Here is a 55,889-nt window from a genome sequence, read left to right on the forward strand (position 1 = left end):
CGCCCTCGCCACACAGGCGCAGAACGCGCTCACGAACGTACCCGACGCCGCCACGATCACCCCTCTGAAGGCCACCTCCGACGGCGACGTCCTGATCTCCACCGCGTACTCCGTCGCCTCCCCGCAGGACGAGCGGACCACGCAGCTGGTCAACCACCTGGTCGACGACGTGCTGCCGCAGGCGGTGAAGGGCACCGACGCCCGGACCTATGTCACCGGTACGACGGCGGCCCAGGTCGACTTCCTCGACATCGTCTCCAGCCGGCTGCCGCTGATCATCGCGGTGGTCGTCGGGCTGGCGTTCATCGTGATCCTCGTCGTGTTCCGGGGGGTCCTGGTGGCGGTGAAGGCTGCCGTGCTCAACGTGCTGTCCATCGCCGCCTCGTACGGCGTACTGGTGGCGGTCTTCCAGTGGGGATGGGGCGGACCGGCGCTCGGGGTCTCGGGCGAGGTGCCGATCGAAAGCTATGTGCCGATGATGATGTTCGCCATCGTCTTCGGCCTCAGCATGGACTACGAGATCTTTCTGCTCTCCCGTGTCCACGAGGCGTGGCTGCGCACCGGCGACCCGCACGCGAGCGTCGCGCACGCGCTGGAGATCACCGCCCGGGTCATCACCTGCGCCGCTCTGATCATGGTCAGTGTGTTCGCGGCGTTCATCATCAGCGACAACATCGTGGTGAAGATGCTGGGGCTCGGTCTGGCCGCCAGTGTGCTCATCGACGCGACGGTCGTCCGGCTGCTGCTCGTGCCCGCCGCGATGACCCTGCTGGGCAGAGCGGCGTGGTGGACCCCCCGGTGGCTGGACCGGCTGCTGCCGCACGTGGACACCGAGGGCGAGGGGCCGACGACCGCCGGCACCGGTGCTACACCGCGCTCGTGAGGGACCGGCCCATCAGCACGTCGTCCACGTACCGCCCGTCGAGGTGGAACTCGCCCGGCAGGACCCCCTCGACGGCGAATCCCTCCGCCTCGTAGAGCGCCCGTGCCGGGGCGTTGTGGGCGAGCACGCGCAGGGTGATGCGCAGGGCGCCCTGGCGCCGCGCCTCGTCGCACGCCGCCCGCAGCAGGGCCCGGCCGACGCCGCGGCCGCGGGCCCGGTCGGCCACGGCCAGGCCCTGGATCTGGCGCACGTGCCGGTTGCAGGCCAGCGGGGTCGGCGGGACCAGCCGGATGTAGCCCACGACCGCCCCGGCGGCGTCCTCGGCGACGAGGAACTGCTCGGGGTGGTGGTTCCGGTCGAAGAACGGGTCGTACGGCGGCTGGGGCCGGGGCGTCACGGCGTGCAGCGGCGACCAGGTGGCGCGGTCGAGTTCGCCGAGCTCCGCCTCGTCGGACCGGCGCGCGGGACGTATGTGCGATTCGGGCATGGCGTCACTGTGCCACGACGGAGGCCGCGGGCAGGATGGGGTCATGCAACGATCTCGAATCGCCGTCACGGGCGCCTCCGGGCTCATCGGCGGGACTCTGGTGCGCTCCCTGCGCGCGGACGGTCACGAGGTGGTGCGCCTGGTGCGGCGTGCCCCCAGGGCCGCGGACGAGGTCCGGTGGGATCCCGCGCGGCAGTACGTCGACGTGGCGGGTCTGGCCGGCTGTGACGCGGTGGTGCACCTGGCGGGCGCGGGGGTGGGCGACCACCGCTGGACGGAGGCGTACCGCAAGGAGATCCGCGACAGCCGTGTCCTCGGCACGGCCGCGATCGCGGAAGCCGTCGCCTCCCTGGACGTGCCGCCGCGGGTGCTGGTGAGCGGAAGCGGCGTCAGTTACTACGGCGACACCGGCGGCCGGGCCGTCGACGAGAGCGCGCCGCCCGGGGACGGCTTCCTGTCCGACGTGTGCGTGGAGTGGGAGGAGGCCACGGCCGCCGCGCAGGAGGCGGGGGTGCGAACGGCCGTGGTGCGCACGGGACTCGTGGTGGCGCGGCAAGGGGGCGCGTGGGGGCGGATGTTCCCCCTGTTCAAGGCGGGGCTCGGGGGCCGGCTGGGCAGCGGCCGGCAGTACTGGAGCTTCATCTCCCTGCACGACACCGTGGCGGCGCTGCGGCACATCCTGGACACGGAGTCGCTGTCCGGGCCCGTCAACCTCACGGCGCCCGAGCCGGTGACCAACCGGGAGGCGACCGCGGCGATGGGCCGGGTGCTGCGCCGCCCTGCGCCGTTCGCGGTGCCGGCCCCGGCGCTGCGGGTGGTGCTCGGCGGGCTGGCTGACGACGTACTGAGCAGCGGGCGGGTGCTGCCGGCGGCGCTGCTGGGGTCGGGCTTCTCGTTCGCCTTCCCCCGGATCGACGACGCGGTCCGCGCGGCACTCGACTAGCCGGGGGCGGGGGCGTTCGAAGGCGCTGGTCCGGCGGGGACGGGCGGGGGTTCAGGGGCACCGGTCCGGCGGGAGCGGGGGGTTCAGGGGCACCGGTCCGGCGGGAGCTGCGGTTCCGGGGCGGCCGGACCGCTGCGTTGGGGCGTGCGACGGACGGCGTGCGCCCCCGCGCTCCGGTGCTCCGCGATGTGCGCTACCTCCCCGGGCCGCACCCCTCTTTAGTCTCGAACGGAACTCGGGTATTCCTCGGGCCTGTTGGGGGCATGAGCTTCCCACCAGCCGCGCCGACCTCGGGGAGGGGCACGTGCTCAGCACCGCTCATGATGCGGACGTCGTCATCGTCGGGGGCGGGATCGCCGGACTCTCGGCGGCCCACCGGCTGACCGGTGCGGGGGTCACCGTCAGCGTTCTGGAGGCCGCCCCCGTCGTCGGCAGAACGGCCACCGTGCAGCTCGACGGGTTCCGGCTCGACAGGACGGGCCGGCTGCTCTGCACCTCGTACCCGGAGCTGCGCCGTACGGCGGCGCTGCGGGACGCCGATCTGCGGATGTTCTCCCCCGGGGTACTGGTCCACAGCGGGGGCCGGCTGCAGCGGACCGGTGAGGTCGGCGGCGCGCGGTGGGGCTCGGTCCACGGCCGCCGCAGCGCGGGACGGGGAGCGCCGCCCGGCGGCCAGGGGTCGGGGTCGGGGGTCGCCTTCAGCGTGGCGCGTGCTCTCGCGAGTGCTCCTCGTCCTCGGCAGCTGGACCAGGCCCGCCTCGGAGCCTCGCTGGCCCGTCTCGCCGCGACGCCGGTGGACCGCGTCCTGGCCCGGCCGGAACGTTCCGCCGCAGAGGCGCTGTACGGGCGCGGGCTGCCCCCGCGTACGGTGCACGGCTTTCTGCGCCCGCTGCTGTCCGCGCTGCTGGGCGACCCGGAGCTGACCAGCACCTCGAGCCGGTGCGCCGACCTGGCCCTGCGCGGCTACGCGCGCGGCCGCCTGTGCGTGCCGGCCGGTGGTGCGGCCACCCTGCCCGAACTGCTGGCGGCCGGGCTCCCGGCGGGGTCCGTACGGACGGGGGTCAAGGTCACCGACGTCTCCACGACGTCCGTGACCACGGAGGAGTACGGGCAGGTCCACTGCCGTTCGGTGCTGCTGGCCACCGGGGCGCGGGCGGCGGCGGAGCTGCTGCCGGGGCTGCGTGTGCCGTCGTACCACCCGGTGACGGTGCTGCACCACACGGCGCCCGAATCGCCGCTCAGGGATCCGTCGCTGGTGCTGGACGCCGACCGGAGCGGGCCGGTGTCGCACACGGCGGTGATGAGCGAGGTCGATCCGTCCCGGGCGTCGGACGGCCGGGTCCTGATCTCGTCGACGGTCCTCGGCGAGCCGCCGGAGGATCTCGACCGCCGGGTGCGGCGGCAGCTGGCGACGCTGTACGGCAGGCCGACGGACGACTGGGAGCTGCTCGCCGTCCACTACGACCCGGAGGCGGTGCCCGCGATGCCCGCGCCGCACGACCTGCGCCGGCCGGTGCGGGTGCTGTCCGGCCTGTACGTCTGCGGCGACCACCGCGACACGGGAACGGTGCAGGGCGCGCTCTTCTCCGGCCGCAGGGCCGCGCACGCGATCCTGAACGACTTCGGCATCCGCCCGGGCACCGCGGCGGCGTCCCTGACGGCAGCCGCCTGAGCCCTGCCGGGCGAACCGGTGGCCCCGGACCCCCACCGGGATCGGGGGCCTGCCGGGGCGGCGCGCAGGGTCAGCTCAGGGCCGACACACGGTCGCGGTACGTGTGGACCGGCGCCGCGTCCCGGTACGGCTCCAGACGGCGTTCGAACTCGCGCACGTACTCCGTCGCCCGCACCGACCGCATCTCCGACGCCTGGAGTGCCGCCTCCGCGCCCAGCGCGCACGCCTGCTCCAGCTCCCCCAGGCCGAGCCGGGCCGAGGCCAGCACGATCCGGCAGAAGAGCCGACTGCGGGCGAAGGCGGGGGCGCGCAGCTGCAGGGAGCGTTCCGCGTGCTGGGCGGCGCTCCGGTACTGCCGCAGGTCCCGGTGGCAGTGGCCGAACTCGTCCGCCATCTGTGCCTCGTCGAAGAAGCGCGCCCAGTGCGGCACGTCGTCCCCGGGCCGGGCCGCCTCGAGAGCGCGCTCGGCCCGTACGAGCGCGGCCGTGCAGGACCGTGCGTCGCCCAGCACCCCGTGCCCGCGGGCCTCGGCGCAGTGCAGCAGCGCCTGCACCAGCGGTGGCGCCGAGGGGCCCACACCCTGCTGGGCGACCCGTGTGAGCTGCACGGCTTCCCGGCCGTGGCCGAGGTAGACGGCCTGCCGGCTCATGGTGACCAGCACGTAGGAGCCGTAGGCCCGGTCCCCCGCCGCCTGGGAGAGCCGCAGCGCCTGGACGAAGTACCGCTGCGCGAGCCCGTGCGCCGCGATGTCGTAAGAGGTCCAGCCGGCGAGCCTGGTCAGGTCGGCCGCCGCGGCGAACAGCCGCCTCCCGGTCGTCTCGCCGTACATGCCGCGCAGCATCGGCTCCGCCTCGTGCTCGAGGTAGCGCACGAGCGCCTGCCGGGCGTGTCCTCCGCCGTACGCGTGGTCGAGGGCGCGGAACAGTTCGCCCACCGACCGCAGGGCGGCGATGTCGCCGCCGGAGACCTTCTGGCCGGCGCCACGGTCGGTGACGCCGCGCTGCCGCGGCACGGCCGACCTGGTGCCCTGCTGCAGGACCCGGCCCGAACCGGTGGGCGCCCCCGTGTCGACGCGGCCCACCCGCTCGTCCGCACGGCCGATCAGCCAGTCCCGGCTCGGCACGACCAGTCCGGCCGGGGTGAACGCGATCTTGCGGAGCTCGGCATGGCTGCCGGAGTCCTTGCGCCACAGCCCGCTGACGATGTCCACTGCCTCCTCCGGGGTGGCGGCGAACTCGAGTCCCGCGTACACGGGGGCGCAGGCGTCGAGCCCCAAGTCCTGGGCCGAGAGCCGGCGGCCGAGTCTGCGGGTGAACACCTCGGCGATCAGCGCGGGCGTCGTGCCGCGCGGCTGCTGGCCGCGGAGCCAGCGGGTCACGGAGGTCTTGTCGTACCGGAGGTCCAGGCCGTGTTCGAGACCCAGCTGATCCACTCTGCGGGCGAGACCGGCATGGGAGAAACCGGCCTCGGCGATGAGCGCGGCGAGCTGCCGGTTGGGGGTGCGCTGGGTGGTCCGTTCCGTCATCGGTTGTGGCGTCTCCTGCCTTCCGGGCCGGGAGCAGCCCATGGGAGTACCTCCTGGGGGTCCCCCAGGCGTAGCTCTGGGGGAGAAGTCCTGGGGAGGAACGGCGCGAATTTAGCGGCCATCCCCGACTGTTCCGCCACCTTCGCCCCACATTCATCCGATCGTGTGAGGATTGAGGGCGCTACTGGCCGCGGCACTGACGGGAACGCCCTGCCCGGCCGTCACGTTCTGACCCGCCGTACAGTGGCTGGGGTCCGGTCACCACCGGTCAGAGGTTCGAGGGAGGCACAGCCGTGAGTGAGCTGCGGTTCGTCCGACTGGGGTTCGGCGAGAACGCCGTCGAGTACCAGGAGGCATGGCAGAAGCAGCGCGAGGTCCACGCCGCCCGCTTCGCGGACGAGATCCCTGACACCTGTCTGCTGCTGGAACACCCGCCGGTCTACACGGCGGGGCGGCGCACCGAGGACAGTGAGCGCCCCCTGGACGGGACGCCGGTCATCGACGTGGACCGCGGCGGGAAGATCACCTGGCACGGCCCCGGCCAGCTGGTGGGCTACCCGATCCTGAAGCTGCCGCGTCCGGTGGACGTCATCGCGCACGTACGCCGTCTCGAGGACGCCCTGATCGCCACCTGCGCCGAGTTCGGCGTGGAGACGAGCCGCGTCGAGGGGCGCAGCGGTGTGTGGGTCCTCGGCGACCCGGTGCACGAGCGGCCGTCGCTCGGCGGACTGTCGCTGGACTTCGACCCCCGGCTGCAGGACGACGAGTTCGACCCGCGGCTGAACGGCCCGGAGTACGCCCCGTCCAACGCCGGCCAGCGCCGCGAGGACCGCAAGCTCGCGGCGATCGGCATCCGGATCGCCAAGGGCGTCTCGATGCACGGCTTCTCGCTGAACGTGAACCCGGACAACACCTGGTTCGACAGGATCGTGCCGTGCGGCATCCGCGACGCGGGCGTGGCCTCGCTCGCGGGCGAGCTGGGCCGGGACATCACGATCGAGGAGGTGCTCCCGGTGGTGGAGAAGCATCTGCGCCTGGTGATGGAGAACGCGGTGCTGCTGCCCCGCGAGATCGACAAGACAGAGCCCGAGGCGGCGGACACCGCAATGACCGAGGCCGAGAAGGCGCCCGTCTGACGCCGTCGGGCCCGGGAGGAATGCCGACCCCGGGCCACAGGTTGGCCGTACGTAAGGCCGCACTTTTAACGGGCGTACCCTGGTGTCCGCCGAAGAATCGAAGCTGTAGGGAGCCGGTCGTGTCCGCAGTCGCACCCGACGGACGCAAGATGCTGCGCCTGGAGGTCCGTAACAGCCAGACCCCCATCGAGCGCAAGCCCGAGTGGATCAAGACCCGGGCGAAGATGGGTCCCGAGTACAACCAGCTGCAGAAACTGGTCAAGAGCGAGGGTCTGCACACGGTCTGCCAGGAGGCCGGCTGTCCGAACATCTTCGAGTGCTGGGAGGACCGCGAGGCGACCTTCCTCATCGGCGGCGACCAGTGCACCCGTCGCTGTGACTTCTGTCAGATCGACACCGGCAAGCCGCAGGCCCTCGACCGCGACGAGCCGCGCCGCGTCGGTGAGTCGGTCGTCACGATGGACCTGAACTACGCCACGATCACCGGCGTCGCCCGCGACGACCTGGAGGACGGCGGTGCCTGGCTGTACGCGGAGACCGTGCGCCAGATCCACGGGCAGACGGCGGACCGCGAGGCGGGCCGTACCAAGGTCGAGCTGCTGATCCCGGACTTCAACGCGGTGCCCGAGCAGCTGGCCGAGGTCTTCTCCTCCCGTCCGGAGGTGCTCGCGCACAACGTCGAGACGGTGCCGCGGATCTTCAAGAGGATCCGCCCCGGTTTCCGTTACGAGCGTTCTCTGGAGGTCATCACGCGCGCCCGCGAGGCCGGTCTGGTGACGAAGTCGAACCTGATCCTCGGCATGGGCGAGACCCGCGAGGAGGTCAGCGAGGCCCTGCAGCACCTGTACGACGCCGGCTGCGAGCTGATCACCATCACGCAGTATCTGCGTCCGTCCGTGCGCCACCACCCGGTGGAGCGCTGGGTGAAGCCGCAGGAGTTCGTGGAGCTGAAGGAGGAGGCCGACGAGATCGGCTACTCCGGAGTCATGTCGGGCCCGCTGGTGCGTTCTTCGTACCGGGCCGGCCGGCTCTTCCAGCAGGCGATGGAGGCCCGTGCCGCGCAGGCGGGGGCCACCCAGGCTCTGTGAATTCAGGCACAAGCAACTACTGGTCGGTAATGGCCGGTTGTCCGCGGTCCGTGCCCTCCCCGCAGGTCGGGGGCGGGGTACGGGCCGCGTCCTCGTTCCGGTGGGCCCGCGACCCGTGAGATCGTCCTTCATCAGCGTTTGACCGGCCGGTCACCCCCTGGTAACACCAATCAGTGACGCTGAACTCACGCACAGCTCCCGCTCATCACCGCTCACCCCGAGGGGGAACCGCCACCATGCAGGCCGCGCCGGTACGCCACGTCAGGGCCAACCCGATCCCGTCCGTCACCGGCGCGTTGCGCGCCATGGAGTCCCTCCTGCTGAGCGGCGGCCAGCGCACCGCCCGCCGCAACGCATGGGCGGCGGTCCTCGAGGACCGCCGCCGGGCCAAGGACCGGGTGGAGGCTCAGCACGTACTGGAGGCCGCGGCGACCCGCACTTCGCAGGCCACGTAAACTTCCGGTATGGCGAGGAAGGCAAATTCAGACAGCGCTGACGCTGCTGCGGAACCGGGGCGACTGAAGCAGATCGCCCTGACGTACAAGATGACCCGGAAGGCCGACCCGAAGGTCGGGCTTGTCGTCGCGGGTGTGGGAATCGTCACCTTCGGTGTCTTCCTCGGGATCGGCTTCCTGATCGATCACCCCATCTACCTGGGCATCCTCGGCTTCGTGCTGGCTTTCCTGGCGATGGCGATCATCTTCGGGCGGCGGGCGGAGCGGGCGGCCTTCGGGCAGATGGAGGGCCAGCCCGGCGCGGCGGCCGCCGTGCTGCAGAACGTCGGGCGCGGCTGGACCACAACCCCGGCGGTGGCGATGAACCGCAACCAGGACGTCGTGCACCGGGCGGTCGGCAAGGCCGGCATCGTGCTGGTGGCCGAGGGCAACCCGAACCGGCTGAGGTCTCTGCTCGCGGCCGAGAAGAAGAAGATGAACCGCATCGTCGTGGACGTCCCCGTGCACGACATCATCGTCGGCGACGACGAGGGGCAGGTGCCGCTGAAGAGGGTGCGCACCACGATGCTCAAGCTCCCGCGGGTGCTCAGCGGCCCCCAGGTGACGGCGGCCAACGACCGGCTGCGCGCCATGGGCGACCTGATGAGCAACATGCCGCTGCCGAAGGGCCCGATGCCCAAGGGCATGCGGATGCCACGCGGCGGCAAGATGCGCTGACGCGCCCGACGACGACACATGGGGCGGGGGCCGGGCCCGGGGCCGGGCCCCCGCCCCATGTGTCTCGCGGCCCCGTGCGCCTCGCGGCCTCATGTGCCTCGCGCTGTGCGCCGAGTGCCCGCTGCCCGCAGGGCTGCGACGGCGATCAGACGCGTCAGATGCGTACCTGGACCGCGCGGGCGAGGCGGTCGTGCAGCCCGCGCCCGTCCCGGTCCCAGACCAGCGCGGGGATGGCGAGGCAGAGCAGCAGACCGCGGACCACGGCCCGGCCGAAGCCGAGACGGTCGCCGCTCTCCGAGACGACGCGCAGCCCGAAGATCCGCTTGCCCGGGGTGGAACCGACGGTGCCCACGGTGAGCACGCTCAGCACGAAGAAGATCACGAGAGCCCGGTTGGACGTCGCCTGCTGACTACTCGCGGCGAACAGTCCGTATGCAATCAGGAAACATGTCCCCCAGTCGACGAAGAGCGCTCCGAAGCGGCGCCCGAGGGGGGCGACGGAGCCCGGTCCCCGCTCCGGCAGACCCAGCCGCTGACCGCGGTACCCGAAGTCGACACCCATGTCCTCCGCGGCCGCGCGGGGCCCGGAGAGCCACGATCCGATTGCTTGCCTGTTGTCCACCCGTCCACGGTACTGCGCCCCCTTTCACCCGCCTGCGCCCGGGGCCGCTCCCGCGCTGTGACCCTCGCCCGGTTAACTTCGTCGAAACAAATGGGTCATGCTGGAGAAATGCCGTCCGCCTAGGGTCGATACCAGCGTGTGCCACCGCACTGGCCGCACGGACGAGCTGCAACCCCGCCCCTCCCGGGTGGGAGTAGGAGGAGTTGGATGTTCCAGAACGCCGATGACGCCAAGAAGTTCATCGCGGACGAGGACGTCAAGTTCATCGATGTCCGGTTCTGCGACCTGCCTGGCGTGATGCAGCACTTCACGATCCCGGCAGCGGCGTTCGACCCGACCGAGGAGCTGGCCTTCGACGGCTCGTCGATCCGCGGCTTCCAGGCCATCCACGAGTCCGACATGGCGCTCCGTGCCGACCTGTCGACGGCCCGTGTCGACCCGTTCCGCCGTGACAAGACGGTCAACATCAACTTCTTCATCCACGACCCGATCACCGGCGAGCAGTACAGCCGTGACCCGCGGAACGTGGCCAAGAAGGCCGAGGCGTACCTGGCCTCCACCGGCATCGCCGACACCGCGTACTTCGGCCCCGAGGCCGAGTTCTACGTGTTCGACAACGTGCGCTTCCAGACCTCGGCGAACGAGTCCTTCTACCACATCGACTCCGAGGCCGGCGCCTGGAACACCGGCGCCATCGAGAACAACCGCGGCTACAAGGTCCGCTACAAGGGCGGCTACTTCCCGGCCCCGCCGGTCGACCACTTCGCCGACCTGCGCGCGGAGATCTCCCTGGAGCTGGACAAGAACGGCCTCCAGGTCGAGCGCCAGCACCACGAGGTCGGCACCGCCGGCCAGGCCGAGATCAACTACAAGTTCAACACGCTGCTCGCCGCGGCCGACGACCTGATGCTCTTCAAGTACATCGTGAAGAACGTCGCCTGGCGCAACGGCAAGACCGCGACGTTCATGCCGAAGCCGATCTTCGGCGACAACGGCTCGGGCATGCACGTCCACCAGTCCCTGTGGCAGGGCGGCGACCCGCTGTTCTACGACGAGCAGGGCTACGCGGGCCTCTCCGACACCGCCCGGTACTACATCGGCGGCATCCTCAAGCACGCCCCGTCGCTGCTGGCCTTCACCAACCCGACGGTGAACTCGTACCACCGCCTGGTCCCCGGCTTCGAGGCCCCGGTCAACCTGGTCTACTCGCAGCGCAACCGCTCCGCCGCGATGCGTATCCCGATCACCGGCTCGAACCCGAAGGCCAAGCGCGTCGAGTTCCGCGCCCCGGACCCGTCGTCCAACCCGTACCTGGCCTTCTCGGCGCTGCTCCTCGCGGGTCTCGACGGCGTCAAGAACAAGATCGAGCCGGCCGAGCCGATCGACAAGGACCTCTACGAGCTCGCCCCCGAGGAGCACGCGGGCGTCCCGCAGGTCCCGACCTCCCTGCCGGCGGTCCTCGACGCCCTCGAGGCGGACAACGAGTACCTGCAGGCGGGCGGCGTCTTCACGTCCGACCTGATCGAGACGTGGATCGACTACAAGCGCACCAACGAGATCGCCCCGATCCAGCTGCGCCCGCACCCGCACGAGTTCGAGCTGTACTTCGACATCTAAAACCGCCGCAGGTCAGAGGGCTTCCCGCTCGCCTGCGCCGTCTGTGGGCCGTCGGCCGTGTTCTTCCCCCACCGGAAGGCACGGCCGACGGCCTTTTCTGTCGGGCGCCCGAACCTCTGCCGGGGCTACGGGTCGTCCGCGAGACGGACCTCTGTGGTCGGGCCGGCCGGATCTTCTCCAGGAGGAGCCCCGGCCGTCCGCCACAGGGGAGCGGACGAACCAGGCGGCCCTCAGAGTCGGCGCCTGCCAGATCGCGGCGCTCGGGGCTTGCGGTGCTTGCCGGCTCCTGGGCCGAGAGGGTTGGGCACCGGCCCAGGAGCGGGGGAGGTTGCCGCAGTCTTCGGCCGAGACGCCGAAGACCCGGAGCGCGGGCTGCGACCGGCAGCGAGGGCGGGACAGGACCACATGGTTGACAGAGGGTCAGCGAATCCGGTGAACGCCGGATGTCGGCCGGCCGCCACCGCCGGGAAGCTGCTAGCTGTGATCGCGGTAGCTGAATACGTACAGCTACGCAAAGTTCTCCGGAAACACGGCGTTGCTCTCCGGTCTCAAATGCCTCAAGAAAGGTCTGGGATGCCCAAAATCTTCCCTGTGGCCCTCCTCGCGCTCGTTCTTGCCGCCGCACCATTGACCCCGGCGGTGGCCAAGGCGCCTCCGCAGTCCGACCAGGTCCCCGGCCGTTACATCGTGACCCTCAAGGACACAGCCGCTGCCGACGCTGCCGGCGTGGAGGCGGCTGTGAACGCGGCCGTCGAGGAGGCCGCCACCCTGGGTGCCGATGTGCAGCACGTGTACCGCTACGCCCTCCAGGGCTACGCCGCGTCCATGAGCCCGAGCGTCGCAGCCACGCTCGCCGACGACCCCCAGGTGAGTTCGGTGGAGCCCGACCGGCGGGTACAGGCCACCGCCCAGTCGGTCCCGACCGGTGTGGACCGGGTAGAGGCCGACAAGAGCCCCACAGCGGCCATCGACGGTGTCGACACCCGGGTGAACGCCGATGTCGCCGTCATCGACACCGGGATCAACCCGAACCACCCCGACCTCAACGTGTACCAGGCCGGCGGCAAGAACTGCTGGTTGCCCATCCTGCCCCCCACCGACTGGCACGGTCACGGTACGCATGTCGCCGGAACCATCGGCGCCCTTGACAACGACACCGGGGTGGTCGGTACGGCGCCGGGCGCCCGGCTCTGGCCGGTGCAGGTGCTCGACCCCTTGGGCAGTGGCACCACCTCGGCGGTCATCTGCGGCATCGACTACGTCACCCAGCACGCCGATGAGATCGAGGTCGCCAACATGAGCCTGGGCGGCGCGGGCACCGACGACGGCAACTGCGGCAGGACCAACAACGACGCGATGCACCGGGCGATCTGCAATTCCGTCGCCCAGGGCGTCACCTACACCGTGGCGGCCGGCAACAACCACGCCGACGCCAAGAACATGATCCCCGCCGCGTACGACGAAGTGATCACGGTCAGCGCCCTGGCCGACTTCGACGGCAAGCCGGGGGGTCTCGGCCGGCCGACGTGCCTCAACGACCAGGACGACACCTTCGCCGACTTCTCCAACTACGGCTCCGACGTCGACCTGATCGCGCCTGGCGTGTGCATCCGCTCCACCTCGAACACCGGCGGTTACACCACGCTGTCCGGCACCTCGATGGCCGCGCCCCACGTCGCAGGCGGCGCAGCGTTGTACCGGGCCACCCACCCCGGTGCACTGCCGCAGAGCGTCAAGACCGCTTTGCAGGACGCCGGCAGCCTCGACTGGACCTGGCCCTCCCAGGACGGCGACGGCACCAAGGAGCGTCTGCTCAGGCTCTCCTCCTTCTGACGGCGGTCATCTGCCCCGTGGCGTGGGTGCGTACCGGTGCCGGTGCGTGCCCACGCCACAGTTGTTTCCGCGAGGTGCCGGGAGCAGTGCTCCCCTGAACAGACCACGCAGGGCAGTGGCGTCCACCGCGCCCAGGCGGGACGAGGTGGCGGGATACGGGCAGGCAGTACGATCGGGCCGCATGGGGATCACTGTGCAGGCGCTGACGTACTACCCGGTCAAGGGCTGCGCCGGGACCGGCGTCGAGTCGGTCCGGGTCGGTGACACGGGGCTGGAGCACGACCGGACGTTCATGGTCGTCGACGCCGTCGACGGGGCGTTCCGGAGTCAGCGGGGGCTGCCGGCCATGGCCGCGGTCCGGCCCGAGGTCGTCGACGGCGGGCGGGCGCTGCGACTGAGCGCGGACGGCACCGAGAGCCTCGTCGTGGCCGTCGACCCGGAGGGCGAGCCGCGGCCGGTGAGCCTGTTCGACAAGCCGGTCGGGCACGTCGCGGACCAGGGGGACGCAGCCGCCGAGTGGTTCTCCGAGGTGCTCGGGGAGAAGTTGCGGCTGGTGCGGGTGCCGGAGGGCTTCGACCGGGACGGCTGGGGCGATACGCCGGGGAAGGTCGCCTTCGCGGACGCGCACGCCGTGCTCGTGGTGTCCCGGGCCTCGCTGGACGGGCTGAACGCACGGATCGTGGCCGCGGGCGGGGAGCCGGTGCCGATGGACCGCTTCCGGGCCAACATCGTGCTCGACGGCTGCGCCGAGCCCCACGACGAGGACCGGATGCGGCGACTGGAGTTCCGGGGCGCGGGCGAGGTCCGGGCGGTCGAACTCGCCCACTCCGTACGGGCGATGCGCTGCGCCGTGCCGATGGTGGACCAGCGCACGGGGCTGCGGGCCGGCCCCGAACCGGTGCGCACCCTGGCCACGTACCGCCGGGAGCCCCTGTACGACAACAAGGTCAGCTTCGGTGCGAAGGCGGCCGTGGTGCGCGGGGGCACGCTGGCCGTCGGCGACGAGGTGCTGGCCGAGTGGTACGAGAACGGGGCGCCGGATCCCCGGCGCCCCGCCTCGTGAGCCGGCCGGTTCAGCGGCCGTGACGGATCGGTGTCCGGCGGTTCGGACGGCCGTGACGGATCAGCGGCCGTACCGGATCAGGGCCCTGACCATCCGGCATGTCGTGTCGGACGGGGCGTGGACCCCGATGTGCTCCGCCGTGGCCCGTATACGGCGGTTGTCGGCGGTCGCCGGGTGGTAGACGCCGGAGTCGAGCAGGGCGATCGCGAGGCGCATCGCCTTGAGGCGGCGGTTGTGGGACACGTACCACTCGCGCGGCTGTCCGGCCGGGAGCGGCTTCTTCTGGGGCGGGGTCAGGGGCTTCGTCGTGAGTGTGGCAACGGCCATCGGCAACCTCCTGGCGCGGTGGCGGGACCATCCCGAACTACTGTTCATTCTACCGGCGGGCACTGACAATTTCCCCTGGCCAGACGGCGTTTGAGCAGCCCTGGACCGGTACCGTGGAGCCCATGGAGATCTGGATCAACCCCGCCTGTTCCAAGTGCCGCAGCGCCATCGATCTGCTCGACGCCGAGGGCGCCGAATACACCGTGCGCCGCTATCTGGATGACGTACCGACCGAGGACGAGATCCGCGCCGTCCTCGAGCGCCTCGGTCTCGAGCCGTGGGACATCACCCGCACGGGAGAAGCGGTCGCGAAGGAGGTGGGCGTCAAGGACTGGGCCAGGGACGCCGGTTCCCGCGACCGGTGGATCGCGGCGCTCTCCCGGCACCCGAAGCTCATCCAGCGCCCCATCATCACGGCGGACGACGGCTCCGCGGTGGTGGGACGTACGGAGGAGGCGGTACGGGACGCGATGGGGCGCGGCTGAAACCGGCAGGGACCGGAACCGCGCCCGCCGCGCGGCAGCCTTAAGGAACGTTAAGGAAGAGGGCCGTGGGGCCGGTGAGCAGCCGGCGGCGGCTACTCGTACGTAAGGGCACAAGGAACCATCCGGCCGCCCCCGCGGCCGGGGACAGGAGCTCTTACGTGTCACGCAAGAAGACCCTCAGCGGCAAGAAGAAGCTCGCCCTCCTCGTCGGCGCCGCGGCCATGGCCGGCGGCACTGCGATTGTCATGACCGGGACAAGCAATGCCTCCGTGGCGTGCGACGGGCTCGCCCAGGCCATCCGCAACAACGAGAACTTCATCGCCGGGCAACGCGCCACCCCGGACGCCCAGTCGGCCGCGCGCATCGCCAACCGGGAGGCGGTGATCGCGCAGATCGGGGTCCAGCAGGAAGCGGCCGGCTGCGCCACCGGCGACGGCGGTGGCGGGGGCGGTGACGAGGCGGCCGCGCCACCGGCCGCCGAGCAGCCGCCGACGGCGGAAGAACCGCCCGGCGACGAGCAGGGCGGCGGCAACGGCGGCGAAGAGGCCGGTGGCAACGCGGGCGGCGCCGCGGGCGAGGTCGTCTGCGCCGGCTCCACCGTGACGCTCTCCGGCGAGGGCGGCGCACCGGCCGCCTCCAGCAGCGAGTTCCCCGTCGGCACCCGGCTCAGGGTGACCAACCTGGACAACGACAGGTCCACGACCGTCGAGGTCACCTCGGTCTCCGGCAGTTGCGCCCTGCTGAACAACGCGGCCTTCGAACAGGTCCGCGAGGCGGGCAAGTTCCTGATCCGCAACGCGCGCATCGAGCGCGTCGGCTGACCGGACCGGCCGCCGGCACCGGGACGTACGCCGTGCCCGCTCCCCTTCCGCTGTCCCAGGAGGAGCAGCCGCCGGGCCGCACACCCGGCTGCGCCACGGCACCGTCCTGACCCGGCGGCCGCCGTGCCGCCGTAGCCGCAGGCCCCCGGTAACGCCCCCACCGGTCCTGCGGCTGCGGCCTATCCGCCCGCCGCTTACGGCGTCGCCTGGACCAGCAGTTCCTCCGCCTCCGCCAGGATCTCCGTGAGCCGCACCCCGAAGCGGATGTCGCACGGGTGCGCCTGCCCGGCGCGTACGGACTCGAGAAGCGCGTCCACCGCCGTGCGGAACGAGGCGACCGGGTCGCCCCAGCCCTCGGGCAGCTCGGCCCTCCCCTGCTCGCCCAGCAGCACCAGGCTCGTACCCGCCGCCTTCCCCGGTGCGCTCAGGCCCAGCGTCACGGTGCTGGACGCGCCGGAGGTGTGCCGCAGCACCAGGTGCACGGTGTCGGCGGGGCCCCGGCCCGCCGACAGCGTTGTCACGTCGCCGAGGACCGGGATCAGCGCGGAGAGGGCATGGGGGCCGACGTCCCACAGCCCGCCCTTCTCGCGGCGCCACGGCGACGCCGCGAACGGACTGTCCGAACCGTCCGAGTACAGCGACCCGAGCCACTGGGCGTGCGCCGTGAACCACCCGTCGGCGGCCGCCTGTTCGGCCAGCCAGGGAGCCGTGTCGGCGGCGAACCGCAGCGTGCAGAACACCACCGACGCCACCTGTGCCTCCTCGGCCGCGCGGGCAGCGGCCCGCGCCGCGGCGACGTTCGTCGCGACCGGCTTGTCCAGCAGCAGATGGCATCCCGCCGCCGCGGCCCTGGCGGCGAGCGGGGCCTGCACGTCCGGCGGCACGGCGAAGGCGATGGCGTCGCTGACCGCGAAGAGGGCGTCGATGCCCTCGTCGCCCGTGAACGCCGCCGTGCCGTGCGCGTCGGCGAGCTCCGCCGCGGCGTCGGGCCGCCTCCCCCACACCCCGCTGAACAGGGCGCCCGGGTGCCCGGCCAGCGCCGGTGCCTGCGTCATCCGTGCCCACGGCCCGGCGCCGAGGAGACCGATACGCGGTTGCTGCGTCTGCTTCGTCATGCGCACCAGTGTGCACGGCGGCGGGGAACGCCGAAGCGGGCGGTGGCGCACGGTGACGGGTTTGCGCCGCCTGCGCCGCGGGCCGGTGCGCGTTCCGGCCCCCGAAGGCCGATCCCGCCCGAAGCCGGAGGTCGGGCGCATCCGTGACGTGCGTCTCCCCGCACGTGTGACGTGCGCCTCCTCGTGCCCGGGACAGCTGTCTCCTCGTGCCCGTGACGCGGCCCCGGCGCCGTCGGCGATCCCGTTTCCGGCGCGCTGCCGAGCACCTGCGGGAAGGTCCGCACAACCCCCCCAACAGCCCGCAGAGCCCGCCGCGCCCGCCGGTCGTGAACGGGGAATGTCGCACGTAACGCGGGGTTCACAAACGGGCAACGGCCGGGAAATCGCGCATTGCCAAGCTGCGCGGCATACCGCTGCACCCGCAAAGGATGAGACCCCGTGACCTTCAAGGCTGAGTACATCTGGATCGACGGCACCGAGCCGACCGCCAAGCTTCGCTCGAAGACGAAGATCATGACGGGTTCCCCGGCGGGCCTCGCCGAGCTTCCCGTCTGGGGCTTCGACGGGTCCAGCACCAACCAGGCGAAGGGCCACGCGTCGGACCGTGTGCTCAAGCCGGTCTTCACCTGCCCGGACCCGATCCGCGGCGGCGACGACATCCTGGTGCTGTGCGAGGTCCTCAACACGGACATGACCCCGCACGAGTCCAACACGCGTGCCGCGCTGGCCGAGGTGTACGAGCGGTTCGCCGCGCAGGAGCCGATCTTCGGCATCGAACAGGAGTACACCTTCTTCAAGGGTTCCCGTCCGCTCGGCTTCCCCGAGGGCGGCTTCCCGGCCGCGCAGGGCGGCTACTACTGCGGAGTCGGCGCCGACGAGATCTTCGGCCGTGACGTCGTCGAGGCGCACCTCGAGAACTGCCTCGCCGCGGGCCTCGGGATCTCCGGCATCAACGCCGAGGTCATGCCCGGCCAGTGGGAGTTCCAGGTCGGCCCGCTCGCGCCGCTCGAGGTCGCGGACCAGCTGTGGGTGGCCCGCTGGCTGCTCTACCGCACCGCGGAGGACTTCGAGGTCTCCGCGACGCTGGACCCGAAGCCGGTGAAGGGCGACTGGAACGGCGCGGGTGCGCACACCAACTTCTCGACGAAGGCGATGCGCGAGGGCTATGCCGCGATCATCACCGCGTGCGAGTCGCTCGGCGAGGGTTCGAAGCCGCTCGACCACGTCAAGAACTACGGCGCGGGCATCGACGACCGTCTGACCGGCCTGCACGAGACGGCCCCGTGGAACGAGTACAGCTACGGCGTCTCCGACCGCGGCGCCTCTGTCCGTATCCCGTGGCAGGTCGAGCAGGACGGCAAGGGCTACATCGAAGACCGTCGTCCGAACGCCAACGTCGACCCGTACACGGTGACCCGCCTGCTGGTGGACACCTGCTGCTCCGCGCTGGAGAAGGCCGGCCAGGTCTGAGCAGCCGCGACCCGATGAGGGCCCGACGAGAGCCCGATGAGGAGGGCGTCCGCCGGTCACGGCGGGCGCCCTCCTCTGGCTGCACGACGTCCCTTACGTCATCGAGCGCGTCCTGGCCTTCGACAGGGCGCCGAGTGCGATGTCGCAGGCCAGGAACACCAGCAGGCTGATACCGAGCAGCGGCAGGAACCAGCCCACCAGCGCCGTCGCCGCGGCGAGCGGCAGCAGTACGGTCACGGGCGCCTTCCGCCATGCGCCGCGCGGCATCGGGCGGCCGGCGCTCAGCCTGCGTTCCTTCGTCGGCCTGCGCAGCCACCACATGCGGTAGCCCCACACGACGAGCAGGATCAGAGCGACCATGAGTGCGGCCAGTGCGAGCTGGTTCGGCAGACCGAAGAGCACGCCCATGTGAGCGTCGATGCCGAAGCGGGTCAGCTTCGCGAGCAACGGGTAGTCGTCGAAGCGCAGTTCGTCGACGACGCGGCCGTCGGCGGGGTCGACGGCGACCGAGTCGAGGTGGACCGGGTACTGGGTGTCGGTCTCCTTGACCACATAGCCCTTGCCGTCTGCGGGCAGGGTCACGGCGATCCTGCCGTCGACGCCGGAGGCCCGGGCGGCGGCCACCGCCCTGTCGATGCCGACGTCCGCACCCTGGTGCGCCGTTCCGTGGCCGCTGCCGTGGCCCTCGTGCCCGCCGTCGCCGCCGGCGCCCGGCTCCAGCGCGGCGGAGACGGCGGGGGTGGCCCCGCCGAGCTGGTCCTTGACCGCGCCGATGTTCTCACCCGCGTAACGGGACCAGGTGAGGCCGGTGGCGGAGAGCAGGACCAGCCCGGTGACCGCCCACAGGCCGACTGAGCCGTGCCAGGACAGGATCCTGCGGCGGCCCTCGGCGCCGCGCTCGGGCAGGAGCAGGGCCCGCTTGCTGCGGCGGCGCCGTCCGGTCCAGAGCAGCAGCCCGCCGAGTGCGACGACCCACAGCCAGCCGGCGGCGAGTTCGCTGTAGTGGCGGCCGACGTCACCGAGATGCAGATCGCGGTGGAGTTCGTCGAGCCACGTGCGCAGCGGGAGCGCGCCGGAGCTGCCGTACGAGACGAGTTCACCCCGTATCCCGGCGGTGTACGGATCGACGAAGACGGCGAGCGACCTGTCCTCGGCCACGCCGGGGGCGCTCATCAGGACACGGGTGGTCGCGCCCTCTTCGTACGACGGCCAGACGGCGGTGACGGTGGCGTCGGGCACGGCCTCGCGTGCGGCGTCGACCTGGGTCTCCAGCGGGAGCGACGGGCCGGTGACGGGTGCCGTGAGCTCATGGCGGTAGAGGAACTTCTCCGCCTGGAACGACAGCGAGTACAGCAGACCGCTGACGGCGGCGACGAGGATCAGCGGGGCGATCAGCAGCCCCGCGTAGAAGTGGAGCCGGAGCACGAGCGGGCGCAGCGCGCTCCATGTGGTGGCCGGTCCGGTGGGGGTGGGTGCGGCCGGGGCGGTGCCGGCGGCATTCTGCGTGGTGCCCTGGTCGGGGGCATCAATGGACATGGTGGTCCTAGGAGTCGGTGTCGACATGGGGAAGGCGGCCCCCGGGTCAGACAGCAGCGGCTCCGGGGGCCGTGGCACGGGGAACGGCCGGTGCGGGCGGGCCGCGGCGCACGAGGGTGTGGTCGAGGAGAAAGCCGTGGGGACGGCGGCGCGGTCGCGGGGCCGGGCGGGGTGCGGAGCCTGCTTCCGGCAGGCGTACGACGGTGAGCAGCAGCCGCAGCGGCGTGAAGGCGAACGCGAAGGCGGTGCGCGTGAGGCGGAAGAACGCAGCCTCGCCATGGGCCAGCCACAGTGCGCAGCCCGCGGCGGCGGCGAGGTGCACGGCGAGCATGCCGGTGTCGCCGACGACGTCCGTGGCCGGCTGGTGTCCGTGCCGGTGCGGGGCGGCGGGTGCGCCGCCCGCGAAGATCAGATGCAGCGCCCCCTGCACGGTGAGCAGCCCGGCTCCGATGGACCGGGCGCCGCGACGGCGGCCGGCCGCGAGCCATCCGGCGGCGGCGGTCGCACCGAGCGCGGCGATCAGCGCGGCCGGCGGTATGTGGTGCGGTGACAGGGACGAATGCCCCGTCGCGGCAAGGGTGACCGCCACCGCCGCGAAGAGCGCGGCCCGCAGGACGCGCATCGGCGACCGGGCATCCGTCATCGTCGCCACATGCTGCCAGCCGGGAGGCGCGTCCGGGAGAGTGACCGTGGGTACGGGCCTTATTCCGCCGGCAGAACCGCTGTCCTTCGCGCCGTCCGGCGAGGCAGAGTCGGAATCATGAGGCTTCTGATTCTGGGCGGAACACAGTTCGCGGGACGCGCGGTGGCCGCTGCGGCGCTCGCCCGAGGGTGGGACGTCACGGTCTTCCACCGCGGCCGGCACGCGGCGCCGGAAGGCGCCGCCGTACGGATCGGCGACCGGACCGCGGAAGGCGGCCTGGCGGCGCTCGCCGAGGGCACCTGGGACGTCGTCGTCGACACCTGGTCGGGCGCACCGTCGGCGGTACGGGACACGGCACGGCTCCTCGCGGGACGGGCCGGCCGGTACGTCTACATCTCCAGCTGCTCGGTGTACGTCTGGCCTCCGGCGGCCGGGTACGACGAGAGCACGGCCACGGTGCCCAGCTCGCCCGACGCCGGGGACGTGCCGTACGCCGAGGCCAAACGGGGCGGCGAGCTGGCGGTGTCGGCCGCCTTCGGGGACACGCGCTCACTGCTGGTGCGCTCGGGGCTGATCCTCGGCCCGTGGGAGAACATCGGCCGGCTGCCGTGGTGGCTGGGGCGGATCGCGCGCGGCGGTGACGTGCTGGCCCCGGGGCCGCGGGAGACGCCGCTGCAGTACGTCGACGTCCGCGATCTGGCCGAGTGGACGCTCGACGCGGCCGAGGCCGGACGCAGCGGGCCGTACAACCTGGTGAGCGCGCCCGGTCACACGACGATGGGCGAACTCCTCGACACCTGTGCCGAGGTGACGGGCTCGTCGGCGCGGCTGCGGTGGACGCCGGCGGAGACGGTGCTGGCGGCGGGTGTGGAGCCGTGGACCGATCTGCCGATCTGGATCCCGCCGACGCAGGAGGGGTACGGCGCCCTGCACGGTGTGGGCGTGGAGCGGGCACTGGCGGCGGGCCTGCGGTGCCGCCCGGTCGCCGACACCGTCCGCGACACCTGGGAATGGTTTGTGTCGCTGGGCGGCGCGGCGCCGCAACGGCCCGACCGCGCGCGGGTGGGGCTGGCGCCGGAGGTGGAGGAGCGGCTGCTGAAGGGGATGTGAGGGGCGGCGCTGACGGGGGTGCGAGGGGCGGCCGTCAGGGTGCGAGGGCGGCGCGACGCCGCGTGCGACCCGTCGACGGTGTACCTGGATACACCCCGCGTCCGGTGGCCGGCACCCGTGCGAACGCCGGACGGGGCCCGCCAGACTGGAGCCCGGGACCGGACGGCCAGGGGGAACCGAAATGATGGCGAAGATACGCGGCGCGGTGGTGGCCGGTGCGCGAGGGCTGGCACTCGCACTGACGGCGCTGATCGGCTCGGTTCTGCTCTTCACCCTGACGACGGTGTCGATCGCGCTGATCCCGATCGGGGTGGGGCTGTTCACCACCCCTGGGCTGCTGAGCCTGGTGCGGACCCATGTGGCCCGCAGGCGGCTGCTGGCGGCGCAGTGGTCCAAGGTCCGCATCCCGGTCCACTACCGGCCCTTCCCGAGACGCCCCCACAAGGGCCTCGTCGGCCGGGTCGAGCGCTGTGCGCAGATGCTGAAGGACCCGGCGACGTGGCGGGACATGCGGTGGCTGCTGGCCGACATGACGGGCGGCGCGATCCTCGCGCCGGCACTGATCCTGGAGGGCGTCTTCGGGCTGCTGCTCGCGGCGGGGCTGTGGGAGCCGATCGTCACGGCACAGGGCACCTACTGGTACACGTTCCTGCCGGTCAGGGACGGTACGGCGCACCTCGCCGCCCCGTTGGGCCTCGCCTGGATAATTCTCGCGCTGCACATCAATCCCCTTCTCGTACGCGCCCACTTCCGGCTCGCCGGCGCGGTGCTCACCCCCAGCCGTGCAAAGGAGCTCGAGCAGCGCATCGACCGGCTGACCGAGACCCGTCACGACGCCGTGGACTCCTCGGCCGCCGAACTGCGCCGTATCGAACGGGATCTGCACGACGGGGCGCAGGCCCGGCTGGTCGCCATGGGGATGAACCTGGGCACGATCGAGGCGCTGATCGAGAAGGATCCGGCCCAGGCGAAGGCGCTGATCTCCAAGGCACGTGAATCGTCGGCCGAGGCGCTGACGGAGCTGCGGGACCTGGTACGCGGCATCCATCCGCCGGTGCTCGCCGAACGCGGCCTCGGTGACGCGGTGAAGGCGCTGGCGCTGCGGCTGCCGGTGCCGGCCGAGGTGGACGTGGACCTGCCGGTTCGTGCGGACGCGCCGGTCGAGTCGGCCGCGTACTTCGCGGTGAGCGAGGCACTCACCAACGCCGTGAAGCACTCGGGCGCCGACCGCATCTGGGTGGACATCAGCCGCAGCGACGGCGCGCTGCGCATCTCGGTGACCGACAACGGCAAGGGCGGGGCGGTGACCGGGGCGGGCTCCGGGCTGAGCGGTGTCGAACGGCGGCTCGGTACATTCGACGGAGTCCTGGCCGTCAGCAGTCCCGCGGGCGGTCCCACCATGGTCACCATGGAGATACCTTGCGAGTTGTTCTAGCCGAGGACCTGTTCCTGCTGCGGGACGGCCTGGTCCGCATGCTCGAGGCGTTCGGCTTCGAGATCCTGGCCGCCGTGGAGAGCGGACCGGAACTGAGCAGGGCACTCGCCGAGTCGGAGCCGGACGTCGCCGTCGTCGACGTCCGGCTCCCGCCGTCCCACACGGACGAGGGCCTGCAGTGCGCGCTGGCGGCACGGCGGGCGAGACCGGGGCTGCCGGTGCTGGTGCTGTCGCAGCATGTGGAGCAGCTGTACGCGCGGGAGCTGCTGGCGGACGGGACCGGCGGCGTCGGCTATCTGCTGAAGGACCGCGTCTTCGACGCGGAGCAGTTCGTCGACGCGGTGCGCAGGGTCGCGGCCGGCGGGACGGCGATGGATCCGCAGGTGATCTCGCAGTTGCTGTCGCGGCGCTCGCACGACAAGCCCATGGGCGGCCTGACACCACGTGAGCTGGAGGTCATGGATCTGTTGGCGCAGGGCCGTTCGAACGCGGCGATCGCGGAACGGCTGGTGGTGACCGAACGGGCGGTGGCCAAGCACACGTCGAACATCTTCGCCAAGCTGAACCTGCCGGTGTCCGACGACGACAACCGCCGGGTACTCGCCGTGCTCGCCTATCTCGACCACGGGCGGACGGTGCAGGGCTGAGCGGCGAGGTGCCCGTTTTCGGCAGAGTCCAAACGGTTTTGACACCGGCGACTTCTACAATTTCCGCACACCGCTGAACGCCCCGCCGACGGTGCCCGTATGGAACGACGCGCTACTTCCCTCCCCCGGGATTGGAGTTCCATGGGACGCACATCGAGAAAACGCTCAACGCTGGCGAACCGGGCGATCGCTGCTTCGGCTGCCCTCCTTCTGGGCGGGGGTGGGCTGGTCGCGGCCAATTTCTACGCTTCCGCCCATGAAAGCTGGGGCGGCGACCGGAACGGGCCGAGAACCCAGAGTGCGGGTGGGTCGGTCTCCACCATCGACTGCCCGGAAGTCGTCAATTCCATCGAGGAGATACCCGACGACCAGCGGTTCGCCGTCGACCGCGAACTGGCCACCCTGGACAACCAGATCACCACGTACTACCAGCGGTTCGCCGACAACAAGGAGCGGGTGCAGAGCGACCGCACCTTCGCGGAGAACCAGATTCTGGCGCCACTGAGGAACGAACGGCTGGTGATCATCCAGCGGATCGTCGCACTGATCGACCGCTCGGCCGAACGCCCTCAGGGCCTGGAGGCGACGGCACCGTGCACACTGCGCGGCGACGAGGACCAGAACAACGACCAGAACGACGGTCAGGACAACGACGGCGACCAGGAGCAGGGAGGCCAGGACCAGGGCCAGGACGGCGGCGACCAGGACAACGGCAACGACAACGGGGACGGCGGGAACGAGGACAACGGGGACGGCGACAACGGCGGGAACGAGGACAACGGCGGCCAGGCAGGCAACGGCCCCGTGGCCGACGACTTCGTCGAGATCGAGTCCGTCGAGCCGAACGTCGAGAACCCGCGCAAGTTCCGGGGCGCCTCCCGGGGCACCTTCACCACCGAATGCGGCGTGAACGAGAACGGCAAGTTCAATTCCGACAACGTCATCGCCGCCCCGGGTGTCAGCAACGGCGCGCACCATATGCACGACTACGTCGGCAACCAGGCCAATGACGCCTTCGCCAGCGACGACGATTTCGCGAACGGGGACACCACCTGCAACAACCAGGGCGACAAGTCGACGTACTACTGGCCCGTGCTGCGGCTGCAGAACGGCCAGAACGAGTTCGACGCCGGTGAGGACGGTGGCGGCAACGACCAGAACGTCGGTGAGATCCAGACACCGTCGGACGTCACGCTGACTTTCGAGGGCAATCCGCGCAGCAAGGTCACCGCGATGCCGAAATTCCTGCGCATCATCACCGGTGACGCCAAGTCCTTCACCAACGGCGACGCGAATGCCAATGCCTCCTGGAGCTGCACCGGATTCGAGGACCGTCAGCTGAAGGACAAGTATCCGATCTGTCCCGAAGGCAGCCAGGTCGTGCGGAGCTTCAAGTTCCAGAGCTGCTGGGACGGCCAGAACACCGACAGCGCGAACCACCGCACCCATGTGGCCTTCGCAGAGGAGGACGGCAGCTGCCCCGACGGCTTCCGGGCCATCCCGCAGCTGGTGCAGCGGATCGTCTACGACGTGCCGCCGCCGGTCTTCGACGGCCAGAACGCCTCGGTCTTCGCGGTCGACTCGTTCCCCGAGCAGCTGCACAAGCCGATCACCGACCACGGTGACTTCATCAACGTCTTCAACGAGGACCTGATGGACGAGATGGTGGACTGCATCAACGACGGCCGTCGTTGCCAGTGATCCGCTGAGCGCGAGAGGCCGGGCCGGCCGGGGGTTCTCCCGGGCCGGCCCGGCCTCTTCCCGTCTGCGGACGGACGACGGACGGCGCCGCCTTTCCCGGGCCGGTGCGGGAGCACCCGGACCGGCCCGGTGGTGGCGTGCGTGTGTGTCAGTGCGGTAGGTCAGTTCCTGCCGTGCGCTCCGTGCGTTCCGTGCCCTTCATGGCCGCCGTCCTCGCCGCCGTTCTCGCCGCCGCTCGAGCCGTGCTGCGCACCGGTCTCTACCTCGCCGCCGAGCCGCCCGCGGAGGGCCGCGACGACCTGCTCGTCGCCGACCGCGACCCATCGGCGCCCGACCAGGTACGTGCCGCCGTAGTCGTTCGCCTCGTTGATCCACTCGCGCTGGCCGCGGTCGGTGCTGAAGGTCGCGAGGACGTACTTGCCGTCGGCCGTCCTGCAGTTGGCCTGACGCAGTTCCTCCGCGTCCGTCTGGATGTTCGGCTCGCAGTCGGCCCGGCGTGCGAGTTCCTCCAGGCTTCCGGTCGCCGTGCTCGGCGCCTGCGCCCCGCGCTGTTCCGCTCCGCCACGCCCGTCGCCCTCGTCACCGTCGTCGCCGGCTCCGCAGGCGGCCGTCAGAACCAGGACCACCACTGCCAGTGCCGTCCGGGCCGCCCGCCGTCCGCCGGTGCTCGTCGTCGTGCTCGTAACCGTCGTCGTACTCGTGCTCGTACTCGTCCGCATCCCGCCATGGTGCCCCTCCGGCCCCTCCCCGCGCGGCCGAACCATAGGTAATGTGCGCGCCTCAGCCCCCTGTTGTCGGCGCGCGGCTCAAAGCCCCGGCGACGTGGCCGGGTAGTGCCCGGGTGGTGTCGCGGCCGCCCGGCGGCCCCCGGCGGGGCCTAGGGTCCGCTCATGAACGCGATCCCTTCCACCACCGTCGCGAACCTTCGCGACCTCGGCGGTACGCCCCTGCCCGGCGGCCGGTCGGTGCGCAGCGGTCTGCTGTTCCGTTCCGGACAGCTCGACCGGATGGACGCCGCGTCCGACCCGGCCGTCGCCGCCCTCGGTCTCCGCACCGTCGTCGACTTCCGCACCCGGGCGGAACGCGACGCCCGCCCCGACCGGCTCCCGGAAGGCGGACGGCTGCTGCTCGCGGACGTGCTGGCCGACCAGGTCGCCTCCGGCCGGATGCCGGCGGCCGCCCGGCTGCGGCGGCTGCTGGCCGATCCGGCCGTCGCGGAGCAGGAGCTCGGCGGCGACCGGGGGCTGGAGATGTTCGCCGGCATCTACCGGGCGTTCGTGACGACCGAGTCGGCGCGCTCGTCGTACCGGGCGTTCCTGAACGAGGTCGCGGATCCCGACGCGGGCCCGCTGCTGTTCCACTGCACGGCCGGGAAGGACCGCACGGGATGGGCGGCGACCATCGTGCTCACTCTGCTCGGTGCGACGCCGGCGACCGTCGAGGCCGAGTACATGTCGGTCAATGCGGCGGTGCGCGAGGCGTTCGCTCCGCTGGTCGAGGGGTTCACGCTGCAGGGCGGGCAGCCGGAGACGGCCCTGTCGATCATCGGTGTGGTGCCCGATTATCTGGCGGCAGCCCTGGACGAGGTCGACGCCCGGTACGGCTCCATGGAGAAGTACGTCCGTGAGGGCCTCGGCATCACGTCCGCCGCCCTGAGGCGCATCCGCGAGCGGCTCGTCGTGGAGGACTGACTCGTCCCGTACCCCCTGCCGCGCCGGGTGACCATAGGACGATTCGCTCGTTCTGCTGAACGTGCGCCCACACGATTCCCCGGACCCGTTCGCCGGCCCCTCCACGACCGGCGCCTCCACGACGGACGCCTTCGGCCCGGTGTCCGGCACCGAGGCAGGGGCCGGTGCGGAGGCCGGGGTGGGACAGGCGGAGGCGGTGCTCGTCGAGCACTACCCGCGTCTTGTGCGGATCGCCTACCTGGTGCTGCCCTCGTCCCTCGGCCAGGGCCGGCGCGTACTGACCGCCCATGCCCTCGTGCAGCGGTCGCTGCCCCGTGGCGACACCGCGGCCGGCGCGGGCGCACCGGCCGTTCCTCGCGCCCGCCGCCCCGAGGGGGCCCGCGACCCCGGCTACGCGTATCTGCGGGACCGGGTGGTGCGCCAGGCGCTGGACGCGTCGCTGCCGCTGCGGCGCTTGGCACGGCCCCGGCGGGCGCAGTTCCCGCCGCTGCTGCCGCACATGTGGGGCGTGCGGGTCTTCCCACGGTCCGGCGGTGCGGGCGAACTCGCCCTGGACCAGCGCCTGTCGGCCCTGTCCGGGCCGGCCAGGGCCGCGTACGTGCTGCGCGCCCTGGAGAAGCTGTCCGACCGTGAGGTGCGTGAGGTATTGGAGCGGGCGGGGGCGGCGGACCCCGAGGGGGCGCTGGCGGAGGCCGACGGGGTACGGGACGAACGGGGCGGCGCGGACCTGCTCGGCTCCTCCGAGTTCGACGCCTGTTCACTCCAGGTGCGGCCCACCGATCTGCTGCGCCGCCGTCGGCACGCCAGGGCGGCCGTGGTCGCCGCCGCGGCGCTCGCGGTGTGCGGGACGCTGCTCCTGCTGCCGGGCGGCGGGGAGGGCGACGTGCGGAGCGGGCCGTACACCGGTGACGCCGCTGTGCAGGCGGCGCTCGACCCGGACAGGCTGGTGCGGATCCCGGCCACGGCGTGGCAGGAGTCCGTCCGCAGGGACTTCTCGGTGTGGCCGGCCCGGGGGCCGCTCACCCGGGACCGGCCCCTGCTGCGGCGGGCGCTCGCCGCCTGGGCGGATCCGGATGACGCGGTCCGGGTCAGCGCGACGCCCGGGACACCGTCGGGACCCCCGCCGGGCCCGCCGCACCTGCTGTACGCGGGCGACGTGGGCCGCGCCCGTGTGGTCGTGCTGTACGACGGGCTGCGCGTCGTCCGTTACGCGGAGCCGGCCAGGCCGGGGGCCGCGCCGAACGGCGTGGCCCTCGACTTCGCCCGCACGGACGGTGCGGACGCCGCCGGGTCCGGCGCGCTCGTGGCCGGGCGTTCGCAGGCGTACGTCCGCTATCTGACGGCACCCTGGGTGCGCGGCGTCTCGGTGCGGGACCTCCTCGATCCGGACGGCGGGCCGCGGCCGCTCCGGCGGGACGCGAGCGGACTCACCGAACGGCTGCCGAGCCCCGCCCAGAGGCGGGAGTGCCGGTCGTGGCAAGCGCTGGAACTGACGGACGGCAGGACGACGGCGCTGGTGACGGACCTCGGCGAGCTGACACCCGCGCACCTGACCTACGGCCCGCCCGGCGCCCCCGCCGAGGTCGCGGGCGCCGCGGCGCGCGCGGCCTGGGCGCGTACGGCCTGTCTGCTGCCGGGGGTGCGGGCGCACGGCGTGCGCAGCGTCAACTCGTGGCGGTACGCCCGGCAGCGGCTGCCGGAGGCCAACGGCACGGCCGCCTGGGTCTGCACGCGCGCGGAGACCTGGCGGGGTACGGACAGCAGGGTCCTGGCCCACTTCCAGGCGCCCGCCCGTCCTGGTGCTCCGGGCACGGTGGTGGCGCGGGCGGAGGCCTCCCCGGCGTGCGGGGTGCGCGAGCCCCTGGTGCTCGCGGGGGTGCTGTGGCAGTCGCGAGCGGGCCAGTGGTACGTGCTGGCGGCCGGCAGCCGGCGGCTCGCCTCGGTCAGCGTCCTCGGCGACGGGGTGGAGGGCGGGGCGGCGGGCAACACCATCGCGGTCCGCGCCCACGCGGGTGCCCGGCCCGAGCTGAACGGCCGTCTCGCCGACGGCACTCCGGTGGGCTCTCTGCGCTGACCGGCGGCCTCGCGGCCGGCCTTCGAGGGGGGCCAACGGCAGCGGCGCCGCCCCGTGCGCTGGCACAGGACGGCGCCGCCGGACCGCTGGGCGGTCAGTTCTGGTTGTACCGCTCGATGAAGTGGGCCCGGTCGAAGGTCCAGTTGCCCGTCGGGGCACTCCAGCTGCCGACGTGCCCGTTCAGCTTGCCCGCGCCTGCGGCGGTCCAGGTGAACATCTTCACGCGGCCGTCGTCGTAGCCGTACATCCCGCCGAAGTCGTCGCGCCCGTCACCGTTGTAGTCACCGGTGACGAGTTCGACGTTGTCGCGCCAGATGTTGCCGTCCGGGGTGGACCATGCCTCGATGCGTGTCGGGAAGGTGCCCTTGGCGTCGGCGGCCCACACGTGGATCGCGTCGTGACCGTCGGCGTAGTCGTACCAGGCGGCCACGTCGTCACGGCCGTCGCCGTCGAAGTCACCGGCGTGAATGGTGGTGCGGTCGCGGCTGCCCCACGTGGCGCTGGTGTAGGAGCTGACCGGCGAGTTGAAGCCGCCGTTGGCGTCGGTGGTGAACGTCCACAGCTTCATCTCGCCGCTGTCGTAGCCGTAGAAGGCGGCGAGGTCGTCGCGGCCGTCACCGTTGAAGTCACCGACGGCGGGCTTGACGTGCGCGTACCACCAGTTGCCGGCCGGGGTCTCCCAGGAGGCGACGGGCGCGTTGAAGCCGCCGTCCGCCCTGGACTTGAAGGTGAAGAGCCGGTCGTTGCCCGCGTCGTAGTCGTACCAGGCGGCCACGTCGTCACGGCCGTCGCCGTCGAAGTCACCGCTGTAGATGTCGAAGTTCTCGAAGTTCCAGTTGCCCGCGGCGACCTTCCACGACGCGAACGGCTCGGCGAAGTTGCCGTCACCCTTGCCGAGCCAGGTGAACAGGGTCACCCGGCCGTCGTCGTAGCCATAGGCGGCGGCCACGTCCGAGATGCCGTCGCCGTTGTAGTCGCCGGTGGTGCGCTTCATGTTCTCCGCCCACCAGCCGCCGGCCGCACGGCTCCAGGCGTGGATGGGCGCCTTGAACCCGCCGTCGGTCTCGGTGGCGAAGGTGTGCAGCTTGTCGCTGCCGTCGCCGTAGTCGTACCAGTCGGCCATGTCGCTGCGGCCGTCGGCGTCGTAGTCGTGCCGGATGGCGGTGCCGCTGCTCCACCGGGACACGCCCTGGGCGTCGTACACGACGAAGTTGCCGCGGTCCTGGAGGACCACCGAGCCGCCCGCGGCGGTGGTCTTCGACTCCCACAGCTTCGTCGTGCCGTCCGCGGCGAGCACCACGAGGTTGCCGGTGGCGTCGAGGCGGGCGGTGGCGCCGGCGTTCCCCGCGGTGCCGGTGGACCACAGGGTCTTGCCGGCGTTGGAGGTGACGACCAGGTTGCCGTCGGCCAGCATGGAGACCTTGGCCGAGTTGGAGGTGAGCGTGTCGCCCGCGGTCATCACCTTGCCTGCCGGCAGGCGCGAGCCGATGGCGATGTTGTCCACGCGGGCGGAGAGGGCGCCGGTGCGGGTCTCGTCCGTGCCGAGGCATCCGCCCTGCCAGGAGCGGCTGCTGACGGCGACGAGCTCGACCTTGCCGTCCTTCTCGCGGAAGGCGGGACCGCCGGTGTCGCCCATGCAGATGGCGTCGGACGCGGTCGCACCGCTGATGCCGACCGTCTCGCCGGCCACGGAGTCGACGGTGAACCGGGCGGTGTGCAGCTTGTCCGGCACCCACTCGGTGGCGGTACGGCCGTAACCGGCGACCTTCAAGGTCTCGCCGACGGCGACCGGGGTCTGCGCGAACGCGACAGGCGCGATACCGGACGCGGGCTTCGCCAGGCGCGCCATGACGACATCGCGCCCGGCCCGCGGCACGAGCTCCACGACGTCACTGACATGCCCGCCCGTGGCGGTCAGATCCGTACGCCCGATCGTGGCGACCGTCCGCTCGGACGGCTTCCCCGCCGCGACGGTACCGGGCTGCTGCGGATCGGCGGCGAAACAGCTCGCGGCGGTCACGATCCACTGCGGCGCGACCAGCGCACCCGAACAAGATCTCTTACCGGCACCTATGTCCACCTTCGCGGTGAACGCGTACTGCCCGTCCGGCGCCGCGTCACCCACGACCGCCTGAGCGGGCGTGGCAAGCAGCGTGCTCGCGGTGAGCGCAGCGGCGACCATGGCGATCGTTGCTGCGCGTGGTGATGTCCTCGACAAGGTCATGTTCCTTCGATGTGTGCCGGGGCGCGGCCCTGATCGGATGCGTCCCGTCTCGGCGGACTGCGGTCCTGTGCGCCGGCCCGCGCCGGTGTGTGGCACCGGGGCGGGCCGGTCGCGCGGGGACAGGGGCCGGGGGCTCTCGTGGTGGAACCGCCCCCGGCCCGTGTCCGCACGGGTGCTACTGAATCGCCCTGCCGAAGTCGGCGCCCTCGGAGGGCAGACCGTCCTTGCCGGGCTGGTACGTGGTCACCGGCTCGGCTCCGCCGTCGAGCACGTTCGCCCACGGCAGGGCGTGGACGGCGCCGGTGGCGACGGGCCCGTAGGGCATGCCCACGTAGAGGTGGGTGCCGATGGCCGTCATGCTGCTGCCAAGGCGGTGCGAGGTGCCCGCAGGACCCGGAATGCCGGCCCGTCCGGCCTCCAGCCAGCGGTCGGTGGTACCGGGAGAACCGAGCAGGGAGAACGCCTGGATGGCTCCGGCGTCCTTGACGCTGCCGATGTCCTCGCCGGGGACGCCGACGGCCAGCACCAGGTCGGAAACGGTGCTGACGGCACCCGGCCTGCGATTCACCGCGGTGAGGCGCGAACCGAACTGGTCTCCGGCCTCTTCACCGCCCGACACGTCCTCGCGGGCCTGCTGGATGTCCGCGAGCTGGCTGATCGCTCCTGCTGCGGTGACGCGGATGGTGACGGCACGCCCGGCGTCCTGCACGGCCTCAAGGTCCTCGCCGGGTGATCCGACGCCGACGATCGACTCGGTGGCTGCCGGTGCACCGGCGGAACGGTGGTCGACCACCGCAAGCGCGGCGCCGAACTGGTCACCGGCCTCCGCTGCTCCGTTGACGGCGGTGCTGTCCTGGCTGAAGGTCACCTGAGGAGTGGGAATGCCGTCGGAGTTCGGCACGTGGCTCATCACATGGACGAGTCCGGAGTCGGCCGCGCTGCCGATGGCCTCGCCCGGAGCACCGATGACGAGACGCTGCGGCGAGCCCGCGAGCGAGGAGCCGAACCGGTCGCCCGCCTCGACGGCCGCGCCGACACCCGGCTTGTCCTGGTGCAGCGTGACACTCGAGGTGCCCCGCACGTAGAAGGTGCTGCCCGCGTCCTTCAGAGTGCCCAGGTCCTCGCCGGGAAGTCCGATCGCGAGGTAGGGCTCACCGGTGGCGGTGTGGCCGGCGGCCAGGGCGTGGCCCATCCGGTCGCCCGCCTCGGAGGCGGACGCCTTGATGGCGTCGGTGCCGGTGCCCTGCTCCAGGTTCAGGGAGCCCTTGCCCTTGGTGAGTCCGGCACGGTCGCCGTAGAGCACCTGCACCATGCCGGCGTCGACCTCGCCGCCGAGGTCCTCGGCCGGAATGCCCACGGCGAGATCGGTGCAGCCGTCGAGGTTGTGGTCGAAGACCGCGAGGGTCTCGCCGTACCAGTCACTGGCCTCGGAGCCGCCGGGTACGGCGTCGAGGTCCTGGGTGATCTCCGCGGTGCCCTTGCCGCCGCCGTAGACGATCCTGACCAGTCCGGCCTTGGCGTCGCCGCCGACGGTCGCGGCGGGGTCGCCGACGGCGATGTCGCGGATGCCGTCGCAGTTGAAGTCGGTCACGGGGGCCGCGGCCGCGAGTGTGTCCGCCCAGCTCTTCAGGTCGTCGGCCCGTGCGGAGAGGGCGCCGGTGCGGGTCTCGTCCGTGCCGAGGCATCCGCCCTGCCAGGAGCGGCTGCTGACGGCGACGAGCTCGACCTTGCCGTCCTTCTCGCGGAAGGCGGGACCGCCGGTGTCGCCCATGCAGATGGCGTCGGACGCGGTCGCACCGCTGATGCCGACCGTCTCGCCGGCCACGGAGTCGACGGTGAACCGGGCGGTGTGCAGCTTGTCCGGCACCCACTCGGTGGCGGTACGGCCGTAACCGGCGACCTTCAAGGTCTCGCCGACGGCGACCGGGGTCTGCGCGAACGCGACAGGCGCGATACCGGACGCGGGCTTCGCCAGGCGCGCCATGACGACATCGCGCCCGGCCCGCGGCACGAGCTCCACGACGTCACTGACATGCCCGCCCGTGGCGGTCAGATCCGTACGCCCGATCGTGGCAACGGTCCGCTCGGACGGCTTCCCCGCCGCGACGGTACCGGGCTGCTGCGGATCGGCGGCGAAACAGCTCGCGGCGGTCACGATCCACTGCGGCGCGACCAGCGCACCCGAACAAGATCTCTTACCGGCACCTATGTCCACCTTCGCGGTGAACGCGTACTGCCCGTCCGGCGCCGCGTCACCCACGACCGCCTGAGCGGGCGTGGCGAACAGGGCACCCGTGGTGAGCGCCGCGGTCATCAGCCCGACGGCGGTGGTTCTTCGTGATCGATTTCTTGGCACAGTGCTTCCTTGGCTGTGTGGGGAGTCCATGGGTCTGGCCAGGATCAGCCGGTGACGCGGAGCTCGACGAGCACGGTGGGGGCTCCGCCGACTCCTTCGCCGACACCCTTGAAGTCGTCCTTCGGCACGTCCACGGTCTGGGTCTTGCCCTCCGCGGTGAGGTCGGCGCTCACCGGGCGGTCCGAGGTCTGGATCGCGAACACGTCGGGGATCTCCAGCGTCAGGTAGCCGCTCGAGCCGGTGGCGCGGAAGCAGTACATGCCGTCGGCTGTCTGCCGCGTCCACACCTGGATCTGGTTGACGGACGAGTCGCAGTCGGCGAGAAGCAGGTGGCCGTCGCCCTTGAGCAGCTTGATGCCCTTCTCGGCCAGGATCTTGTCGGCGTCGGGGTAATTGAATTCCTCGACGGCGACCGGGGGAATGTCCCCTTCGGCGGCGACCTGGGCGGTGGTGCCTTCGGCGGCAGCGGCGGAAGCCACGGCGAAAGTGGAAGCTCCGCCAACGGCCACAGCGGTTCCGACGGTGGCGGCAACGAGCCACTTACGAGCGGTCGATATCACAGAAATGACTCCTTCGTGAAAAACGCAGTCGGCACATCCACCGGACAGAACGTCATGTGACGTCACGTCAATCGGCGAAGCTGGACGGTAGTTCAGCCCTCACGAAGAGCACATGGTGATACACGCCACACCCCCCCGCGAGCCGTGCTTCAAGATCGCGCCAGACTAGCACCCGGGCCCGACAGGCATTCTGACCACATGTCACCGGTGAGAGAAGAGACATCGGCCCGGCAGAGGGTTGCATCGATTTCCGGCCAACCTTTCGGAATTACTCAAAGGCATTCCGAAATGCTTCCACCGCCGTCGCCGCGCCGAAATGCGGCAGTCGGCAGTCCGAGGTCCGCAGACGGCAGACGGCAGACGGCAGACGGCAGTCCGCAGTCGGCACGGGCGCGTGTTTCCGTCGCCCACCGGTGAATCCGGTCCCGGAGTCGGCGCAGGGGCGGCTCGAGCGCAGGATCACCGAGCCTTCCGCCGGCCCGCTCCCCGCTGCTGCCGGTCCCCGGGGCCCGCCGGCGGCACGCTCCTCGTGTCTCCTCGCGGAGCACGGCGAGGACGGTGGGTAGGGTGTCCGCATGACGACCGGGGTGCGGCGCAGGATGGGCGTCGAAGAGCGCAGACAGCAGCTGATCGGTGTGGCGCTGGATCTGTTCAGCCACCGCTCCCCCGACGACGTCTCGATCGACGAGATCGCGGCTGCCGCGGGCATCTCCCGTCCGTTGGTCTACCACTACTTCCCCGGCAAACAGAGCCTGTACGAAGCGGCGTTGCGGCGGGCCGCCGACGAACTCGCCGCCCGCTTCCTCGAACCGCGGGAGGGCCCGCTCGGCGCGCGACTGCTGCGGGTCATGGGGCGGTTCTTCGACTTCGTCGACGAACACGGCCCGGGTTTCTCCGCGTTGATGCGGGGCGGCCCCGCGGTCGGATCGTCCACGACCACCGCGATGATCGACGGCGTGCGGCAGGCCGCGTACGACCAGATCCTGACGCACCTGGACGTCGACGACCCGTCGCCGCGCCTCGCACTGGTCGTGCGCTCCTGGGTGTCGCTCGCCGAATCGACGGCGCTGCTCTGGCTCGACGGACGCCGCATCCCGCGCGCCGAGCTGGAGTTGCAGCTGGTGCACGACTTCGCGGCGCTGGCCGCGGTGAGCGCCGCCTACGACGAGGAGATGGCCGGCCTGCTCGTCCGCATCCTCGCGGAGGAGCCGATGGACGGTCCGTTCGGCGAACTCGTGGCCCGGCTCACGCAGCTGGCGCCGGCGATCACGAAGGTGCCCGCTCAGCGCCTCCGGTAGGACGCTTCAAGGTCCCGCACCTCGGCCGACAGGACCGGCATCGGGCCGCCGGCGGTCTCCAGATGACCGGCCAGCAGGTCGAGCACCGCCTCGGACAGCTCGGCCTTCAGCTCGGGAGCCCGGCCGGGAAGCAGCGCGATCCCGACGTGCACGACGGCGTCCTCGGCACCGCCCGCGCCGACCACCGTGTCCTCGATCCGGCGGAACCTGGTCTTGCAGGCGTCCAGCCGGGTGTCGACCGTCCGCACGACCAGCGCGTGCAGCTCACGGGCGAAGCCGTGGCGGTCGAAGGAGGGGTCCACGGTCTGCGAGTAGTCGACGGTGATCTGCGGCATGGGAACTCTCCGGTCGTCGGGGGCGGGCACCCGGCGGAGCCCGCGCCATCATTGGCCCATGATCGCCGACTCCGCCATCCGTCCCGCCACCGCCTCCGACTCCGACGTGGAGACCCTCGTCTCCCTCTACGACGGCGCCGCCCGCTGGATGCTGCGCCACCGCATCGACCAGTGGAAACCCGGCGACAAGGACGCCGCCCACTTCCGGCACCGGATGACCGAGGGCGAGGTGTGGCTGCTGCAGCTGGGCGGGCGGACGGCCGGGGCGTACGAGATGTGGTGGGACGACGTGCCGGCCTGGGGCGTGCAGCCGCCGGTCGCCGGCTACGTGCACCGCCTCATGACCGCGCGCGGCGCGGACGCGCCGCCCGGCGCCGGCCGCGTGCTGCTCGCCCACGCCGAGCGGCGTATCGCCGCAGCCGGACGGGAACTGGCCCGGCTGGACTGCCTGAGCCGCAATCCGCGGCTGCGCGCCTACTACGAGGCCGCCGGCTACCGGGTGGTGGGCGAGGAGCCCGCCAAGGTGGCGGCGGACGGCAGCAGTTACGGGGTGCTGCTGCTGGAGAAGCGCCTCGCTCGCAGCGCGAGCACCCCAACTCCCCCACCCATGACGCCCGGTGGGCAGCCGCCGACGTGACGGGTACAGTCCGGTCCGTGACCGCACCCGCCCGGCTGGCCGACATCGCGACCCAGGCGGGGGTCAGCGAAGCGACGGTGAGCCGGGTCCTCAACGGAAGGCCGGGCGTCGCCGCGACCACCCGCCAGTCGGTGCTCGCCGCCCTCGACGTGCTCGGCTACGAACGCCCCCTCCGGCTGCGCCGGCGCAGCGCGGGCCTGGTGGGGCTGATCACTCCCGGTCTCGACAACCCGATCTTCCCGGCCCTCGCCCAGGTCGTCGGCCAGGCCCTGACCCGGCAGGGATACACCCCGGTGCTGGTCACCCAGACACCCGGCGGGTCGACGGAGGACGAACTCACCGAGATGCTGGTCGACCGCGGCGTCTCCGGCATCATCTTCGTCTCCGGGCTGCACGCCGACACCACCGCCGGCCTGGACCGTTACGACCGGCTCCGCGCCGAGGGCGTCCCCTTCGTCCTCGTCGACGGATACGCGCCCGGTGTGTGCGCGCCGTTCATCTCGACGGACGACCGCGGCGCGATGCGGCTCGCCGTCACCCACCTCGCCTCGCTCGGGCACACCCGGATCGGCCTCGCGCTCGGCCCGAGGCGGTTCGTGCCGGTACAGCGCAAGATCGAGGGGTTTCGGCTCGCCGTGCAGGAGCAGCTCGGCATCGCGCCGGAGGCTTCCGGCGAGTTGGTCCAGCACTCCCTCTACACCCTCGAAGGCGGCCAGGCAGCGGCCTCCGCGCTGATGGACCGGGGGTGCACGGCCGTCGTCTGCGCCAGCGACATGATGGCTCTGGGGGCGATACGCGCCGCCCGTCGGCGGGGCCTCGAAGTGCCGGACGACGTCTCCGTCGTGGGATTCGACGATTCACCGCTGATCGCGTTCACCGACCCCCCGCTGACCACCGTCCGCAAACCGGTGCAGGCGATGGGTCAGGCGTCGGTGCGTGCGCTCCTGGAGGAGACGGGAGACAGCCACTCGGCGCCCGTACCGGACCGGCCCCGGACTCCCGTGCACGGCGAATTCGTCTTCATGCCGGAGCTGGTGGTCCGCGGTTCGACGGCTTCGGGACCGGGACGCGGCCCCGGACGCGCCCCTGGACGTGACCCCGGGGGCGACCCCGGACACGACCCCGCAGTCCCCTCTCCTCCGTGAGGGGGAGAGTGTGCGGTACGAACCCGACGGAGGGATGATCGGAGGGAGCCGTTCATCTGGCAAACTCCTCTCTCATGGGTGAAGCGACCGTGAAGACTCTTGAAGGGCGGACGGCGACCCCGTCACCCATGGTGGAGGACGAGGCCGCGGCCTCGCCCGGCCGTCCGCGCCTCCGGACGCGACTCCCACGGACGCCCGCCCGCCCCAGCATCTGGTTCGAAGTCATGCTGATCGCGGTGAGTTACTGGACGTACTCGCTCATCCGCAACGCCGTGCCCGAGCAGAAGAACCAGGCCCTGCGCAACGCCGACTGGATCTGGCAGGCGGAGCAGACCCTCGGCATAGCGGTGGAGGCGTCCGTCAACCACGCGGTGAACTCGGTGACATGGCTCATCGTGTCGATGAATTACTACTACGCCACCCTGCACTTCATCGTGACGATCAGTGTGCTGGTCTGGCTCTACCGTGTGCATCCGGGCCGTTACGCCGCGGCCCGGCTCGTCCTTTTCGCCACGACCGGTGTGGCTCTGGTCGGTTACTACCTGTACCCGCTCGCGCCGCCCCGGTTGATGAACGGCCAGAACTTCATCGACACGGTCCTGGTCCATGACACCTGGGGCTCGATGGCCTCCGGCGACCTCAAGAACATGTCGAACCAGTACGCGGCGATGCCGTCCATGCACATCGGCTGGTCGGTATGGTGCGGTGTGATCATCTTCGCGCTGGCGGCGGCGCCGTGGGCGAAGATCCTCGGCCTGCTGTACCCGACCCTGACGCTGGTCGTGATCGTCGCCACGGCGAACCACTTCTGGCTGGACGCGGTGGGCGGCATCGTCTGCCTGGCGTTCGGCTTCGGCGTCTCGTACGCGTGGTACCGGGCGCTGCCGCAGCAGCTTCCGCAGCTGGTGGCCGAAGTCCCCCGCGGCGGGGGGCCGGGCGGCAGCGGCCTGCGCCGCTTCCTCCCCGCGGCCCGCACCTGACACCACCGGGCACCTGCGGGGGCTCAGCCCCCGGACCCCCGCGCCTCAATCGCCGACGGGGCTGCAGTGCAGCCCGCCCGGCGATTGAGGGCACCGCGCGAAGCGCGGTACGGGTCCTGGGGGTCCCCCCACGCCGCCAGGCGTAGGGGAAGAGCCCGGTTTCGGGAAGGGGCGGGTAGGGGACAAGGCCCCGCGCAGCGGCCCCGCCCAGCCCGCCGACTACGCCCCGTAGAACACCGCTTCCATCACCCCGCGCGCCCTCCGCGTCACCCTCCGGTAGTCGTCCAGCATGTCCCCCACGTGCCCCGGCCCGTACCCCAGGTAGCGCCCCACCGCCGCCAGTTCCCGCGCGTCGGAGGGGAACGTGTCGCCCGCCCGGCCGCGGACCAGCATCACGCCGTTGCGCACGCGGGTCGCGAGGACCCAGGCGTCGTCGAGGGTGCGGGCGTCGTCCTCGGAGAGGAGGTCCGCCGCCCGCGCCGCCGCGAGGGCCTCGCGGGTGCGGGTGGTGCGCAGCCCCGGCTCCGACGCCCCGTGGCGCATCTGCAGCAGCTGGATGGTCCATTCGACGTCGCTCAGGCCGCCCCTGCCGAGCTTGGTGTGCAGGGTCGGGTCGGCACCCCGCGGCATCCGTTCGGACTCCATGCGCGCCTTGAGGCGTCGGATGTCGCGCAGCGCCTCGTCCCCGAGCCCCTGCCGCGGGTACCGCAGCGGGTCGATCAGCTCGACGAACGCTGCGCCGAGCGCGGCGTCGCCCGCCATCGGCCTGGCACGCAGCAGTGCCTGGCTCTCCCAGGTCAGGGACCACCGGCGGTAGTACGCCTCGTACGAGGCGAGCGTGCGCACCAGCGGTCCGTTGCGGCCCTCGGGCCGCAGGTCGGCGTCGATGAGGAGCGGCGGGTCGGCGGTCGGCAGCTGGAGCAGCCGCCGCATCTCGGCGACGACGCTGTTCGCGGCCCGTGCCGCTTCCTGCTCGTCGACGCCTTCGCGCGGCTCGTGGACGAACAGGACGTCCGCGTCGGAGCCGTAGCCGAGCTCGTGCCCGCCGAAGCGGCCGACGCCGATGACCGCGAAGCGGGTGGGGAGGGTGTCGCCCCACTGTTCGCGTACGGCGGCGCGCAGCGCGCCCGCGATCGTGGCCGCCGTCAGTTCGGTGACGGCGTCGCCGACGCGGTCCACCAGGGCGCCGGGGTCGCCCTCGGCCGGGTTGTCCTCGGTGCCGTACGAGCCGATGAGGTCGGCGGCGGCGGTGCGGAACAGCTCCCGGCGCCGCACCCCGCGGGCCGCGGCGACCGCCGCCTCCGCGGTGTCGGCGCGGCCGACGGCGGCGAGGACCTCCTGTTCGAGGTGGTCGCGGCCGCGTGGCCGCAGTCCGCCGGGATCGCCGAGGATCGCGACGGCCTCGGGCGCACGCAGGAGCAGGTCGGGCGCGAGCCGCCCGGCGGACAGCACCCGCGCCAGGTTCTCCGCGGCGGCGCCCTCGTCGCGCAGCAGCCGCAGGTACCAGGGCGTCTTGCCGAGCGCGTCGGAAACCTTGCGGAAGCCGAGGAGGCCCGCGTCGGGGTCGGCCGAGTCGGCGAACCAGCCGAGGAGGACGGGCAGCAGGGTGCGCTGGATGGCGGCCTTGCGGCTGACCCCGGAGGCGAGCGCCTCCAGGTGGCGCAGCGCGGCGGCGGGGTCGGCGTATCCGAGGGCCTCCAGGCGCTGGCCCGCGGCCTTGGGGCTGAGCCGGGTCTCGCCGGGGGCGAGCTGCGCCACGGCGTCGAGCAGCGGCCGGTAGAAGATCTTCTCGTGCAGGCGGCGCACCACGGAGGCGTGCCGTTTCCACTCGCGGCTCAGGGTGGTGACGGGGTCGGTGCGCAGTCCGAGGGAGCGCGCGAGACGGCGCAGGTCGGCCTCGTCCTCGGGCACGAGGTGGGTGCGGCGCAGCTTGTACAGCTGGATGCGGTGCTCCATGGCCCGCAGGAAGCGGTACGCCTCGTCCAGCTGCGCCGCGTCCGCCCGGCCGACGTAGCCGCCGGCGGCGAGGGCCTGGAGGGCTTCGAGGGTGGTGCCGCTGTGCAGGGTGGCGTCGCTGCGGCCGTGGACGAGTTGCAGCAGCTGCACGGCGAACTCGACGTCGCGCAGGCCGCCGGGGCCGAGCTTGAGTTCGCGCTCTATCTCGGCGACGGGGATGTTGTCGACGACGCGGCGGCGCATCTTCTGCACGTCGGCGACGAAGTTCTCGCGTTCCGCCGCCTGCCAGACCAGCGGCGCGACCGCTTCCGCGTAGGCCTGGCCGAGAGCGGTGTCGCCGGCGACGGGCCGGGCCTTGAGGAGCGCCTGGAACTCCCAGGTCTTGGCCCAGCGCTGGTAGTACGCGAGATGGCTGGAGAGGGTGCGCACCAGGGGCCCGTTGCGTCCTTCGGGCCGCAGGTTGGCGTCGACGGGCCAGATGGTGCCCTCGACGGTCGTCTCCGAGCAGATGCGCATCAGGTGGGAGGCGAGCCGGGTCGCGGCCTGCAGTGCCTTGGCCTCCTCGGTGCCGTTCGTGGGCTCGGCGACGAAGATGACGTCGACGTCGGAGACGTAGTTGAGCTCGTTGCCGCCGCACTTGCCCATGGCGATGACGGCGAGCCGGCAGGCCGCCGCGTCCTCGGGGGCCGCGGCGCCTGCGATGGTGAGGGCCGCCCGCAGGGTGGCGGTGGCGAGGTCGGCCAGTTCGGCGGCGGCCTCCGCCACGTCGGTGGTGCCGCACACGTCGCGGGCGGCGATGGCCAGCAGGCAGCGCCGGTAGGAGACGCGCAGGGAGACGGAGTCGGTCGCGTCGCAGAGTCCGCGTTCGAAGTCGGCGACGCCCGGGTGCAGGTCGGCCGACTCGTAGGTGGCGAGGGCGTGCCAGTCGCGGGGGTGGCGCACCAGGTGGTCGCCGAGCGCCTCGGACGCGCCGAGGACCCCGAGCAGCCGGTCGCGCAGTGGCTTCGCGGTGATCACGTTGTCGAGGAACCGGCGCCTCTCGTCCGCCTCGTGGGCCTCGACGAGGCGGACGAGAGAGCGCAGGGCGAGGTCGGGGTCGGCGGTGGCGCCGAGGGCGTCGAGGAGGACCGGGTCGCTGCGCACGGGCGCCATGTCGGGCAGGTCGAGGAGCCGTGAGGCGGCGGACGGGTCGGTGAAGCCGTGCCTCAACAACCGGGTGAACGTACTGCTCCTGCGCCCCGGAACCGTCATCCCGGTCTCCCGTCCTGCCGTGTCGCCCTGCCGCCGTGTGCGCTCGAGCGTAGCCGCAGGCCACGGCGTGCTGCCCGGCGCACCACGCGGTGCCGCGCCGCGCGGGGGGCCGGCCGGCCCGTGCGCGGGGGCCGATGAGTCCGGACGCCGGGCACGGTCTACCAGTGCGACGGCCCTTCCGGCTTCGACGAGAGAGGACCACGTGATGCCACACGTCACACCCACCGCGGAGCTCGATGTCCGCTTCAGCGATCCGAAGGCGTCGGCGGCCGACTGGTCGGCGGCGGCCGCTCAGCTCCGCGACGCCGAGGTGTTCTGGCTGACGACCGTACGGCCGGACGGCCGCCCGCACGTCACGCCGCTGATCGCCGTCTGGCAGGACGACGCCCTGCACTTCTGCACCGGCCCCGGGGAGCGCAAGGCGAAGAATCTCCGGGAGAACCGGGAGGTCGTCCTCACCACCGGCGCCCCGTCGCTGAGCGAGGGCCACGACGTGGTCGTCGAGGGCGAGGCGGTGCGCGTGACCGACCCGGCGGCGCTGGGCGTCCTGGCGGACGCGTATGTACGCAAGTACGGTCCGGACTGGACGTTCACGGTCGGCGACGGCGTGTTCGTGCACGAAGCCGGCGAAGCACTGGTATTCCGGGTGGCGCCGCGGACGGTCTTCGGCTTCGCGAAGGGCGACCCGTTCGGCCAGACCCGCTGGCGCTTCACGCAGTGAACCTCGACGTGAGCCTCGACCCGACGATAGGAAACCCCCTGTGGAACTGACCCTTGAAGTCGTCCCCGTCCCGGTCACGGACCTGGACCGCTCGAAGACCTTCTACGCGGAAGCCTGCGGTTTCAAGGTCGACCTCGACTCCGAGGTCGCGCCCGGTATGCGGATCATCCAGCTGACTCCGCCGGGTTCGCGCTGCTCCGTCGCCCTGATGAGCGGCCTGCCCCCGCACCCCGAGCAGCCCACGATGTCACCGGGCAGCCTCCACGGTCTCCAGCTGTGCGTCACGGACATCGCCAAGGCCCATTCCGAGCTGATGTCGCGCGGGGTCCCGGTGACGTCGATCCAGCACGTCGGCGCGACGGGCTGGGAGGAGGGCACGGGCGAGGAGTGGAACTCGTTCATGTTCTTCAAGGACCCGGACGGCAACAGCTGGTGCGTCCAGGAGGCCCCGGCTCCGCTGTCGGAGCGCTGAGGACCGCGACGGCGCCGCCGGGGTCGGTCCGTCAGCCGTCCGGGCGGTGACGGCCCCGGGCAGCGCGGCAGTCCGTCCCTGCCGGGTACGCGCGCGTGGCCGCCGCGTCGGCGCCGAGCGACGGCGACCGAACGGCGTCACTGTCAGAGGCGGCTGGTATCCATGGGCGCATGGATACCGATCACGTGTCTCCAGCCGACCTGGCCGCCCTCCGCTCGGCGTTCGGCGTGGACGACGGCGGCGAGTCGGCACTCGGCTGGGACGCCGTCCGTGCCTTCGAGGCGGAGCACGGCGTCGTGCTGCCGGAGCCGTACCGCAGCTTCGTCGCGGAGGTGACCGACGGCTCGTACCAGGGCCCGCCGGACTACGGTCTGATGCCGCTCGCCGAGATGCCGGACGACTGGGGCGACGACCGGCCGGTGCGGGACCTGAGCCGGCCGTTCCCGCTGACCTCGGCATGGCTCTGGGAGGAGGACGAGGAGGACGACGACCGGTCGGAGGAGGAGCGGGAGGCGCTTCTCGACGCGGTGTTCGACCACGGCTCCGTCGTGCTGGGAACCGACGGGTGCGGCATGTACTGGCACCTTGTCGTCACCGGCCCCCAGCGCGGCCACATATGGAACATCTCCGGGGAGGGTGCCGGACCCTTCGGGGCGGAATTCGGTCACACCACGTCGCAGCCCGGATTCGCAGGATGGGTCGCGCACTGGGCAGCCGGCAAGCCGTGGTTCGATGCCGCATGACCACACTTCGGGAAGAACCGTCGTTCCTGCATGACACCCGCGCCTCGTACGACGCGATCGCCGTCGACTACGCGGAGATGTTCAAGGGCGAGCCGGAGGTCAAGCCCCTGACCCTCGCCATGCTCACCGCCTTCGCCCGGACCGTCGCCGACGACGGGGGCGGGCCCGTCGTGGAGTTCGGGTCCGGGCCGGGGCGGGTGACGGCGTATCTCGACCGGCTCGGGACGGACGTCAGGGGCGTCGACCTGTCGCCCGCGATGGTCGCGCTGGCGCGGCGGACGTTTCCGGAACTCCGGTTCGACGAAGGCTCCATGACGGAGCTCGGCGGCTTCGCGGACGGGTCGCTGCGCGGCATCGTCGCCTGGTACTCGCTGATCCACCTGCCGCCCGCAGAGGTTCCCGGCGTACTCGCGGAGTTCCACCGCATCCTGGCGCCCGGAGGGCACCTGGCGCTGGCCTTCCAGGTCGGTGAGGACGTGTCGCGCCGTACCGAAGCCTTCGGCCACCGCCTGTCGCTCGACTTCCACCGCATGCGGCCGGACCGCGTCACGGAGCAGCTGCGGGAGGCAGGCTTCGCACCACTGGCGACCATGGTCCGCGAGGCGGCCCCGGACGAGAAGACCCCGCAGGCCCATCTGATCGCTCGTAAGCCGGACCGGGCGTAGACGCGCGGCCGCCCGGGCCGGGAGCTGTGCCCACCGGTCCGGGCCGGGTCGTTCACGCGGGTGGTGTCACTGCTGCGGCGGCTCGTCGCGGCGCTCCGTCCCGCCGGTGCCGCCACCTCCGTACTGGTCCCTCATCTTGTCCTGGGCCGTGTCCACGTGGCGGCGGTGCTTGCCCTGGGTCTTGTCGTCCACGGAGTCGCCGGCCCTGTCGATGCCCTGGTTCGTCTGGTCAGGGTGGCCTTTGAGCATGTTCTTGAGCTTGTCCATCATGGACATGGGGTTTTCCTCCTCGACGCAGGGTCCCCCGTCCCTCCAGGGTCACCGCACCGGGCGCGTTTCGCATCCGCACAGCCCGCCGAAGCGGACAGATCCCGGCCCAGTGGGCTATCGGGTCCCTACTGGCGACTCAAGGACCGGCTGACGCCCGCCGCGATCGTGGTCGCCAGCACCCAGCCGCCGATGATCAGGAGATACGCGAGCCACTGGTACGCACCCTGCGGGGCGTATGCGGTCTCCTGGCCGAAGCCGATGATCGGCAGCAGCAGGTCGAGGGTGTAGAAGAGCGGGTTGAACTCGGGCGCCTCGCCCGGTTTCAGCGCGGGCGGATGCTTGATGGCGAAGGCCAGGGCGCCCGTGAGCAGCAGGGCCGCCAGCCATCCCGCGGCGCGCATCGGGCGGAAGCCGTAGCCGACGGTCACGTCCTGGAGGTGGCCCCAGGCCCTGGCGTACCAGGGCAGGGTGCGGCGGTGGCGGCGGAGCTTGGCGAACTGGACGGTTCGGGCGGCGGCCTCGTCGCCGGCCGCGCGGTAGGCGCAGGTCAGCTGCTCGTATCCGAAGGGCAGATAGCCCCCCGTCTCGCGTTCCAGCAGCGGCAGCCGCTGCTCGGCCGGAAGGTGGGGGTCGAGCCGGCCGTAGGTGAGGCCGTCGACGAGGACCCGCTCGGGCCACACCTCCGGGGATATGTGCAGCAGATCCAGCTGGGCCCGGCGCAGGTTGACGGTCCCCTCGATGGGGGCCGCGCTGCGCAGCCACAGTTCGCCGACGACGCAGCTGCTGGCGCGCAGCGCGAGCCCTTCCGGGTTGGACAGTCGGGCGTAGGCCAGATTGAGCTGACCGGGGACTGCCGCGCCGGTGAGGTTGATCCGGCCTTCGGCCCGCAGCCGCATGGCGCGCAGGTCGGTGGCGACGACGATGTTCTCCGCGTGGAGGGCGGTGCCGCCGGGTCTGTGCAGCGTGGCGTCGTCGAGGTTGACCTGGCCGCCGACGGTGGTGCCGTTCAGCCGGGTCTCGCCGTGGACGACGAGGCTTGGCGCCCAGACGTCGGTGCCGACGGTGGCGTGGTTGAGGGACAGGGCCGGCTCGTCGAGGTCCGGTCCGCCGTCGCCCGGGCCGAGGTGCGCCCGGTTGAGGAAGATCGCGCCGCCGACCTGCGCCCCGGCAAGTCGTACGGGTCCGGTGACGCGGCAGCAGGTCAGCCGCAGGACGATGTCGACGCGCAGGGTGCCGGCGGTGAGGCCCGGAAGCACCGAGTCGGTCAGTACCAGGGCGCGGATCTGCGCGCCGTAGAGGTCCGGGGTCTTCTCGAAGTGGCACGCGCGCAGTCGTACGGGGCACTCGACCGTGCCGTACTTGAGGTCCAGTACGCCGGTGATGCGTGCGCCCCACAGTTTCAGGCCCGCGATCTCGCCGTCCCGGCTCGGCACGTCCACGAGCATCGCGCGCAGGACCTCTGCCCGTACGGTCCGCTCCGGGCCCCAGGACGCGCCGAGTGCGGGATCGTCGTCGGGGTCCTCGCGGAGGTCGACGGCCTCTCCCTTGGGGAACGCCTGAAGGACGCGCCGCTCCGCCGGTGTCAGGTCGGTGATCTCCACCGGCGGGATGCTGTCGCGTGCCCGTTCGAGCTGTCAACCCGCCCCGGACGCAGGCGTGTTGCTCAGCCGCCCATGGCGTCCAGCACGGCCTCGACCGCCGTCCTCACCCGGTGGTACGCCTGGTGGCGGCGCCCGCAGTGGCGCTTCGCGCGCCACCAGCGCCGGCGCGGCAGCTCACGGTGGCACCACTTGCATCTCCGCTGCCGCATCACGGCCCCCCTTTTTCCCCGTTGCGCGGCGGCCACCACCTCCGCCGCGCCCCGTACGCGCTCGCCTACAGCACCGGCAGCGACTTCCGCAGCTCGAAGGCCGTGACCTCGCTGCGGTACTCCTCCCACTCCTGCTTCTTGTTGCGCAGGAAGAAGTCGAAGACGTGCTCGCCCAGCGTCTGGGCCACCAGTTCGCTGCGCTCCATCAGGTCGATCGCCTCGCCCAGGTTCTGCGGCAGCGGGGTGATGCCCATCGCGCGGCGTTCCGCGTCGGAGAGGGCCCAGACGTCGTCGTCCGCGCCGGCCGGGAGCTCGTAGCCCTCCTCGATGCCCTTGAGGCCCGCAGCGAGCAGCACGGCGTACGACAGGTACGGGTTGGCGCCGGAGTCGAGGGAGCGGACCTCGATGCGGGCGGAGCCGGTCTTGCCCGGCTTGTACATCGGGACGCGGATCAGGGCGGAGCGGTTGTTGTGGCCCCAGCAGATGTACGAGGGGGCCTCGCCGCCGGCGCCGGCACTGCGGGTGGAACCGCCCCAGATGCGCTTGTAGGAGTTGACCCACTGGTTGGTGACGGCCGAGATCTCGGCGGCGTGCCGCAGCAGGCCGGCGATGAAGGAGCGGCCGACCTTGGAGAGCTGGTACTCGGCACCGGACTCGTAGAAGGCGTTGCGGTCACCCTCGAAGAGGGACAGGTGGGTGTGCATGCCGGAGCCGGGATACTCGGAGAACGGCTTCGGCATGAACGTGGCCTGGACGCCCTGCTCGAGCGCGACCTGCTTCATGACCAGGCGGAACGTCATGATGTTGTCGGCCGTGGACAGTGCGTCCGCGTACCGCAGGTCGATCTCCTGCTGGCCGGGCGCGCCCTCGTGGTGGCTGAACTCGACCGAGATGCCCATCGACTCGAGCATGGTGATCGCCTGGCGGCGGAAGTCCATGCCGACGTTCTGCGGGGTGTGGTCGAAGTAGCCGGAGCTGTCGGCGGGCGTGGGGCGGCTGCCGTCCACGGGCTTGTCCTTGAGCAGGAAGAACTCGATCTCGGGGTGGGTGTAGAAGGTGAAGCCCAGGTCCGAGGTCTTGGCCAGGATGCGCTTCAGCACGAAGCGCGGGTCCGCGAACGACGGCGAGCCGTCGGGCATCAGGATGTCGCAGAACATCCGGGCCGTGCCGGGGGCCTCGGCGCGCCACGGGAGGATCTGGAAGGTGGCGGGGTCCGGCTTGGCGATCATGTCCGACTCGTAGACGCGGGCGAAGCCCTCGATCGCGGAGCCGTCGAAGCCGATACCTTCGTCGAACGCCTGTTCAAGTTCGGCGGGTGCCACGGCGACCGACTTCAGGAAGCCGAGCACATCGGTGAACCACAGGCGTACGAAGCGGATGTCGCGCTCCTCGAGCGTACGGAGCACGAATTCCTGCTGCTTGTCCATGTCTGCGTTCCTACCCATCCTTGCCGGTCACGGCGCGTGCCTGCTCCCTGGAGCATCCCATCCGCGGGTTTCGGGGAGATTGCGTACGCGGCTGAGCCCATTGTGGGTCAGGGGCAACCCGGAAACGACCCTGAGGCCCCTCTCGCTCGCTTTTCCGGGCCACGGCCCCCGGCGGGTGGCCTGCCCCACGAGCTGAGCCGGCCGATCTGCCGCCCGACTGCGGTGCCGGACGCGCGCGCCCACTACGATCTGCGGCCATGGGGGGTTCGCGGTCCTACCGCCTCTCACGCACCACGCGTCCCACGGCTCTGCTGAGCGCCGTCGCGACGCTCCTCGGTGCGCTCTTCATCTGCCTCGTCCCGGCCGGTCCGCACCACGACACGACCGCTCCCCCGGCGTACGGGCCGCTCGTGGCGACCGCGTACAGCTGCCCGCACGACGAGGGCCGCTGCGGGCTGCTCCCGGTGCTGAGCCCCGCGGTGCTGACCGCGCCGCCCCTCGACGCCCCACCGACGGCGGGCGCCACACCCCCGTATCCCGGTCCGGACACCGAGGCCGGCCCGCACCACCGTTCCGGAGCGCAGGCACGCGCCCCGGACCTGCACGTCCTTCAGGTACTGCGGACTTAAGAACCGGGTCCGCACGGCCTTGCACGCATCGCTGTACCCCCATTCCGCAGACTTCACGAAGGACACCGCCACCATGGCTTCCCGTAACACCACCAACGACCGCCGGGCCCGCATAGAGCAGATGCGCCGCGCGGAGCAGTCCCGCGAGCGCCGCAACCGCATCCTCACCATCGGCATCAGCGGCGTCGTCGTCGCCGGCCTCGTCGGCTTCGGGGTCTTCGTGCTCAACAAGGAGTCCGAGGAGAAGGAGCAGCGCGTCGCCGAGGCGAAGGCTCCCGTCAAGGACGAGCAGAGCTGGGACGCGAAGAAGCTCGGCCGCAACCACGTGGACACGCCCGTCACGTACGAGATGCAGCCGCCGGTCGGCGGCGACCACAACCCGGTGTGGATGAACTGCAACGGCGACGTCTACAAGGAGCCGATCCCCGACGCCAACGCCGTCCACTCGCTCGAGCACGGCGCGGTGTGGGTGACCTACACCGACAAGGCCGCCAAGGGCGATGTCGACAAGCTCGCCGAGAAGGTCAAGAAGACGCCGTACTCGCTGATGAGCCCGTACAAGGACCAGGACGCCGCGATCATGCTGAGCGCCTGGGGCAAGCAGGTCGCCGTCGACTCGGCCGACGACAAGCGGGTCAGCCAGTTCTTCACCAAGTATGTGCAGGGCCCGCAGACCCCCGAGCCGGGCGCGGCCTGCACGGGCGGACTGAGCGGCAAGTGAAGGGCATGACGCGTACGCACTGGGCCGCCGTCACGGCGGTCGTCCTGGCGCTGCTGTTCGCGGGGGCCGCCACGGTGGCCTCCGCCGGCGACGGCACCACGGCCGCGGACCGCACGCCGACGGGGGCGTCCGCGGACGCCGGATTCGCCCGCGACATGTCGGTGCACCACCAGCAGGCGGTGGAGATGTCGTTCGTCGTCCGCGAGCGCACCGAGAACGACGAGGTGCGCAGGCTCGCGTACGACATCGCCAACACGCAGGCGAACCAGCGCGGGATGATGCTGGGCTGGCTCGACCTGTGGGGGCTGCCCAAGCTCGACGCGGACGCCGAGCCGATGGACTGGATGAGCGCGGGCGCCGACGGCGCCTCCGGGCACTCCGGGCACGGAGGCGGGCACGAGGCCGGGGACGGGGACGGGGACGGGCCGCTGATGCCCGGCATGGCGACCAAGGCGGAAGTGGAGCAGCTGTCCCGGCTCAGCGGCAAGCAGGCCGAGATCCTCTACCTGCAGCTGATGATCATCCACCACAACGGTGGCATCGCCATGGCCAAGGGCTGCGTCGACCGGTGCGAGGTCCGCGTCGAGCGGGATCTGGCGCAGGGGATGGTGGACGCGCAGGCGTCCGAGGTCGAGCTGATGGTGAACATGCTGCGCAAGCGCGGCGCACAGCCGCGCACCTGACGCGCGCGGCGCCGTCCGTGGCACGCGGCGACTGCGGTCGCGTGCCACGGACGGCGCAATGACAATGGGGTGGCTCGGGGCCGTACGGCATCCAGGAGGCACGACCCATGACCACGGCGAAGGACATCATGCACCCGGGGGCCCGGTGGATCCCCCAACACGAGACCCTCGACCGCGCGGCACAGCTGATGCGCGAACTGGACGTCGGCGCGCTTCCCATCGCCGACACCGACGAGCGCCTGTGCGGCATCCTCACCGACCGCGACATCGTCGTCGGCTGCGTCGCCATGGGCCACGACCCGTCCAGGGTCACCGCAGGCGACATGGCGAAGGGCACGCCGCGCTGGATCGACGCGGGCGCGGACGTCGAAGCGGTGCTGCGGGAGATGCAGGGGCACCAGATCCGGCGGCTGCCGGTGATCGAGAACAAGCGGCTGGTCGGCATGATCAGCGAAGCGGATCTGGCGCAGCACCTGAGTGAGGACCAGCTGGCGGGGTGGGCGGAACGGGTCTACGCGGAGAGCGGGACGGAGCGGTTGACGGACGCGGGCGCCATGACCTGAGCCGACGCGGCGCGTCCCGGGGGTGCCCCTCCCCCGGTGGGGCACCCCCGGGGTGGGCGCCCTGCCTCCCGGGGTGGCGTCGACGGCGGTGTGCACCGCCCCCGGGCGGGGCGCCCACCGGTCTCGGGTTACGAGGGCCGGAAGCCCCCGTGCACGCTCCTGCGGACGCCAGGCCGGCCGGTCAGTCGACGAGGTACCGGACCGCGTCGACGACATGCGGCCGTGACCGAACGCCGCACTGAGACGTTCGAGTCGGCCGTACGTCTCGGGCGACATACGTGACCAGTACTGGTTGGCGGCATGCAGCAGGAAGCGGAACGCCAGTTCCGAGCAGACCGTTTCCGCGCAGCGCACCAGCGCCTCACGGGTCGCGGGCAGCGGCATGTGCCCCTCGGCCCGCTGGTCGATCAGGCCGACCAGTTCCACCACCTCCCCGGCCAGCCGCCGGTGCTGGACCGCCGCTGCGCTCGTGCCGTCCGGAACACAACCGGGACAGCTCGTGCAGACCGCCTCCGACGCACCCCGTGCCCTCGCGAGCGCGACCACCGCGCTCAGCAGCCGGTCCAGCCAGGCGCGCTCCGCTCCCTGGGTCTCCGGCGCACCGCCGTGCGGCGGGTCGGTGGCGTGCCAGAGCAGGCCCAGCTCGCCGCCGTCGAGGGCGGAGCCCCGCAGCCGCAGGATGTCCTCGATGAGCAGGCTGAGGCCCGCGGGGTCGCCTTCCGGGCCCAGGTAGGTGAGGACGTGGTCAGTTCGTCTTCGGTGTCGAGGCACCAGTCCCCGTGGAAAGAGGCGCCGAGCGCGGTGATGCCGAAGTCGAAGACGGTCTCGTCCCGCTGTGCTGCCGGATCGTGCATGGTGCGGCTCCTTACAGCGGGTAGGCGGTCAGAACGTAGAAGCCGCCGGGTTTGTGGCCCTTCTCGACTGCCAGGGTCACGGTGAAGCGGTTGCTCGTCGTCGCACTGTAATTGCCGCCGAGACGGTCGACACTGTCGCCCAGCGAGCCGGTGCCGTGGGTGCCGGTGAGTCCGTCATCTGCTGCCGGGTCACGTTGACGTGCTCGTCCAATGTGTGCGCGACATCCAAGAACATGCGTTCGGCACGGGCCAGGTCGGTGCAGTTGTGGGCGAGGACGTCCTCCGTGCCGACCCGGACGTAGTAGCTGTCGATACCGCTGACGTCGAGGTCGTACGTGTCCTGGCGTCCCGAGTGACGGCTGACGGCGGTGACCGTCACCAGTGCGCCCTCGGAGGACCGCGAGCGGTCGCCCGGCCGCAGTTCACCTGTTGGTACCCAGGACTGGCGCTCGGGCACAGGTGAGGCCGCCCTGCCTGGGGGGAGCCCCGCGCAGGCGGCCCGGCGCCGTGTGGGCCGCGTCACCCGGAAGGGCATCGCGTCAGAAAGACGATTACACTGGCCCCGTGCCTCAACTACGCCTCGCTCTGAATCAGATCGACTCGACCGTCGGCGACCTCACCGGCAACGCCGAGGCGATCGTGCACTGGACCCGGCACGCCGCCGAGCAGGGGGCGCATCTCGTCGCGTTCCCCGAGATGGTGTTGACCGGTTATCCCGTCGAGGACCTCGCCCTGCGGTCGTCCTTCGTCGAAGCGTCCCGTTCCGCGCTGCAGGCCCTCGCGGTGCGGCTCGACGCGGAGGGGTTCGGCGAACTGCCGGTGATCGTCGGGTACCTGGACCGTTCGGAGACGGGCCGGCCCAAGTACGGGCAGCCCGCCGGCGCCCCGCACAACGCCGCCGCCGTGCTGCACCGCGGCGCGGTGGTGCTGAGCTTCGCCAAGCACCATCTCCCCAACTACGGGGTCTTCGACGAGTTCCGCTACTTCATGCCGGGCGACACCATGCCCGTGATCCGCGTCCGTGGCGTCGACGTGGCGCTCGCGATCTGCGAGGACCTGTGGCAGGACGGCGGCCGCGTCCCGGCGGCGCGCAGCGCGAAGGCGGGGCTGCTGGTCTCGATCAACGCCTCGCCGTACGAGCGTGAGAAGGACGACACCCGCCTCGAGCTGGTGCGCAAGCGTGCGCAGGAGGCCGGCTGCACCACCGCCTACGTGGCGATGATCGGCGGGCAGGACGAGCTGGTCTTCGACGGCGACTCGATCGTCGTCGGCGCGGACGGCGACGTCGTCGCCCGCGCCCCGCAGTTCTCCGAGGGCTGCGTCGTGCTCGACCTGGAGCTGCCCGCCGCCGCGGCCGACGCCCCGGACGGCGTGGTCGACGACGGCCTGCGGATCGACCGCGTCGTGCTGTCCGAGGAGCCGCTGCCCGCGTACGAGGCGGAGCTCACGGGCGGGTACGCCGACCGGCTCGACGACGACGAGGAGGTGTACTCGGCGCTGGTCGTCGGCCTGCGCGCGTACGCCGCGAAGAACGGTTTCCGTTCGGTGCTCATCGGTCTGTCCGGCGGTATCGACTCCGCTCTCGTCGCCGCCGTCGCCTGCGACGCGCTCGGTGCGCAGAACGTGTACGGCGTCTCGATGCCGTCCAAGTACAGCTCCGACCACTCCAAGGACGATGCCGCGGAGCTGGCCCGCCGGACCGGGCTCAACTTCCGTACCGTGCCGATCGAGCCGATGTTCGACGCGTACATGGGGTCGCTGGGGCTCACCGGTCTCGCGGAGGAGAACCTGCAGTCGCGGCTGCGCGGCACGATGCTGATGGCGATCTCCAACCAGGAGGGGCACATCGTGCTCGCGCCGGGCAACAAGTCCGAGCTGGCCGTGGGGTACTCGACGCTGTACGGCGACTCGGTCGGCGCCTACGGGCCGATCAAGGACGTGTACAAGACGACCGTGTTCCGGCTCGCGAAGTGGCGCAACCGCGCCGCCGAGGAGCGCGGCCAGACGCCGCCGATCCCGGAGGCGTCGATCACCAAGCCGCCGAGCGCCGAACTGCGCCCCGGCCAGGTCGACACCGACTCGCTGCCGGACTACGACGTGCTGGACCGGATCCTGGAGCTGTACGTCGACCGGGACCAGGGCAAGGACGCGATCGTCGCGGCCGGGTTCGACGAGGAGCTGGTGACGAAGACGCTGCGGCTGGTGGACACGGCCGAGTACAAGCGGCGCCAGTACCCGCCGGGCACCAAGATCTCGGCGAAGGGCTTCGGCAAGGACCGGCGGCTGCCGATCACGAACCGCTGGCGCGAGACGACGAGCCGGCGGAGCTGACCGTCTGCTGCCTGAGGGGGCTTCCCGCGACGACGCGGGAGGCCCCCTTCGCCGTACGGCCCGGCCCCCGGTCGCGGTCCAGCAGTCCGGCCGTCACGGCGATCGCGAGACCCACGACGGCGAGGACCGCGCCGACGAGGGCCGGCGACGTCCAGCCCCAGCCCGCCGCGATGGCCGCGCCGCCGAGCCAGGCGCCGCCGGCGTTGGCGAGGTTGAAGGCGGAGTGGTTGGAGGCGGAGGCCAGGGTCGGGGCGTCCTTCGCCTTGCGCATCACCAGCATCTGCAGCGGCGTGGTGGTCAGGAAGCCGACCGCGCCGAGGACGACGACGGCGGTCAGGGCGAGCCAGGGCGTGCCGACGGTGAACGGGAAGGCGGCCAGCACGAGTGCGAGCGCGGTGAGGGAGCCGTAGAGCGTCGGCCGCAGTGCGCGGTCGGTGAGCGGGCCGGCGGCCAGGGCTCCCAGGGTCATGCCGATGCCGAACAGGGCGAGGACGAGGGTGACGGACGGCTCGCCGAGTCCGATCGCCTCGGTCGTCATCGAGGCGAGGTAGGAGTACACGGCGAAGACTCCCGCGAAGCCGAAGACCGCGGTCAGCAGGCCGAGCACCACCTGCCGGTCGCCGAGGGCGCGCAGCTCGCGGCCGACGCTCTGGTGGGCGTCGAGCGGCATGTGCGGCACGAGGCGGGCGAGGGCCGCCATGGCGACGAGGCCGATGACGGTCACGACGAGGAACGTCGCCCGCCAGCCGAGCTGCTGGCCGAGCGCGGTCGCGGCGGGGACGCCGACGATGTTGGCCACGGTGAGCCCGAGGAACATGGTGGCGACGGCCCGGGCCTGCCGGTGCTCCCGTACGAGGCGTGCCGCGACGACGGCGCCGACACCGAAGAACGCACCGTGCGGCAGCCCGGCGAGGACGCGTCCCGCGAGCAGGGTGCCGAAGCCGGGGGCGAGGGCGGAGGCCAGGTTGCCGACGGTGAACAGCGCCATCAGGAGCAGCAGCATCCGCTTGCGCGGGACGCGGGAGCCGAGGGCGGTGAGCAGAGGGGCGCCGATGACGACGCCGATGGCGTAGGCGGAGACGAGGTGGCCGGCGCTGGGGACGGAGGTACCGAGATCGTCGGCGACGTTGGGCAGCAGGCCCATCATCACGAATTCGGTGGTTCCGATGCCGAAGGCGGACACGGCGAGGGCGAGGAGCGCCAAGGGCATGGGGGAGCCTTTCCGAGTAAGTTCGTTCTCGGAACAAATGCTCTCAGACGTTTTGTTCCCAGCGGTGAACGGCGGGTTGCCGCGACGTTCTCCCGCCCCGCCTTCCGCCTGTGCCAGGGGGGAGAGGAGGGGCGGGGCGGGGAAGGTCACAGGGTGACGCTCGCGGCGATCGGCAGATGGTCGCTCGGCGTGCGCGGCAGCGTCCACGACGACACCGGCTCCACGCCCCGCACCATGATCTGGTCGATCCGCGCCATCGGGAACGCCGCCGGCCAGCTGAAGCCGAACCCGTCGCCCGCCGCTCCCTGCGTGGAACGCATCTGGGACGTCACGGCGTTCAGGGAGCGGTCGTTCATCGTGCCGTTGAGGTCACCCAGCAGCACGATCCGGTCCTCCCGCTCGCGCGCGATAGCCTCGCCCAGCGCGTCGGCGCTGTCGTCGCGCTGGTTGGCGGTGAAACCGGCGTTGAGCTTCACACGCACGGACGGCATGTGCGCCACGTACACGGCGACGTCTCCCCCGGGCACCTCCACCGTCGTCCGCATGGCCCGGACCCAGCCCATCCCGATGTCGACGGGGGCCGTGCCGGTCAGCGGGTACTTGCTCCACACGCCGACCGTGCCCTCCACCGCGTGATGGCGGTACGCACCGGACAGCGCCTCCTCGTACGCCGCGACCTGCCCGGCCGGCAGCTCCTGGAGCGCCAGGACGTCCGCCCCCGAGGCGGCGACGTCCTTCGCGGTGCCCGCCGGGTCCGGGTTGTCCGCGTTCACGTTGTGCGTGGCGACGGTCAGGTCGCCCCGGTCGTGAGCCGCGGCGGCGGACTTGCCGGTCAGCAGCCCGCCGAAGAGGTCGAGCCACACGACCAGCGGCAGCAGTACCGCGATCAGCGGGACGAAGATCCCGAGCCACGGCAGGAACGTCTCCGTCAGGCTGCCGAGGTTGCCGATCC

The 55,889-nt window shown here is 71.8% G+C and carries 52 protein-coding genes (2 of these 52 only partly in view); 32 read left to right on the forward strand and 20 right to left on the reverse strand.

Annotation, left to right across the window (positions count from 1 at the left end; all coding sequences use genetic code 11):
• Positions 1-883: the 3' portion of an MMPL family transporter gene (locus OGH68_RS09645; RefSeq protein WP_264242935.1), read on the forward strand. Its footprint begins 1,400 nt before the window's first position; 883 of the gene's 2,283 nt are visible here — the last part of the coding sequence; its start codon lies off the left edge, out of view; the stop codon is at positions 881-883.
• Here OGH68_RS09645 and OGH68_RS09650 read toward each other — a convergent pair.
• Positions 867-1,370: a GNAT family N-acetyltransferase gene (locus OGH68_RS09650; protein WP_264242936.1), complete on the reverse strand. Its 504-nt coding sequence runs from the start codon at positions 1,368-1,370 to the stop codon at positions 867-869. The genes OGH68_RS09645 and OGH68_RS09650 overlap by 17 nt on opposite strands.
• Positions 1,371-1,413: 43 nt before the next feature.
• On the opposite strand from OGH68_RS09650, the gene OGH68_RS09655 reads away from it, so the two are divergent.
• Both OGH68_RS09655 and OGH68_RS09660 read left to right on the forward strand, forming a co-directional pair.
• Positions 1,414-2,313, forward strand: coding sequence for a TIGR01777 family oxidoreductase (locus OGH68_RS09655; RefSeq protein ID WP_264242937.1), 900 nt, complete (start codon positions 1,414-1,416; stop codon positions 2,311-2,313).
• A 304-nt stretch (positions 2,314-2,617) separates the two neighbouring features.
• Positions 2,618-3,985, forward strand: coding sequence for an NAD(P)/FAD-dependent oxidoreductase (locus OGH68_RS09660; RefSeq protein ID WP_264242938.1), 1,368 nt, complete (start codon positions 2,618-2,620; stop codon positions 3,983-3,985).
• Between the two features lie 70 nt (positions 3,986-4,055).
• Here OGH68_RS09660 and OGH68_RS09665 read toward each other — a convergent pair whose 3' ends face one another.
• On the reverse strand, positions 4,056-5,510 hold the full coding sequence (locus tag OGH68_RS09665; protein WP_264242939.1) for a regulator: 1,455 nt from the start codon (positions 5,508-5,510) through the stop codon (positions 4,056-4,058).
• A gap of 293 nt (positions 5,511-5,803) precedes the next feature.
• Between OGH68_RS09665 and lipB the strand changes: the two genes are divergently transcribed.
• The 4 genes from lipB to OGH68_RS09685 all read left to right on the forward strand — a co-directional run bounded on the left by lipB (position 5,804) and on the right by OGH68_RS09685 (position 8,906).
• On the forward strand, positions 5,804-6,646 hold the full coding sequence (gene lipB, locus OGH68_RS09670; protein ID WP_264242940.1) for a lipoyl(octanoyl) transferase LipB: 843 nt from the start codon (positions 5,804-5,806) through the stop codon (positions 6,644-6,646).
• 119 nt (positions 6,647-6,765) lie between these two features.
• Positions 6,766-7,734, forward strand: a complete 969-nt coding sequence (lipA, locus tag OGH68_RS09675; protein ID WP_264242941.1) for a lipoyl synthase — start codon at positions 6,766-6,768, stop codon at positions 7,732-7,734.
• 236 nt (positions 7,735-7,970) lie between these two features.
• Positions 7,971-8,189, forward strand: coding sequence for a hypothetical protein (locus tag OGH68_RS09680; RefSeq protein ID WP_264242942.1), 219 nt, complete (start codon positions 7,971-7,973; stop codon positions 8,187-8,189).
• Between the two features lie 9 nt (positions 8,190-8,198).
• Positions 8,199-8,906 (forward strand): DUF4191 domain-containing protein, encoded by a 708-nt coding sequence (locus OGH68_RS09685; protein ID WP_264242943.1) that lies wholly within the window; start codon positions 8,199-8,201, stop codon positions 8,904-8,906.
• Between the two features lie 154 nt (positions 8,907-9,060).
• Here the strand turns inward: OGH68_RS09685 and OGH68_RS09690 are convergent, their stop codons facing one another.
• Positions 9,061-9,528, reverse strand: a complete 468-nt coding sequence (locus OGH68_RS09690) for an RDD family protein (RefSeq protein ID WP_264242944.1) — start codon at positions 9,526-9,528, stop codon at positions 9,061-9,063.
• Positions 9,529-9,735: 207 nt separating this feature from the next.
• On the opposite strand from OGH68_RS09690, the gene glnA reads away from it, so the two are divergent.
• The 3 genes from glnA (at position 9,736) to OGH68_RS09705 (ending at position 14,041) form a co-directional block, all read left to right on the forward strand.
• Complete coding sequence (gene glnA / locus OGH68_RS09695) at positions 9,736-11,145, forward strand: type I glutamate--ammonia ligase (protein WP_264242945.1); 1,410 nt, start codon at positions 9,736-9,738, stop codon at positions 11,143-11,145.
• A gap of 573 nt (positions 11,146-11,718) precedes the next feature.
• Positions 11,719-12,978, forward strand: a complete 1,260-nt coding sequence (locus tag OGH68_RS09700) for a S8 family serine peptidase (protein WP_264242946.1) — start codon at positions 11,719-11,721, stop codon at positions 12,976-12,978.
• 181 nt (positions 12,979-13,159) lie between these two features.
• The gene (locus OGH68_RS09705; RefSeq protein ID WP_264242947.1) at positions 13,160-14,041 is read left to right on the forward strand and encodes an MOSC domain-containing protein; all 882 of its coding nucleotides are present in this window, start codon (positions 13,160-13,162) and stop codon (positions 14,039-14,041) included.
• Between the two features lie 60 nt (positions 14,042-14,101).
• On the opposite strand, the gene OGH68_RS09710 is transcribed toward OGH68_RS09705, so the two are convergent.
• Positions 14,102-14,368, reverse strand: coding sequence for a hypothetical protein (locus OGH68_RS09710; protein WP_264242948.1), 267 nt, complete (start codon positions 14,366-14,368; stop codon positions 14,102-14,104).
• A gap of 122 nt (positions 14,369-14,490) precedes the next feature.
• On the opposite strand from OGH68_RS09710, the gene OGH68_RS09715 reads away from it, so the two are divergent.
• Together OGH68_RS09715 and OGH68_RS09720 are read left to right on the forward strand one after the other, a co-directional pair.
• The gene (locus tag OGH68_RS09715; protein WP_264242949.1) at positions 14,491-14,853 is read left to right on the forward strand and encodes an arsenate reductase family protein; all 363 of its coding nucleotides are present in this window, start codon (positions 14,491-14,493) and stop codon (positions 14,851-14,853) included.
• A gap of 158 nt (positions 14,854-15,011) precedes the next feature.
• The gene (locus tag OGH68_RS09720; protein ID WP_264242951.1) at positions 15,012-15,674 is read left to right on the forward strand and encodes a septal ring lytic transglycosylase RlpA family protein; all 663 of its coding nucleotides are present in this window, start codon (positions 15,012-15,014) and stop codon (positions 15,672-15,674) included.
• A 194-nt stretch (positions 15,675-15,868) separates the two neighbouring features.
• Here the strand turns inward: OGH68_RS09720 and OGH68_RS09725 are convergent, their stop codons facing one another.
• A complete protein-coding gene (locus OGH68_RS09725; protein ID WP_264242952.1) occupies positions 15,869-16,789 on the reverse strand; it encodes a Gfo/Idh/MocA family protein in 921 nt (306 codons plus the stop codon).
• Between the two features lie 438 nt (positions 16,790-17,227).
• Between OGH68_RS09725 and glnII the strand changes: the two genes are divergently transcribed.
• Complete coding sequence (glnII, locus tag OGH68_RS09730) at positions 17,228-18,259, forward strand: glutamine synthetase (protein ID WP_264242953.1); 1,032 nt, start codon at positions 17,228-17,230, stop codon at positions 18,257-18,259.
• A gap of 93 nt (positions 18,260-18,352) precedes the next feature.
• Here the strand turns inward: glnII and OGH68_RS09735 are convergent, their stop codons facing one another.
• Positions 18,353-19,795: a PepSY-associated TM helix domain-containing protein gene (locus OGH68_RS09735; protein ID WP_264242955.1), complete on the reverse strand. Its 1,443-nt coding sequence runs from the start codon at positions 19,793-19,795 to the stop codon at positions 18,353-18,355.
• Between the two features lie 46 nt (positions 19,796-19,841).
• Complete coding sequence (locus OGH68_RS09740) at positions 19,842-20,438, reverse strand: hypothetical protein (protein ID WP_264242956.1); 597 nt, start codon at positions 20,436-20,438, stop codon at positions 19,842-19,844.
• Between the two features lie 117 nt (positions 20,439-20,555).
• Between OGH68_RS09740 and OGH68_RS09745 the strand changes: the two genes are divergently transcribed.
• The 4 genes from OGH68_RS09745 (at position 20,556) to OGH68_RS09760 (ending at position 25,331) form a co-directional block, all read left to right on the forward strand.
• The gene (locus OGH68_RS09745; RefSeq protein WP_264242957.1) at positions 20,556-21,548 is read left to right on the forward strand and encodes an NAD-dependent epimerase/dehydratase family protein; all 993 of its coding nucleotides are present in this window, start codon (positions 20,556-20,558) and stop codon (positions 21,546-21,548) included.
• Positions 21,549-21,732: 184 nt separating this feature from the next.
• On the forward strand, positions 21,733-22,983 hold the full coding sequence (locus tag OGH68_RS09750; RefSeq protein ID WP_413471098.1) for a sensor histidine kinase: 1,251 nt from the start codon (positions 21,733-21,735) through the stop codon (positions 22,981-22,983).
• Positions 22,968-23,630, forward strand: coding sequence for a LuxR C-terminal-related transcriptional regulator (locus tag OGH68_RS09755; RefSeq protein ID WP_264242959.1), 663 nt, complete (start codon positions 22,968-22,970; stop codon positions 23,628-23,630). The genes OGH68_RS09750 and OGH68_RS09755 overlap by 16 nt, the downstream gene beginning before the upstream one ends.
• Positions 23,631-23,771: 141 nt before the next feature.
• Entirely contained in the window at positions 23,772-25,331 is a 1,560-nt protein-coding gene (locus OGH68_RS09760) for a DUF1996 domain-containing protein (RefSeq protein WP_264242960.1), read from the forward strand.
• A 161-nt stretch (positions 25,332-25,492) separates the two neighbouring features.
• Here OGH68_RS09760 and OGH68_RS09765 read toward each other — a convergent pair whose 3' ends face one another.
• Positions 25,493-26,050, reverse strand: a complete 558-nt coding sequence (locus OGH68_RS09765; RefSeq protein WP_264242961.1) for a hypothetical protein — start codon at positions 26,048-26,050, stop codon at positions 25,493-25,495.
• A gap of 171 nt (positions 26,051-26,221) precedes the next feature.
• Here OGH68_RS09765 and OGH68_RS09770 point away from each other — a divergent pair, with 171 nt between their 5' ends.
• Together OGH68_RS09770 and OGH68_RS09775 are read left to right on the forward strand one after the other, a co-directional pair.
• Positions 26,222-27,022, forward strand: a complete 801-nt coding sequence (locus tag OGH68_RS09770; protein WP_264242962.1) for a tyrosine-protein phosphatase — start codon at positions 26,222-26,224, stop codon at positions 27,020-27,022.
• 139 nt (positions 27,023-27,161) lie between these two features.
• On the forward strand, positions 27,162-29,096 hold the full coding sequence (locus OGH68_RS09775; RefSeq protein ID WP_413471099.1) for a hypothetical protein: 1,935 nt from the start codon (positions 27,162-27,164) through the stop codon (positions 29,094-29,096).
• Positions 29,097-29,190: 94 nt separating this feature from the next.
• Here OGH68_RS09775 and OGH68_RS09780 read toward each other — a convergent pair whose 3' ends face one another.
• From OGH68_RS09780 to OGH68_RS09790, 3 genes are all read right to left on the reverse strand, one after another.
• On the reverse strand, positions 29,191-31,320 hold the full coding sequence (locus OGH68_RS09780) for an FG-GAP-like repeat-containing protein (RefSeq protein ID WP_264242963.1): 2,130 nt from the start codon (positions 31,318-31,320) through the stop codon (positions 29,191-29,193).
• 175 nt (positions 31,321-31,495) lie between these two features.
• On the reverse strand, positions 31,496-33,634 hold the full coding sequence (locus OGH68_RS09785) for a S1 family peptidase (protein WP_264242965.1): 2,139 nt from the start codon (positions 33,632-33,634) through the stop codon (positions 31,496-31,498).
• 86 nt (positions 33,635-33,720) lie between these two features.
• The gene (locus tag OGH68_RS09790) at positions 33,721-34,155 is read right to left on the reverse strand and encodes a hypothetical protein (RefSeq protein WP_264242967.1); all 435 of its coding nucleotides are present in this window, start codon (positions 34,153-34,155) and stop codon (positions 33,721-33,723) included.
• 656 nt (positions 34,156-34,811) lie between these two features.
• Here OGH68_RS09790 and OGH68_RS09795 point away from each other — a divergent pair.
• Positions 34,812-35,534 carry a TetR/AcrR family transcriptional regulator gene (locus OGH68_RS09795; protein WP_264242968.1) on the forward strand — a complete coding sequence of 241 codons (723 nt, stop codon included), beginning with the start codon at positions 34,812-34,814 and terminating at the stop codon, positions 35,532-35,534.
• On the opposite strand, the gene OGH68_RS09800 is transcribed toward OGH68_RS09795, so the two are convergent.
• Positions 35,519-35,869, reverse strand: a complete 351-nt coding sequence (locus OGH68_RS09800) for a 5-carboxymethyl-2-hydroxymuconate Delta-isomerase (RefSeq protein WP_264242969.1) — start codon at positions 35,867-35,869, stop codon at positions 35,519-35,521. The genes OGH68_RS09795 and OGH68_RS09800 overlap by 16 nt on opposite strands.
• Before the next feature lie 58 nt (positions 35,870-35,927).
• Between OGH68_RS09800 and OGH68_RS09805 the strand changes: the two genes are divergently transcribed.
• From OGH68_RS09805 to OGH68_RS09815, 3 genes are all read left to right on the forward strand, one after another.
• Complete coding sequence (locus OGH68_RS09805) at positions 35,928-36,506, forward strand: GNAT family N-acetyltransferase (RefSeq protein WP_264242970.1); 579 nt, start codon at positions 35,928-35,930, stop codon at positions 36,504-36,506.
• A 17-nt stretch (positions 36,507-36,523) separates the two neighbouring features.
• Positions 36,524-37,651 (forward strand): LacI family DNA-binding transcriptional regulator, encoded by a 1,128-nt coding sequence (locus tag OGH68_RS09810; protein ID WP_264242971.1) that lies wholly within the window; start codon positions 36,524-36,526, stop codon positions 37,649-37,651.
• 74 nt (positions 37,652-37,725) lie between these two features.
• A complete protein-coding gene (locus OGH68_RS09815) occupies positions 37,726-38,631 on the forward strand; it encodes a phosphatase PAP2 family protein (protein WP_264242972.1) in 906 nt (301 codons plus the stop codon).
• 219 nt (positions 38,632-38,850) lie between these two features.
• Here the strand turns inward: OGH68_RS09815 and OGH68_RS09820 are convergent, their stop codons facing one another.
• Positions 38,851-41,838 carry a bifunctional [glutamine synthetase] adenylyltransferase/[glutamine synthetase]-adenylyl-L-tyrosine phosphorylase gene (locus OGH68_RS09820; protein WP_264242973.1) on the reverse strand — a complete coding sequence of 996 codons (2,988 nt, stop codon included), beginning with the start codon at positions 41,836-41,838 and terminating at the stop codon, positions 38,851-38,853.
• Between the two features lie 205 nt (positions 41,839-42,043).
• On the opposite strand from OGH68_RS09820, the gene OGH68_RS09825 reads away from it, so the two are divergent.
• The 4 genes from OGH68_RS09825 (at position 42,044) to OGH68_RS09840 (ending at position 44,439) form a co-directional block, all read left to right on the forward strand.
• Positions 42,044-42,559, forward strand: a complete 516-nt coding sequence (locus OGH68_RS09825; RefSeq protein ID WP_264242974.1) for a pyridoxamine 5'-phosphate oxidase family protein — start codon at positions 42,044-42,046, stop codon at positions 42,557-42,559.
• Positions 42,560-42,599: 40 nt separating this feature from the next.
• Complete coding sequence (locus OGH68_RS09830; protein WP_264242975.1) at positions 42,600-43,031, forward strand: VOC family protein; 432 nt, start codon at positions 42,600-42,602, stop codon at positions 43,029-43,031.
• Between the two features lie 170 nt (positions 43,032-43,201).
• Positions 43,202-43,774, forward strand: a complete 573-nt coding sequence (locus OGH68_RS09835; protein ID WP_264242976.1) for an SMI1/KNR4 family protein — start codon at positions 43,202-43,204, stop codon at positions 43,772-43,774.
• Positions 43,771-44,439 carry a class I SAM-dependent DNA methyltransferase gene (locus OGH68_RS09840; RefSeq protein ID WP_264242978.1) on the forward strand — a complete coding sequence of 223 codons (669 nt, stop codon included), beginning with the start codon at positions 43,771-43,773 and terminating at the stop codon, positions 44,437-44,439. Before OGH68_RS09835 ends, OGH68_RS09840 begins: the two co-directional genes overlap by 4 nt.
• A gap of 66 nt (positions 44,440-44,505) precedes the next feature.
• Here the strand turns inward: OGH68_RS09840 and OGH68_RS09845 are convergent, their stop codons facing one another.
• From OGH68_RS09845 to OGH68_RS09860, 4 genes are all read right to left on the reverse strand, one after another.
• Positions 44,506-44,715 carry an antitoxin gene (locus OGH68_RS09845; protein WP_264242980.1) on the reverse strand — a complete coding sequence of 70 codons (210 nt, stop codon included), beginning with the start codon at positions 44,713-44,715 and terminating at the stop codon, positions 44,506-44,508.
• 119 nt (positions 44,716-44,834) lie between these two features.
• Positions 44,835-46,310, reverse strand: a complete 1,476-nt coding sequence (locus tag OGH68_RS09850; protein ID WP_264242981.1) for a membrane-associated oxidoreductase — start codon at positions 46,308-46,310, stop codon at positions 44,835-44,837.
• A gap of 62 nt (positions 46,311-46,372) precedes the next feature.
• Positions 46,373-46,519: a hypothetical protein gene (locus OGH68_RS09855; RefSeq protein ID WP_264242982.1), complete on the reverse strand. Its 147-nt coding sequence runs from the start codon at positions 46,517-46,519 to the stop codon at positions 46,373-46,375.
• A gap of 65 nt (positions 46,520-46,584) precedes the next feature.
• Positions 46,585-47,946, reverse strand: a complete 1,362-nt coding sequence (locus OGH68_RS09860; RefSeq protein ID WP_264242983.1) for a glutamine synthetase family protein — start codon at positions 47,944-47,946, stop codon at positions 46,585-46,587.
• 257 nt (positions 47,947-48,203) lie between these two features.
• Between OGH68_RS09860 and OGH68_RS09865 the strand changes: the two genes are divergently transcribed.
• From OGH68_RS09865 to OGH68_RS09880, 4 genes are all read left to right on the forward strand, one after another.
• Positions 48,204-48,575 carry a hypothetical protein gene (locus OGH68_RS09865; RefSeq protein WP_264242984.1) on the forward strand — a complete coding sequence of 124 codons (372 nt, stop codon included), beginning with the start codon at positions 48,204-48,206 and terminating at the stop codon, positions 48,573-48,575.
• A 73-nt stretch (positions 48,576-48,648) separates the two neighbouring features.
• Complete coding sequence (locus OGH68_RS09870) at positions 48,649-49,296, forward strand: DUF3105 domain-containing protein (RefSeq protein ID WP_264242985.1); 648 nt, start codon at positions 48,649-48,651, stop codon at positions 49,294-49,296.
• A gap of 5 nt (positions 49,297-49,301) precedes the next feature.
• A complete protein-coding gene (locus tag OGH68_RS09875; RefSeq protein ID WP_264242987.1) occupies positions 49,302-49,979 on the forward strand; it encodes a DUF305 domain-containing protein in 678 nt (225 codons plus the stop codon).
• Between the two features lie 107 nt (positions 49,980-50,086).
• Complete coding sequence (locus tag OGH68_RS09880; protein ID WP_264242989.1) at positions 50,087-50,542, forward strand: CBS domain-containing protein; 456 nt, start codon at positions 50,087-50,089, stop codon at positions 50,540-50,542.
• 930 nt (positions 50,543-51,472) lie between these two features.
• On the opposite strand, the gene OGH68_RS09885 is transcribed toward OGH68_RS09880, so the two are convergent.
• Complete coding sequence (locus tag OGH68_RS09885) at positions 51,473-51,853, reverse strand: HINT domain-containing protein (protein WP_264242990.1); 381 nt, start codon at positions 51,851-51,853, stop codon at positions 51,473-51,475.
• Positions 51,854-51,960: 107 nt separating this feature from the next.
• On the opposite strand from OGH68_RS09885, the gene OGH68_RS09890 reads away from it, so the two are divergent.
• Entirely contained in the window at positions 51,961-53,727 is a 1,767-nt protein-coding gene (locus OGH68_RS09890; protein ID WP_264242991.1) for an NAD+ synthase, read from the forward strand.
• On the opposite strand, the gene OGH68_RS09895 is transcribed toward OGH68_RS09890, so the two are convergent.
• Both OGH68_RS09895 and OGH68_RS09900 read right to left on the reverse strand, forming a co-directional pair.
• Positions 53,687-54,937, reverse strand: a complete 1,251-nt coding sequence (locus OGH68_RS09895) for an MFS transporter (protein ID WP_264242992.1) — start codon at positions 54,935-54,937, stop codon at positions 53,687-53,689. The two genes, OGH68_RS09890 and OGH68_RS09895, sit on opposite strands and share 41 nt — an antisense overlap.
• A gap of 146 nt (positions 54,938-55,083) precedes the next feature.
• Positions 55,084-55,889, reverse strand: partial view of an endonuclease/exonuclease/phosphatase family protein gene (locus OGH68_RS09900; RefSeq protein WP_264242993.1) — the 3' portion only. Its footprint extends 196 nt past the window's final position; the window shows 806 of its 1,002 coding nt (coding positions 197-1,002); its start codon lies beyond the right edge, outside the window; its stop codon occupies positions 55,084-55,086.

Origin of the sequence: Streptomyces peucetius (genome assembly GCF_025854275.1) — a bacterium.
GTDB lineage: Bacteria > Actinomycetota > Actinomycetes > Streptomycetales > Streptomycetaceae > Streptomyces > Streptomyces peucetius_A.

What these genes read in the sequence shown, in the direction of transcription:
- OGH68_RS09740 (WP_264242956.1), bottom strand. Translation starts at nt 20,438, where the DNA reads ATGACGGATGCCCGGTCGCCGATGCGCGTCCTGCGGGCCGCGCTCTTC.
- OGH68_RS09785 (WP_264242965.1), bottom strand. Translation starts at nt 33,634, where the DNA reads ATGACCGCGGCGCTCACCACGGGTGCCCTGTTCGCCACGCCCGCTCAG.
- OGH68_RS09895 (WP_264242992.1), bottom strand. Translation starts at nt 54,937, where the DNA reads ATGCCCTTGGCGCTCCTCGCCCTCGCCGTGTCCGCCTTCGGCATCGGA.
- OGH68_RS09685 (WP_264242943.1), top strand. Translation starts at nt 8,199, where the DNA reads ATGGCGAGGAAGGCAAATTCAGACAGCGCTGACGCTGCTGCGGAACCG.
- OGH68_RS09765 (WP_264242961.1), bottom strand. Translation starts at nt 26,050, where the DNA reads ATGCGGACGAGTACGAGCACGAGTACGACGACGGTTACGAGCACGACG.
- OGH68_RS09725 (WP_264242952.1), bottom strand. Translation starts at nt 16,789, where the DNA reads ATGACGAAGCAGACGCAGCAACCGCGTATCGGTCTCCTCGGCGCCGGG.
- OGH68_RS09665 (WP_264242939.1), bottom strand. Translation starts at nt 5,510, where the DNA reads ATGACGGAACGGACCACCCAGCGCACCCCCAACCGGCAGCTCGCCGCG.
- OGH68_RS09750 (WP_413471098.1), top strand. Translation starts at nt 21,733, where the DNA reads ATGGCGAAGATACGCGGCGCGGTGGTGGCCGGTGCGCGAGGGCTGGCA.
- OGH68_RS09715 (WP_264242949.1), top strand. Translation starts at nt 14,491, where the DNA reads ATGGAGATCTGGATCAACCCCGCCTGTTCCAAGTGCCGCAGCGCCATC.
- OGH68_RS09855 (WP_264242982.1), bottom strand. Translation starts at nt 46,519, where the DNA reads ATGCGGCAGCGGAGATGCAAGTGGTGCCACCGTGAGCTGCCGCGCCGG.
- OGH68_RS09805 (WP_264242970.1), top strand. Translation starts at nt 35,928, where the DNA reads ATGATCGCCGACTCCGCCATCCGTCCCGCCACCGCCTCCGACTCCGAC.
- OGH68_RS09735 (WP_264242955.1), bottom strand. Translation starts at nt 19,795, where the DNA reads ATGTCCATTGATGCCCCCGACCAGGGCACCACGCAGAATGCCGCCGGC.
- OGH68_RS09745 (WP_264242957.1), top strand. Translation starts at nt 20,556, where the DNA reads ATGAGGCTTCTGATTCTGGGCGGAACACAGTTCGCGGGACGCGCGGTG.
- glnA (WP_264242945.1), top strand. Translation starts at nt 9,736, where the DNA reads ATGTTCCAGAACGCCGATGACGCCAAGAAGTTCATCGCGGACGAGGAC.
- OGH68_RS09815 (WP_264242972.1), top strand. Translation starts at nt 37,726, where the DNA reads ATGGGTGAAGCGACCGTGAAGACTCTTGAAGGGCGGACGGCGACCCCG.
- OGH68_RS09820 (WP_264242973.1), bottom strand. Translation starts at nt 41,838, where the DNA reads ATGACGGTTCCGGGGCGCAGGAGCAGTACGTTCACCCGGTTGTTGAGG.
- OGH68_RS09825 (WP_264242974.1), top strand. Translation starts at nt 42,044, where the DNA reads ATGCCACACGTCACACCCACCGCGGAGCTCGATGTCCGCTTCAGCGAT.
- OGH68_RS09795 (WP_264242968.1), top strand. Translation starts at nt 34,812, where the DNA reads ATGACGACCGGGGTGCGGCGCAGGATGGGCGTCGAAGAGCGCAGACAG.
- OGH68_RS09845 (WP_264242980.1), bottom strand. Translation starts at nt 44,715, where the DNA reads ATGTCCATGATGGACAAGCTCAAGAACATGCTCAAAGGCCACCCTGAC.
- OGH68_RS09835 (WP_264242976.1), top strand. Translation starts at nt 43,202, where the DNA reads ATGGATACCGATCACGTGTCTCCAGCCGACCTGGCCGCCCTCCGCTCG.
- OGH68_RS09800 (WP_264242969.1), bottom strand. Translation starts at nt 35,869, where the DNA reads ATGCCGCAGATCACCGTCGACTACTCGCAGACCGTGGACCCCTCCTTC.
- OGH68_RS09875 (WP_264242987.1), top strand. Translation starts at nt 49,302, where the DNA reads ATGACGCGTACGCACTGGGCCGCCGTCACGGCGGTCGTCCTGGCGCTG.
- OGH68_RS09865 (WP_264242984.1), top strand. Translation starts at nt 48,204, where the DNA reads ATGGGGGGTTCGCGGTCCTACCGCCTCTCACGCACCACGCGTCCCACG.
- OGH68_RS09760 (WP_264242960.1), top strand. Translation starts at nt 23,772, where the DNA reads ATGGGACGCACATCGAGAAAACGCTCAACGCTGGCGAACCGGGCGATC.
- OGH68_RS09880 (WP_264242989.1), top strand. Translation starts at nt 50,087, where the DNA reads ATGACCACGGCGAAGGACATCATGCACCCGGGGGCCCGGTGGATCCCC.
- OGH68_RS09710 (WP_264242948.1), bottom strand. Translation starts at nt 14,368, where the DNA reads ATGGCCGTTGCCACACTCACGACGAAGCCCCTGACCCCGCCCCAGAAG.
- OGH68_RS09680 (WP_264242942.1), top strand. Translation starts at nt 7,971, where the DNA reads ATGCAGGCCGCGCCGGTACGCCACGTCAGGGCCAACCCGATCCCGTCC.
- OGH68_RS09700 (WP_264242946.1), top strand. Translation starts at nt 11,719, where the DNA reads ATGCCCAAAATCTTCCCTGTGGCCCTCCTCGCGCTCGTTCTTGCCGCC.
- OGH68_RS09770 (WP_264242962.1), top strand. Translation starts at nt 26,222, where the DNA reads ATGAACGCGATCCCTTCCACCACCGTCGCGAACCTTCGCGACCTCGGC.
- OGH68_RS09650 (WP_264242936.1), bottom strand. Translation starts at nt 1,370, where the DNA reads ATGCCCGAATCGCACATACGTCCCGCGCGCCGGTCCGACGAGGCGGAG.
- OGH68_RS09705 (WP_264242947.1), top strand. Translation starts at nt 13,160, where the DNA reads ATGGGGATCACTGTGCAGGCGCTGACGTACTACCCGGTCAAGGGCTGC.
- OGH68_RS09780 (WP_264242963.1), bottom strand. Translation starts at nt 31,320, where the DNA reads ATGACCTTGTCGAGGACATCACCACGCGCAGCAACGATCGCCATGGTC.
- OGH68_RS09860 (WP_264242983.1), bottom strand. Translation starts at nt 47,946, where the DNA reads ATGGACAAGCAGCAGGAATTCGTGCTCCGTACGCTCGAGGAGCGCGAC.
- OGH68_RS09840 (WP_264242978.1), top strand. Translation starts at nt 43,771, where the DNA reads ATGACCACACTTCGGGAAGAACCGTCGTTCCTGCATGACACCCGCGCC.
- OGH68_RS09655 (WP_264242937.1), top strand. Translation starts at nt 1,414, where the DNA reads ATGCAACGATCTCGAATCGCCGTCACGGGCGCCTCCGGGCTCATCGGC.
- OGH68_RS09870 (WP_264242985.1), top strand. Translation starts at nt 48,649, where the DNA reads ATGGCTTCCCGTAACACCACCAACGACCGCCGGGCCCGCATAGAGCAG.